Genomic DNA, 57,671 nt, shown 5'->3' on the forward strand with positions numbered 1-57,671 from the left:
GCCCGGCGATGATGCACACCCTGGCCCAGATCGGCTTCCAGCAGTCCTACACCTACTTCACCTGGCGCAACACCAAGCAGGAACTGACCGAGTACCTCACCGAGCTGTCGGGCGAGGCCGCCTCCTACATGCGGCCCAACTTCTTCACCAACACCCCCGACATCCTGCACGACTACCTCCAGACCGGCGGCCGGCCCGCCTTCGAGGTCCGGGCCGTGCTCGCCGCCACCCTCTCCCCCACCTGGGGCATCTACTCCGGCTACGAGCTGTGCGAGAACACCCCGCTCAGGGAGGGCAGCGAGGAGTACCTCGACTCGGAGAAGTACCAGCTCAGGCCCCGTGACTGGGTCACCGCCGAACGCGAGGGCCGCACCCTGACCCCGCTGCTGACGAGGCTCAACACCATCCGGCGGGAGAACCCGGCCCTTCAGCAGCTGCGCGATCTCCACTTCCACGAGGCGGACAAGGAAGCGGTGATCGTCTATTCGAAGCGAAAGGGTTCGAACACGGTTCTGGTGGTCGTCAACCTCGACCCCCACCACACCCAGGAGGCCACGGTCTCGTTGGACATGCCGCAACTCGGCCTGGACTGGCACGAGTCGGTTCCGGTGCGCGACGAGCTCACCGGCGAGACCTACCACTGGGGCAGGGCCAACTATGTGCGCCTCGAACCGGGCCACCGGCCCGCGCATGTCTTCTCGGTTCTGCGACCGTCCCACCCGCAGATCGGAGGGTCACCCACAACATGATCGTCAACGAACCCGTTCAGGACACCTTCGAGGACACTCCTGCCCGGGACCGGGACCCGGACTGGTTCAAGCGTGCCGTCTTCTACGAGGTGCTCGTCCGCTCGTTCCAGGACAGCAACGGCGACGGCGTCGGTGACCTGAAGGGTCTGACCGCCAAACTCGACTACCTCCAGTGGCTCGGCGTCGACTGCCTGTGGCTGCCCCCGTTCTTCAAGTCCCCCCTGCGTGACGGCGGCTACGACGTCTCCGACTACACGGCCGTACTGCCGGAGTTCGGCGACCTCGCCGACTTCGTGGAGTTCGTCGACGCCGCCCACCAGCGTGGCATGCGCGTGATCATCGACTTCGTCATGAACCACACCAGCGACCAGCACCCGTGGTTCCAGGAGTCGAGGAAGGATCCCGACGGGCCCTACGGCGACTACTACGTGTGGGCCGACGACGACAAGCAGTTCCCGGACGCCCGGATCATCTTCGTCGACACCGAGGCCTCCAACTGGACCTTCGACCCGGTCCGCAAGCAGTACTACTGGCATCGTTTCTTCTCCCACCAGCCGGACCTCAACTACGAGAACCCGGCCGTGCAGGAGGAGATGATCTCCGCGCTGAAGTTCTGGCTGGACCTGGGCATCGACGGGTTCCGGCTGGACGCGGTGCCGTACCTGTACCAGGAGGAGGGCACCAACTGCGAGAACCTCCCGGCGACGCACGACTTCCTCAAGCGGGTGCGCAAGGAGATCGACGCCCAGTACCCGGACACCGTGCTGCTGGCCGAGGCCAACCAGTGGCCGGAGGACGTCGTCGACTACTTCGGCGACTACGCCGCCGGCGGCGACGAGTGCCACATGGCCTTCCACTTCCCGGTCATGCCGCGCATCTTCATGGCGGTGCGGCGCGAGTCGCGCTACCCGGTCTCCGAGATCCTGGCCAAGACCCCGGCCATCCCCTCGGGCTGCCAGTGGGGCATCTTCCTGCGCAACCACGACGAGCTCACGCTGGAGATGGTCACCGACGAAGAGCGCGACTACATGTGGGCCGAGTACGCCAAGGACCCCCGCATGCGCGCCAACATCGGCATCCGGCGCCGCCTCGCGCCCCTGCTGGACAACGACCGCAACCAGATCGAACTGTTCACGGCCCTGCTGCTCGCCCTGCCGGGCTCGCCGATCCTGTACTACGGCGACGAGATCGGCATGGGCGACAACATCTGGCTCGGCGACCGCGACGCGGTCCGCACGCCGATGCAGTGGACGCCGGACCGCAACGCGGGGTTCTCCTCGTCCGATCCGGGACGGCTGTTCCTGCCCACGATCATGGACCCGGTCTACGGCTACCAGGTCACCAACGTCGAGGCGTCCATGTCGTCGCCCTCGTCGCTGCTGCACTGGACCCGCCGCATGATCGAGATCCGCAAGCAGAACCCGGCCTTCGGTCTCGGCTCGTACACCGAGCTGCCGTCGACGAACCCGGCGGTGCTGGCGTTCCTGCGGGAGTACGAGGACGACCTGGTGCTGTGCGTGAACAACTTCTCGCGTTTCGCGCAGCCCACGGAGCTGGATCTGAGCGCCTTCGAGGGGCGGCACCCGGTGGAGCTGTTCGGCGGGGTCCGCTTCCCCGCCATCGGCGAGCTGCCGTACCTGCTGACCCTCGGCGGCCACGGCTTCTACTGGTTCCGGCTGCGCAGGGACGCCGTGTGAGGCCCGGAACGGCCTGTTGAAGCCAGATACCGCGGGGCGGGCCGCAAACCCCCGTGGCGGGGCGTTTCCTCCGCCCCGCCCGGGGCACGCATCAGTAACACCCCACCCACGCGCGTGAGCCGGAGGGCGCGGTCCGGGCCCGCTGAGGGCGCCGGAGGCGCACCGAGAACGGGTGAAAGGACGCGACGCCATGTCGGAAGCCGTCACACGCACCGTCACCACCCCGCCCGGCCTCCTTGCCTCCCTCGACCCACTGCTGCGGGAATGGCTGCCGCGGCAGCGCTGGTTCGCGGGCAAGGGGCGACCGGTCACCGGGTTCACGCTGGTCGCCGCCACCGAACTGCTCCCGGGCACCGCCAAGCTCGGCCTGTACCACCTGCTCGTCCGCGCCCACCAGCCGCTCGCCCCCTCCCACGGCGCGCCCGGCCACCCCGGTGACTGCTACCAGCTCCTGATAGGCGTGCGCGAGGCGCTGCCGCCTCGGCTGGCGCCCGCGCTGATCGGACACCTGTCGGCGGGGCCGCTGGCCGGCCAGACCGTCTACGACGCCCTGCACGACCCGAGGCCCGCCGAGCTGCTCCTGGAGGCGCTGCGCACCCAGGCCCGTATCGGCGGGCTCCGCTTCGAGCGGGACCCGAAGCAGGAGATCCGGTCCCAGCTGGTGCCGCGCGTGGTGACCGCGGAGCAGTCCAACTCGTCCATCGTCTACGGAGATACGTTCATCCTCAAGCTGCTGCGCCGGATCGTGCCCGGCGTCAACCCCGACCTGGAGCTGCCGCTGGCGCTGGCCCGCGCCGGCTGCCCCCGGGTGCCGTCCCCGACGGCCTGGATGGTCGCGGACGTCGACCCCGCGGCGGACCCGGTGGTCGCCACGGGCCAGGCGGACCTCGCCGGCCAGCCGTACGTCCTGGGGGTGCTCCAGCCGTTCCTGCAGGGCGCCTCCGACGGCTGGGAGCTGGCGCTGCGGGAGCTCGCCAAGGGCGAGGACTTCGGTGCCGAGGCGCGGGCGCTGGGGCGGGCCACCGCCGAGGTGCACACCGCACTGGCCCGGGCGTTGCCGACCGTCACCCTCGGTCACATCCAGCTCGAGCTCATGGTCGCCGGCATGATCCAGCGGCTGGAGGCGGCCGTCCAAGCGGTGCCCGCGCTCCGGCCCTACGCCGGCGGCCTCAGGTCGGCGTTCACGGCGCTGGGCGACCTGGCCGCCGAGGGCCGCACCTGGACCGCGCAGCGCGTGCACGGCGACCTGCACCTCGGGCAGTGCCTGCGCTCGCCGGCCGGCGAGTGGTGGCTGATCGACTTCGAGGGCGAGCCGGCCCGGCCGCTGGCCGAGCGGCGCATGCCGCAGCCGGCGGTGCGGGACGTGGCCGGCATGCTGCGGTCCTTCGACTACGCGGCCCGCTCGGCCGATCCGCCCCAGCCGGACTGGGCCGAGACCTGCCGGTCCGCGTACTGCTCAGGATACGCCGAGGCCTCCGGCCGCGATCCGCGCACCGACCCGGTGCTGCTGCGCGCCTACGAGACGGACAAGGCGATTTACGAGGTGGTGTACGAGGCCCGGCACCGCCCCGACTGGCTGCCGGTGCCGCTGGCCGCCATAGACCGGCTCGCCGAGTCCGGCCATCTGACCTGACTGACCGATCTTCGCCCAGGAGGCTCCGCCCGTGACCCCCCGCCCTGAGTCCAGCGGTTCGCGCCCCAAGGGGACGGCCGGGGAGAAGATCCCCGAGCAGCCCACGGCCGCCCAGCAGAAGAGCGCCGCGAAGAAGACGGCGGTGCCGAAACAGGCAGCGGCCAAGAAGGGGACGGCAGCCGCGAAGAAGGCCGCCGCCAAGAAGACGTCCTCGGCAAAGTCACCGGCGACCAGGTCCGCGGCCGCCGCGAAGAAGGCGGCCCCTGCCAAGAAGGCGGCCCCCGCCAAGACGACCGCCGCGAAGAAGGCCGTCGCGAAGAAGGCGGCTCCCGCGAAGGCGACCGCGACCAAGGCGACCGCGACCAAGGCGACCGCGGCGAAGGCCACCACCAAGAAGGCGGCCGCGACCAAGGCGGCAGCCAAGCAGACGGCCGTGAAGAAGACAGCGGCGAAGAAGGCGACCACGAAGACGGCGGTCGCGAAGACGGCGGTCGCGAAGACGGGCGCCGAGAAGGCCGCAGCGGTGAAGGCGACGGCCGGCAAGGCCGCCGCGAAGACCACTGCCGCCAAGTCACCCGCGAAGAAGGCCCCTGCCAAGAAGGTCACGGCCAAGAAGGTCGCCGCCACGAAGTCCTCCCCCGGGAAGGCCGCCGCCGAGCAGGCCTCCCCCGCCCAGGTCGTTCCCCCGGAGATGGAGGTCGCCGTCTCACCCGCCGTCGACGCGGTGGACCGGGAGCGGCTGCTCTCCGGCACGCACCACGACCCGCACTCCGTGCTCGGCGCCCACCCCGTCCCCGGCGGCGTCGCCTTCCGGGCGTTCCGCCCGTACGCCCTGTCGGTGACCGTCGTCGCCGGGGAACTGCGAGCGGAGCTGCACGACGACGGTGAGGGCTTCTTCTCGGGGCTGCTGCCGCTGACGGAGGTCCCGGAGTACCGGCTTCTCGTGGCGTACGAGGGGACGGTGCTGGACACCGAGGACGCCTACCGCTTCCTGCCCACGCTGGGCGACCTCGACCTGCATCTGATCGGCGAGGGCCGGCACGAGGAGCTGTGGACGGCGCTGGGCGCGCACCCGACCACCCACCAGGGCGTGACCGGCACCCGGTTCGCGGTGTGGGCGCCGAACGCGCGGGGCGTGCGCGTGGCCGGCACCTTCAACTTCTGGGACGGCACCGGCCACGTCATGCGGTCGCTGGGCTCCTCCGGGGTGTGGGAGCTGTTCCTGCCGGACATCGGCGAGGGCGAGCTGTACAAGTTCGAGATCACCCGCCCCGACGGTTCGAAGACCCTGCGTGCCGACCCGCTGGCCCGCCGCACGGAGGTGCCGCCCGCGACCTCGTCGGTCATCACCTCCTCGCAGTACGAGTGGGGTGACGCGGATTGGCTGGCCCGGCGCGCCGAAGTCCCGGCGCACGAGGCGCCGTTCTCCGTCTACGAGGTGCATCTGCCGTCCTGGCGGCCCGGCCTGACGTACCGCCAGCTCGCCGAGCAGCTCCCGGGGTACGTGCAGAACCTGGGCTTCACGCACGTCGAGCTGATGCCGGTCGCGGAGCATCCGTTCGGCGGCTCCTGGGGCTACCAGGTCACCGGCTTCTACGCGCCGACGGCCCGGCTGGGCACGCCCGACGACTTCCGCTACCTGGTCGACAAGCTGCACCAGGCCGGTATCGGCGTCCTCATGGACTGGGTGCCCGCGCACTTCCCGCGCGACGACTGGGCACTTGCCGAGTTCGACGGCCGGCCCCTGTACGAGCACGCGGACCCGCTGCGGGCCGCGCACCCCGACTGGGGCACGCTGGAGTTCGACTTCGGGCGCAACGAGGTGCGCAACTTCCTCGTCGCGAACGCCTCGTACTGGTGCGAGGAGTTCCACATCGACGGACTGCGCGTGGACGCGGTGGCGTCCATGCTCTACCTCGACTACTCGCGCGAGCCGGGCCAGTGGACGCCCAACGAGCACGGCGGCCGGGAGAACCTGGACGCGGTGGCGTTCCTCCAGGAGATGAACGCGACGGTGTACCGCAGGGTGCCCGGCGTGGTCACGATCGCCGAGGAGTCGACCGCCTGGGACGGTGTCACCCGGGCCACCCACCACGAGGGCCCGAGCGGCTTCGGCGGGCTGGGGTTCGGGCTGAAGTGGAACATGGGCTGGATGCACGACTCGCTCCAGTACATGAGCCACGAGCCGGTGCACCGCAAGTACCACCACCACGAGATGACGTTCTCGATGGTGTACGCGTACAGCGAGAACTACGTGCTGCCGATCTCCCACGACGAGGTGGTGCACGGCAAGCGTTCCCTGGTGTCGAAGATGCCCGGCGACTGGTGGCAGCAGCGGGCCGGGGTCCGGTCCTACCTCGGCTTCATGTGGGCCCACCCGGGCAAGCAACTGCTCTTCATGGGGCAGGAGTTCGCGCAGGGTGCCGAGTGGTCCGAGGCGCACGGGCCCGACTGGTGGCTGCTCGACCCGGGGTACGGGGCCGAGCCCGACCACCGGGGCGTGCGCGATCTGGTCCGCGACCTCAACGCCGTCTACCGCGCCACACCGGCGCTGTGGCGGCTCGACACGGATCCGGCCGGATTCGAGTGGATCGTGGGGGACGCCGCCGACGACAACGTGTTCGCGTTCCTGCGGCTGGACCCGGAGGGCACCCCGCTGCTGGCGGTGTCGAACTTCGCGCCGGTCGTGCGCCAGGACTACCGCCTGGGCGTGCCCGAGGACGTCCCCGCCTGGCACGAGGCGGTCAATACCGACGCCGAACGCTACGGCGGCAGCGACGTCACCAACCCCGACCCGGTCAAGCCCGAGGCCCAGCCCTGGCACGGCCGCCCGGCGAGCATCCGCCTGACCCTGCCGCCCCTGTCCACGGTGTGGTTGCGGCCGGCGTAGGGGGCGTGTGACTGGGGCGCGAACCCTCCTGCGGGCGAGGCGGGTTGCGATCTGTCCGTCGTGACAGGGCTGTGACCGGAGGAGTGGCCTCCGCCACAGCCCCTCCGGTCCGGTCCTGGTGGGGTGTCCGCATGGATGCCACCCCGCTCACCTCGCAGGCCCCGCCGTGCTGATGAGCTTGGTCTCGATGGCCTGTGCCGTCGGCGCGCTCGTCGCCGTGGCGGGGGTCGTCGCGATGGCGCTTCCCGGACGGCCCGAGCCGTGGCCGGATCATCTGATGCGCCGTGCGGCGGCGACGGCCGCGTGGGCGGCGGCGGCCGTGTACTCGCTGGGGTTCTTCGACGTGCTGATGTCGGAGCAGGCGTTCGGTGACGGCGCGGACTCGGTCCCGGCCCCGGCCTGCCGCGACGGCTTCGATCCGGACACGGTCCGGGGACTCTCCCACCACCGCTCCTCGTACCTGCCGCTGCGCTTCGACTGCGTCCGCGAGGACGGCTCCGTGTACTCCGGCGCCCCGGGGGGCTACGGGTGGATGAACGCGGCGAGCGCGTCCCTCGCCCTGTCCGCCGCCTTGCTGGTCATCGGCGCGGGCTACGCGAGTGAACTCCGGGCCCGGAAGGCCGCGGCGACGTCATGACGTGCGTGGCCGTCATGGCGGCGGACGATCCCGTCCTGGTCCCGGAGCCCTGCGAGATCCGAGGTCGCTCCTGCTGCTGTAGGCGGCCCCGTACCCGACAGGCACGAGGCCGCTCCGCTATACGAACGCGTCCGCCAGGGCCTTCGGCAGCTCCCCGGTGTGCAGCACGCCGAGCCGCTGGGTGGCCCGGGTGAGGGCGACGTACAGGTCGCTGGTGCCGTACCGGCCGGGCTCGACCACGAGGACGGAGTCGAACTCCAGTCCCTTGGCCTGGCGCGGGTTGAGGAGGACGACCGTCTGGGTGAGGTCCGGTTCGGCGCCCGCCGTCACACCGTCGAGCCGGGCCGCGATGGCGCGGTGCAGGTCCCGGGGCGCGATCACCGCGAGCCGCCCCTCGGCGGGGGTGAGCTCGTCGACCGCCTTGGCTACGGCGCCGGGCAGATCGTCGGTGGCCCGCGCCCAGGGGCGTACGCCCGTGGAGCGGACGGAGCTCGGCGGTTCGAACTCCGGGTGCTCGGCACGCACCACGGCCGCCGCCACGTCCATGATCTCGGCGGGGGTGCGGTAGTTGACGCCCAGCCGGGTGTGCTCCCAGCGGTCCTCGACGTACGGGTCGAGGATGCCCGCCCAGGAGCCGACCCCGGCCGCCTCGGCGGTCTGCGCGGGGTCGCCGACCAGGGTCATCGAGCGGGTCGGGCTGCGCCGCATCAGCAGCCGCCACGCCATCGGCGACAGCTCCTGCGCCTCGTCGACGATGATGTGCCCGAAGGCCCAGGTGCGGTCGGCCGCGGCGCGCTCGGCGGCGCTGCGGTGGTCGTCCTCCTCGTGCCGCTCGGCGAACCGCTCGGCGTCGATGATGTCGTGCGCGGACAGCACCTCGCTGCCGTCGGGGTCGCTGTCCTCCTTGTCCTCGAACTCGTAGGTGCGGGAGGCGTACGACACCTCCAGCACGCCCTGCGCGTAGGCGATCTGCTCCTCCCGCTCGCGGGCGGCGCGCTCCCGGGCCAGGCGGTCGTCGTCGCCGAGGAGTTCGGCGGCCTCGTCGAGCAGCGGCACGTCCGCGACCGTCCAGCGCCGGGTCACCGGGCGGCGCACGGCGTCGGCGTCCTCGGCGGTCAGGAACTCCTCGGGCGCGGCGAGGAAGTCGGCGACGAGCCGCTGCGGGGTGAGCACCGGCCAGAGCTGGTCGATGGCGGACCAGACTTCGGGGTTCTCGGCGATGTCGTCGCGGATCTGGGTGATGTCGCTGGGGTCGAGCAGGCTGGACCCGTCGAACGGGTCGGTGCCGATCCGCTCGGCGTACAGCTCGGTGAGGGTGTTGAGGATGTGGCCCTCGAAGTGCTCGCGGGCCGCGTTGTGCGGCAGCTTGGCGGCGCGGGTGCGCTCGCGGGCGACGTTCACCAGACCGTCGTCGAGCATGAGGACCTCGCGGTCGTGCTCGATGGCGATCACCGGGTCGGGCAGCGCCTGCCGGCCGCGCACGACCTCGGCGAGGACGTCGGCCATGTCGGCCCGGCCCTTCACGGCGGCGGCCTCGGGCGTGTCGGTCGCGGTCGCCTTCACGCCGGGGAACAGCTCGCCGACGGTCGCGAGGAGCACGCCCGTCTCGCCGAGGGAGGGCAGCACCTCGCCGATGTAGCCGAGGAAGGCCGGGTTGGGACCGACGATCAGCACCGCCCGCTTGGCGAGCAGCTCACGGTGCTCGTACAGCAGGTACGCGGCGCGGTGCAGGGCGACGGCCGTCTTGCCGGTGCCCGGACCGCCCTCCACCACCAGGACGCCGCGGTGCGGGGCGCGGATGATGCGGTCCTGGTCGGCCTGGATGGTCTGCACGATGTCGTTCATCCGGCCGGTGCGGGCCGAGTTGAGCGCGGCGAGCAGCACGGCGTCGCCGGTGGGGTCCTCGTGGCCGGTACGGGTCTCGTCCCCGAGGTCCAGGATCTCGTCGTGCAGATGGGTGACCCTGCGGCCGTCGGTCGCGATGTGCCGCCGGCGCCTGAGGCCCATCGGGGTGTGGCCGGTGGCCAGGTAGAAGGGCCGGGCGACGTCGGCGCGCCAGTCGATCAGGACGGGCGTGCGTTCGGCGTCGTCGGTGCGCAGCCCGATCCGGCCGATGTGGTGGGTGGTGCCCGAGGTGAGGTCGATCCGGCCGAAGCACAGGGAGCCGTCCACCGCGTTGAGCGCGGCGAGCAGCCCGGAGCGCTCGGCTACCAGGATGTCCCGTTCGAGTCTGGCCTGCATGGGGGTGTTGCCCTGCGCGAGCGCGTCCGTGACGGAGGTCTCGGCGTCGCCGCGCAGCGCGTCCACGCGCGCGTACAACCCGTCGATGAATTCCTGCTCCTGCCGCAATTCATCGTCCGGAAATTCGGTGTTTGACAATTCCGCTCCCGCCCGGATATACTGTGCTCACTGAACTTCGCGTGACTTCTTTCGACTTGAAGTCACGAACAGACAAATATACGCAAGGAAATCCCCCGAGCGCAATTGCTCGGGGGATTTCCTGTTGTCCGGGCGGGTCGTCTAGAGCACGTCGGCCAGCTCCTCCAGCAGCCGCCGCTTGGCTCGCGCCCCCACCATCGACTTCACGGGCTCGCCGCCGCGGAACACCATGAACGTCGGCATCGACAGCACCTTGTAGGCATTAGTCGTCGCCGGGTTGGAGTCCACGTCGAGCTGTACCACCTTCAGCCGGTCGCCCTCCTCGGAGGCGAGGGCTTTCAGCACCGGCCCCATCTGCCGGCACGGCGGGCACCAGTCGGCGGTGAACTCCACCAGCACCGGCAGGTCCGCGCCGATCACCTCCGCCTCGAAGTCCGCGTCCGTCACGTCTGTCACGCCGGTCACGTCGCTCACCAGTCCCCTCCCAGTTCGCACTGCGGCTCCGGACCTCCCGGAGCCTCCGCCTCGGCGGCCAGCTCGGCCCGCGCCAACTGCCGGGCGACGGTGTCCCGCACTCCGCTCAGCTGACCGATCAGGGAGTCGAGCTCGTCCAGCTTGCGCCGGTAGACCGCGAGCGACGCCGGGCAGGAGTCCCCCTCGGGATGCCCCGCCCGCAGGCACTCCACGAAGGGCCGCGTCTCCTCCAGGTCGAACCCGAAGTCCTGGAGCGTCCGGATCTGCCGGAGCAGCCGCAGATCGCTCTCGTCGTAGGTCCGGTATCCGTTCCCCGCGCGCCGCGCGGGCAGCAGCCCGCGCGACTCGTAGTACCGCAGCGTCCGCGTCGTGGTCCCGGCCCGTGCGGCCAGCTCGCCGATTCGCATGCGTACGAACGTAATCCTTGCCCCTGGCGTCAAGGCAACAGCCGTTCGCCTCGCACGGTCAGCGAGAACCCGCGGTCTCCGGCTCCCTCTCCTCGACGGACTCCGCCGCCTGCTCCCCCTTGCGCGGCAGCAGCAGCGCCACGACGACCGTGCCGACCCCCAGAATCACAGCCCCCACCATGCTGGTGTGCGCGACCGCGTCGGCGAAGGAGGACCCGACCGCGTCGGCCATCCGCCGTGCCCCTCCGCCGAGTTGCTCAGCCTGCGCGCGCAGCCGCTCCGCCGCTTGCGGATCGCTGGTGTGCGCCGCCTGCTCGGCCAGCTGCCGTGCCTTGTCCCCGATGCCCCGCGCCACGGCGTACCCGGCCCCGACGGAGTCCTGGGCCGTCTCCAGAGTGGAGGCGGGGAGCTTGCTGCCGGTCGTGGCGTCGGAGAGGTGCTCGGAGTACGACGTCGCCAGCAGTGAGCCGAGGATGGCGATGCCGAGCGAGCCGCCCAGCTCCAGCGAGGTGTCGTTGACCGCGCCGCCGACGCCCAGTTCGGACTCCGGGAAGGCTCCCATGATCGCGTCCGTGCAGGGCGAGAGCGCCAGCCCGATCGCGAGCCCGAGGACGATCAGGGGCGCGACGAAGTCGCCGTACGACGAACCGCCGTCGACCCGGGTGAGCAGGGCGAGGGCCGCGGTACCGCCGACCATGCCGGCCGTGACCGTCCACTTCATGCCGACCCGCGGGGTGAGGTAGCCGGTGAGAGCCGAGCCCACGAAGACCGCGCCGGCCAGCGGCAGCATGCGCAGGCCGGTGTCCAGGGCGTCGTAGCCGAGGACGAACTGCAGGTGCTGGGTCAGGTAGTAGAAGGCGCCGAAGACGGCCAGGAAGAACAGGGCGACGGCGAGGTTGGAGCCCGCGAAGCGGCGGTCGGTGAAGCGGCGCACGTCGAGGACGGGACGCGGGTGGCGCAGCTCCCAGAGCACGAAGGCGACGAGCCCGGCGCCCGCGACGACCGCCGCCGTGATCGCCTTGGTGCCCCAGCCGAAGTGCGGTCCCTCGATGATCATGTAGACGAGCGCGCCGATCCACACCACCGACAGCAGTCCGCCGACGTAGTCGACGCGCTCGCGGTGACCGGCCCTGGACGGCGGTACGAGGACGAAGGCGCCGACCATGGCCAGCGCGGCGACGGGGACGTTGATGAGGAACGTCGACGACCAGCCGTGCCGCTCCAGCAGCGCCCCGGCGACCAGCGGTCCGGCGGCGATGGCGAGGCCGGCCGTCGCGGTCCACAGGGTGATGGCCTTGGCGCGTTCCGCACGCGGGAAGGTGGCCGCGAGCAGGGACAGCGTGGCGGGCATGATCATCGCGGCGCCGGCCCCCATCACGGCACGCGCCGCGATGACCGTCGTGGAACTGTCGGCCAGGTAGCCGAAGACCGCGCCCGCACCGAACACGACGAGCCCGAGGACCAGGGCGCCCCGGCGGCTGTACTTGTCGCCTATCGCGCCCAGCAGCAGCATCAGCGCGGCGTACGGGACGGTGTAGCCGTCGATGACCCACTGGAGGTCGGCGCTGGACAGACCGAGGTCCTCGGTCATGGCGGGAGCGGCGACGGTGAGGGCGGTGTTCGCCATCACGATGATCAGCAGGCTCAGGCAGAGCACGAGGAGCGCCCACCAGCGGCGCGCGTAGGGGCGCTCCATCCTTTCGGCCGGTTCGGTCATGACGAGTCGCACGACGGTTCGCCTTCCTCACGGACTTGCAGACTTGCACAGGGGTGTGCATTTGCACAACACTGTGCAATGTACGCCGTTGCACAGTGCTGTGCAAGTCGCTGGAGGGGAGGCACAATGACGTCCATGAACACGGGCAGCACCAGCCGCGCCGACGCCAACCGGCGCCGCATCCTCGACGTCGCCCTCGCCGAGCTGCTGCGGGACCCCGACGCGTCCATGGACCAGATCGCCCGCGCCGCCGGCGTCGTACGGCGGACCGTGTACGGGCACTTCCCGAGCCGCGAGGTACTGATCAGCACGCTCGTCGACGAGGCCGTCCAGGCCCTGTCGACCGCGCACGCGGCGGGCCGCGAGGACGTGGAGGACCCGGCCGAGGCCGTGGCGCGCTCGGTGCTGGCGGTGTGGGAGATCGCCGACCGCTACCGGCTGCTGGTCGCGCTCGCCCAGCGCACGGTCACCATGCAGGGCATCCGGGAGCGGCTCGGACCGGTCCGTGAGGAGAGCATCGGGCTGCTGCGGCGCGGGCTGGACGAGAACGTCTTCAGCTCACCGCTTCCGGCACCGGCCCTGGCCTACGTGCACGAGCAGACGCTGTTCGCGGTGATGGAGGCCGTGAACGACGGCCTGCTGACAGCGCGAGAGGCGGGCCGCTGCGCCGCGGTCACCGTACTGACCGCGGCGGGCGTGCCCGCCTCGAGAGCCACCGAGCTGGTGGCGAAGCTGAACGATTGATCTTCTTGGGACGATGACCGGGCGGCTGAGCGACGGGGGGACACCCAGCCGCCCGGATTCTGGGGGGCGGCGCGGCCGTCAGGCCTTCGCCAGCTCCTTCTCGCCGCCCTGCTCGGGCACCTCGACGGGACCGTCGTCCGGGGCGTCGTCGTGGTCGTCCAGCAGCGTCTTCTCGTCGAAGGGCAGCCGGCCCGCGAGGACCTCGTTGACGCGCTCCTTGTCGATCTCCTTCGTCCACGTGCCGATCAGCACGGTGGCCACGGCGTTGCCGGCGAAGTTGGTCAGGGCGCGGGCCTCGCTCATGAAGCGGTCGATGCCGACGATGAGACCGACACCGTCCACCAGGGCCGGCTTGTGCGACTGCAGACCACCGGCCAGGGTCGCCAGGCCCGCGCCGGTGACACCGGCGGCACCCTTGGACGCGACGAGCAGGAAGAGCAGCAGCGGGATCTGCTCACCGATCGACATCGGCGTACCCATGGCGTCGGCGATGAACAGCGAGGCCATGGTCATGTAGATCATGGTGCCGTCGAGGTTGAAGGAGTAGCCGGTCGGGACGGTGATGCCGACCACCGGCTTGCTGACGCCGAGGTGCTCCATCTTCGCGATGAGCCGCGGCAGCGCGGACTCGGAGGAGGAGGTGGACAGGATCAGCAGGAACTCCCGGCCCAGGTACTTGAACAGCGTGAAGATGTTCAGGCCGGAGATGACGCGCAGCAGGGCGCCGAGCACGATGAAGACGAAGAGGAAACAGGTCACGTAGAAGCCGAGCATCAGCACGGCGAGGCTCTTGAGCGCTTCCAGGCCCGCGGAGCCGGTGACGGCGGCGATGGCACCGAAGGCACCGATCGGCGCGGCCCACATGACCATCGCGAGGATGCGGAAGACGAGCCGCTGGATGTGCTCGATGCCGCGCAGGATCGGCTGGCCGGCCGAGCCCATGCCCTGCAGCGCGAAGCCGGCGAGCAGGGCGATCAGCAGGGTCTGCAGGACCGACTCGTTGGTGAAGGCCGACACGATCGTGGTCGGGATGATGCCCAGCAGGAAGTCGGCGGTGTTCGTGGTGGCCTCGGGGTCGATCTGCGCCTGACCGGCGTCCTTGACCGCGTCGGTCATCGCGAGGCCGGTGCCCGGCTCCAGGATGTTGCCGACGACCAGGCCGATGCCCAGCGCGACCAGCGACATCACCATGAAGTAGCCCAGGGCGATACCGCCGAGGGCACCGACCTTGGCGGCCTTCCGTACCGAGCCGATGCCCAGCACGATCGTGCAGAAGATGATCGGCGAGATCATCATCTTGATCAGGGCCACGAACCCGGTGCCGATCGGCTTCAGCCCGACGGCGAAGTCCGGTGCGGCCAGACCCACCGCGATACCGGCAGCGACCGCGATGATCACCGCGATGTAGAGGTAGTGCGTGCGGTCCCGCTTGGGTTTGCGTGCGGCAGGTGCCGTATCGGCTGCGCTGGTCACGGCGGCCCTCCTTGACGACGTCGTCGGCATCACCGGCGTGCGGCTCACGTCCGGGAAAAACTCCGGGAAACTCCGAGGAACAGGGAGCGGGACTCCCGGAGATGCGTTATGGGGAATGCCGTGACTATGTCCTGCTCTGTGAGCGCGGTCACCCTTCCGTTCATTTAGTTCACAATCAGCCAAGGGGCAGACTGACGACATGCGCATCTTCGTGCCCCGACCTCGCAGCCTGGCGGCCCAGCTCTTCGCCATGCAGGCGGTACTGATCGCGGTGGTCGTGGCCGGATGCGCACTGTTCACCTACGTCAGCGACCGCAGCCAGGCCGAGGAGGCCGCGACGCGCCAGGCCAGGGCGGTTGCGCGGTCCGTGGCCGACTCCCCGTCCGTGCCGGCGGCGGCCCGCGCCTCCGACCCGACCGCGGAGCTCCAGCCGTACGCGCTGAAGGTCATGCGGGACACCGAGGTCGACTTCATCACGATCATGAATCCGAAGGGCATCCGCTGGACGCATCCCGACCCGGACCAGATCGGCCAGACCTTCCAGGGCCACACCGAGCGGGCCCTGAAGGGCGAGACCTTCACCGAGACCTACACCGGCACCCTCGGCCCGTCGGTCCGCGCGGTCACCCCGATCCGGGACGGCAACCGGATCGTCGGCCTGGTCAGCGCGGGAATCCGGGTCCAGGCGATCAGCGAGCGCGTACAGAGTCAGGTCACGGGCCTGCTGGGCGTCGCGGCCGGGGCACTGGTCCTGGGCGCCGTCGGCACCTACGTTGTCAACGCCCGGCTGCGCCGCCACACCCACGGCATGAACGCGGCCGAGCTGAGCCGGATGCACGACTACCACCAGGCCGCCCTGCACGCGGTACGCGAGGGGCTGCTGATGCTGGACGGGCAGTACCGTGTGGCGTTGATCAACGACGGGGGGCGAGAGCTGCTCGGCGTGGAGGGGGACGTGGTGGGCAGGTCGGTGGCCGAGCTCGGGCTCCCCGCCCCCCTGACGGGGGCGCTGCTGGCGTCGGAGCCGCGGGTGGACGAGGTGCATCTGGCGGCGTCGCGGGTCCTGGTGATCAACACCTCGCCGGTGTCGGGCGGCGAACGGCGCGGTACCGTCGTCACCCTGCGCGATGTCACCGAACTCCAGTCCGTGATGGGCGAGTTGGACTCCGAGCGGGGCTTCACGCAGGCGCTGCGCTCACAGGCGCACGAGGCGGCGAACCGGCTGCACACGGTCGTCTCGCTGATCGAGCTGGGCCGGGCGGAGGAGGCGGTGGAGTTCGCGACGGCCGAGCTGGAGCTGGCGCAGGCACTGACCGACCAGGTCGTCGCGGCGGTGAGCGAGCCGGTGCTGGCGGCGCTGTTGCTGGGCAAGACCGCCCAGGCCAACGAGCGGGGCGTGGAGCTGATGGTGTCCGAGGACAGCAGCCTGGACGACGGACTGCTGCCCGAGACCCTGCCGGCCCGGGACCTGGTGACCATCCTGGGCAACCTGATCGACAACGCCGTGGACGCGGCTCAGGGGAGCGCGCGGGCCCGGGTGACGGTCGCCGCCTACACCGAGGACCGGGACGGCGCCCCTGAGCTGCTGCTGCGAGTCTCGGACACGGGCCCGGGCGTCGACCCGCGGCATGCCGAGGCGGTCTTCCAGCGGGGCTTCTCGACGAAGCCGGCGGGCCCGGGCGGCCGGGGGCTCGGCCTGGCGCTCGTACGGCAGGCGGCACAGCGGCACGGAGGCACGCTGTCGGTGACGGAGGCCGACGGGGGTGGCGCGGAGTTCGAGGTACGGCTGCCGCTGGGCGAGGCGAACGACACGACGTCCGGAGAAACGGTGCGCGAGCACCCGGTGCCCGGGCAGCGCGTCCAGAAGGGCACGGGGTCTGCGGAGCCCGGCCGGGAGAACCCGGTGTCCACGGAACCCGCCCAAGAGGACGCGGCGTCTGCGGAGCCCGTCCAGGAGACCCCGGCGCCCGCCGAACCCGCGCACGAGCACCCGGCGCCCGCCGAACCCGCGCACGAGCACCCGGCGCCCGCCGAGCCCGCCCAAGAGAACCCAGCGCCCACGGAGCCCACCCACAAGCACCCGGCGCCCACGGAGCCCACCCACGAGCACCCGGCGCCCACGGAGCCCACCCACGAGCACCCGGCGCCCGCGGAACCCGCCCAAGAGAACCCGGCGGCCACGGAACCCGCCCGGGAGGACCCCGTGCCCGGAGGCCCGGCTCCGGCCACCCCTCCGTCCACAGACCCCGCGTCCCGTGGCGCGGTTTCCGGGGGCTCTGCATCGAGGGGCTCTGGAGGCCACGCATGACGAGTGACACGACGAGACAGCAGGACATCCGCGTCCTGGTCGTGGAGGACGACCCGGTGGCCGCCGACGCGCACGTCCTGTACGTCGGCCGGGTCCCTGGCTTCGTCGCCGTGGGCAAGGCGCACACGGGCGCGGAGGCCCGCCGGGCCCTGGACCGCACCCCGGTGGACCTGCTCCTGCTCGACCTGCACCTGCCGGACGTGCACGGGCTGCAACTGGCGCGCTCGCTGCGGGCGGCCGGGCATCACGCCGACGTGATAGCGGTGACGTCGGCTCGCGACCTCGCGGTCGTCCGCGAGGGGGTCTCCCTCGGGGTCGTGCAGTACGTCCTGAAGCCGTTCACCTTCGCGACCCTGCGGGACCGGCTCGTGCGGTACTCCGAGTTCCACGCGGCGGTCGGCGAGGCGAGCGGCCAGGACGAGGTGGACCGGGCGTTGGCGGCCCTGCGCGCACCGGGCCCGGCGGCCCTGCCGAAAGGCCTGAGCGCACCCACGCTGGAGCGGGTGACCGTGGCCCTGCGCGACAGCGCGGAGGGCCTCACCGCCGCCGGCGTGGCGGAGACGGTCGGCATCTCCCGCATCACGGCCCGCCGTTACCTGGAGCACCTGGTGGACGCGGGCCGCGCGGCCCGCCGCCCGCAGTACGGGACGGTGGGGCGGCCGGAGTTGCAGTACCGGTGGGTCACGGGTCAGTGACGGGCCGTCAGACACGAGGGCGCGCGATCAATCATGCGCACGCGCATTGACCTGACTAGACCACTCAACTTAGGTTCACGACGCAGCCGTCCCGGCCACAACGAAGTGCGCCCGTAGGAGGTCGTGCCCGTGCGCCCCACCGCCGCCCTCACACCCTTCCTCGCCCTCGCCCTCGCCGCGACCACCCTCACCGCCTGCGGCGGGGGTTCCGGCAGCGACCCGGACACCGTGAAGGTCTCCTTCAAACAGTCCACGGACAACTCCGTGAAGGTGATGGACACCTACCTCGCGGACATCAAGAAGCAGTTCGAGAAGGCCCACCCCGGCAAGAAGGTCGAACTCGTCCCGATCAAGGCCCCGGACTCGGAGTACTACACCAAGCTCCAGCAGATGCTCCGCTCCCCCAAGACCGCCCCCGACCTGGTCTACGAGGACACGTTCCTCATCAACTCGGACATCACCAGCGGCTACCTCAAGCCCCTCGACGCGTACCTCGCCAAGTGGCCGGACTGGAACCGGTTCATCGACACCGCGAAGGCGGCGGCCAAGGGCGAGGACGGCAAGACCTACGGCGTCCCCGACGGCACCGACACCCGCGGGCTCTGGTTCGACAAGGACGTCTTCGCCAAGGCCGGCCTCCCCGCCGACTGGCAGCCGAAGACCTGGAACGACGTCCTGAGCGCCGCCCGCGCCATCAAGAAGAAGGTCCCGGGCGTCATCCCGCTCAACGTCTACACGGGCAAACCGGTCGGCGAGGCGGCCACCATGCAGACCTTCGAGATGCTGCTCTACGGCACGAACGACGGCGGCACGGACCCCCTCTACGACAAGAACACGAAGAAGTGGATCGCCGGCGGCAAGGGCTTCGAGGACGCGCTCCGCTTCGTCGAGACGGTCTACAAGGAGAAGCTGGGCCCGGACGTCGCCGACGCCCTCGACCCGAACGTGATGACCCGGGTGCGCGGCGAGTGGCTCCCGAAGGGCGAACTCGGCATCGCCCTCGACGGCTCCTGGCTGCCGCAGGACTGGCTGCCCGGCAGCGGCCACGAGTGGCCCGAGTGGTCGAAGAAGCTGGGCCTCGCGGCCATGCCGACACAGCACGGCCAGGCGCCCGGCAAGGTGAGCATGTCCGGCGGCTGGACCTGGGCCGTCCCCGCCAAGGCGGGCAACCCGGACCTGGCGTTCGAGTTCGTCAAGACCATGCAGACCAAGGCCAACGCGCAGAAGTGGTACGTCGCCAATTCCGGCATCGCGGTCCGCGAGGACGTCGCGAAGGACCCCGCGTACGTCACCGCCCAGCCCGGCATCAAGTTCTTCACCGACCTGGTGCGGAGCACCCACTACCGACCCGCCTACCCCGCCTACCCCAAGGTCTCCACGGCCATCCAGGAGGCCATGGAGGGCGTGACGACGGGTGACACGACGGTCGACGAGGCAGCCCGGGCTTACACGGACGCCCTCAAGGACGCCACGGACAACCAGGTCGTCGAACGGTGAGCGGCCGATGACCGCCACGGCACCGCACCCCGGCATCGGAAAGGCACCCGGGCCCCCTGCCCCTCCCCGCCGACGGGGCCCGGGCGTACTGATCCGCACCCTCCCCCTCGCCCCCTCGGTCGTCCTCCTGCTTCTCTTCCTCGCCGGCCCGATCGTCTACTGCGTCTGGATCGCCTTCACGGACCTCCAGCTCACCGGCCAGGCCCAGGAGACGTTCGTCGGCTTCGACAACTTCACCCGGGCCTTCGGTGACGAGGCGTTCCTCAACGCCGTATGGCTGACCGTGGTGTTCACGGTCGTGTCGTCGCTGATCGGCCAGAACACGCTCGGCCTGGCCCTCGCGGCCCTGATGCGGCGCGCGTCGAAACCGGTCCGCACCCTCACCGGCGGCATCGTCGTCACGGCGTGGGTACTGCCGGAGGTCGTCGCGGGCTTCCTCCTCTACGCCTTCTTCCGCCGCGAGGGCACCCTGAACGCCATCCTGGACTGGCTCCACCTGCCCTCCCAGAACTGGCTGTTCACCCTCCCGATCCTGGCGGTGTCCTTCGCCAACGTCTGGCGCGGCACCGCCTTCTCCATGCTGGTCTACTCGGCCGCGCTGAACGAGATCCCCAAGGAGATCACCGAGGCGGCGGAGGTCGACGGGGCGGGCGGCTGGCGCCGGATGTGGCACATCACCCTCCCGATGATCCGCCGCTCCATCGGCACGAACCTGATGCTCAACACTCTGCAGACCCTCTCGGTCTTCGGCCTGATCTGGGTGATGACGAGAGGCGGCCCGGGCGGCAGGAGCCAGACGCTTCCGCTCTTCATGTACGAACAGGCCTTCCAGAACAGCCTCATCGGCTACGGCACGGCCGTGGCCTTACTACTCCTCCTCGTCGGCTCCCTGTTCTCCCTCGTGTATCTGCGCCTGCTGCGGACGGAGGTCTGACCCACGTGGCCCTCCCCCTCTCCTCCCGCCGCACCACTCGCCGGCTCGCGGCCGACGCGGGACTGCTCGTGGTCGCCGCGGCGTTCATCCTGCCCCTGGCCTGGGTGGTCCTGTCCTCCCTGGACCCCCGTGCCGATCTCCGTGTGAAGGCCCCCGACGGCCTCACCCTGGACAACTTCGACGCGATCCTGACCTCGGACATCACCTTCACCCCGCTCCTCAACAGCCTGGTCCTGTGCGGCGGTGCAACGCTGCTGACGGTGGTGTGCGCGGCGCTGGCGGCCTATCCGCTCTCCCGCTTCCGCTCCCGCTTCAACCGCCCGTTCCTGGTGACGATCCTCTTCGCGACGAGCCTGCCCATCACGGCGATCATGGTTCCGGTCTACGCGCTGTTCGTCCAGGTGGACCTGATCGACACCATGCAGGGCACGATCTTCTTCTTCGCCGCGTCCCAACTGCCCTTCGCGATCTGGCTGATGAAGAACTTCATGGACGGTGTACCGAAGGAACTCGAAGAGGCGGCCTGGACCGACGGGGCCGGCCCCTTGCAGTCCCTGGTCCGCATCGTCCTGCCCCTCATGGGGCCCGGCGTGGCCGTCGTGACGGTCTTCTCCTTCGTCATGATGTGGGGCAACTTCTTCGTCCCCTTCATGCTGCTGCTCACCCCCGACCAGATGCCGGCGTCGGTCAGCATCAACGACTTCTTCGGGAATCGGGGGATGGTGGCGTACGGGCAGTTGGCGGCGTTCTCGATCGTGTACTCGACGCCGGTGATCCTGCTGTACGTGTTGATCGCACGGCGGTTGGGTGGGGGTTTCGCCCTGGGTGGGGCGGTGAAGGGCTGAGCGGCGTTTGTGCTGAGGCGGGGGTGTTGCGCAACTCGGCGGAGCGAGGTGCCGCCGCGCCCACCCTCCCCCAAGCTCTCGGCTTCGCTCGAGCAGGGGGGACCCCCATCGCCCCAGCGGCACGCATGCCCGCAGCGGGGTACGTGCGCAAGGGGCCGTGTCGGGGGGTGTCCGCCCGCAGCGGGCGGCGCGTGTGACGCCAGTTAGCCGGTAAGTGACAGCGTCGCGCCGTTCCGAGGACGGACACCCCCCGGCGCGGCCCCGACCCACCCCCCACCGGGCGATCACCGCACCAAGCACGGACGCCTGGCGTCGAACTCCCACCCCGGAACCAGGTACCGCATCCCCACCGCATCGTCCCGACCGCCCAACTCCTTCTCCTGGTACAGCTCGTGTGCAGCGAGAAGCCGGTCCATGTCCAGTCGCACACCCAGACCCGGCGCGTCAGGGACCGCGACCTCGCCGTCGACGATGCGCGGCGGATCGACGGTCAGCCGCTCCAGCCCCTCCTGCCAGATCCAGTGCGTGTCCAGCGCGTTGTACTCCCCCGGCGCCGCCGCCCCGCAGTGGGTCACCATGGCCAGCGAGATGTCGAAGTGGTTGTTGGAGTGGCACCCCCAGGTCAGCCCCATCGCGTTGCACAGCTGCGCCACCCGCACCGACCCCTGCATGGTCCAGAAGTGCGGGTCGGCCAGCGGAATCGACACCGACTGGAGAGCCAGCGCGTGCGCCATCTGCCGCCAGTCCGTCGCGATCATGTTCGTCGCGGTCGGCAGCCCCGTCGCACGGCGGAACTCCGCGAGGATCTCCCGCCCGGAGTAACCCCCCTCCGCCCCGCAGGGATCCTCCGCGTACGCCAGCGTCCCGACCAGCGGCCGGCACAGCTCCACCGCCTCCCGCAGCGACCACGCCCCGTTCGGATCGAGGGTGATCCTGGCCTCCGGAAAGCGCTCCTTCAGCGCCCGCACGGCCCGCACCTCCTCCGCCCCTTCCAGCACACCCCCCTTGAGCTTGAAGTCCCGGAACCCGTACAGCTCGTACGCCGCCTCGGCCTGCCGCACGATCGCCTCCGGCGACAGCGCCTCCTCGTGCCGCACCCGGTACCACTCCACCGGGGAGTCGGGCTCACGGACGTACTCCAGATCCGTCCGGTCCGGGTCACCCACGTAGAAGAGATAGCCCAGCACCCGCACCGAGTCCCGCTGCTGCCCGTCACCCAGCAACGCCGCGACCGGCACGTCGAGATGCTGCCCGAGAAGGTCGAGCAGGGCCGACTCGACGGCGGTCACCGTGTGCACCGTCGTCCGCAGGTCGAAGGTCTGGGCACCCCGCCCCCCGGCGTCCCGGTCGGCGAACCGCTCCCCGATCTCGCGCAGCACCCGCTTGTAGTCGCCGACCTTCGCCCCGACGACCAGCCCCTCGGCGTCCCGCAGCGTCCGTGTGATCTTCTCCCCGCCGGGCACCTCGCCCAGGCCCGTACGCCCCTCGGAGTCCGTGAGAACCACGACGTTGCGGGTGAAGTACGGTCCGTGCGCGCCGGAGAGGTTCAGCTCCATACTGTCCCGGCCCGCGACGGGATAGACGGCGAACGCAGTGACGGTCGGCTGCTTCCCGATGCTCATCGGATGTCCCTTCTCAAATGGGTGATGACCAAGGACGTCGTGGTTCACAGGCCCAGGACGCCGGAGTTCAAAGCCCCAGGACGTCGAGCCCCCACTCGACCCCCAGCACCCCGCCCAGCCCGAGCACGGCGAGCACCGTCGTATAGGAGGTGCGGACCTTGATCGCCTCGATGACGGAGAGGTTGAAGTACTCCTTGAACAACCAGAACCCGGGGTCGTTCACATGGGAGAACGCGATGGAGCCGCAGGCGACGGCCAGCACCATCACCTCCGGGTGCACCCCGCTGCCCGCCAGCAGCGGCAGCGCCACCCCGGAGGCCGTGACGACGGCGACCGTGGCCGAGCCGAGCGCGATGCGCAGGATGACGGCGACGAGCCAGGCGAGGACGATCGGCGAGATGGACCAGCCGTCCGTGGCGTCCTTGATGTAGTCGGAGATCCCCCCTTCGACCAGGACGTTCTTGAAGGCCCCGCCCGCGCCGATGACCAGCAGGATCATGGCCATCGCCTGGGCCGCCGAGGTGCAAGAGGCGCCGACGTCGGTGAGGCTCCGGCCGATCCGCGGCCCGAACGCCCACACCGCGAGGCACAGGGTCAGCAGCAGGGCGATCGGCGCCGAGCCGACGAAGGCGACGACGTGCAGGAACGGGCTCTCACCCGAGGTGGCCATGTCGGTCACGGCGGCGGCCACGATCAGCGCGACGGGGAACAGCGCCACGAACAGCGACCAGCCGAGCCCCGGCATCTCCTCCTCGGTGAACTCCCGTTCGCTGACCAGGCCCTTGGGGATGGTCGGTGTCAGTCGCGCGACGAACGGCAGCCGGGGCCAGGTGAGGGCGATGAGCGCCCCGGCGGGCACGGCGACGAACAGGCCGTAGAACAACGTCAGTCCGACGGAGGCGTGGAAGGTCGCGGCGACGGCGGTGGGGCCGGGGTGCGGCGGCAGGAAGCTGTGCATGGTGGACAGGGCGATGGACATCGGCAGGCCGACCCACAGCAGCTTCGCCCCGGTGACCCTGACCAGGGTGAACGCGATGGGCACGATGATGATGAACGCGACCTCGTAGAACATGGTCACGCCGATCAGCATGGACGTGACCACCATGGCGACCTGCACCCAGCGCGGGCCGAAGGCGTCGAGGAGCTTGCCGGCTATGCGCTGCGCGGCGCCCGAGTCCCCCATCACCCGGCCGACCATGGCGCCGAGCCCGATGGTCAGCATGGTGTCGCCGATCTGGTCCCCGATGCCCTCGGAGAGGACGTCCGGGATGGTCGCCACCGGAATGCCCTGGACCAACGCCACCCCGACGGCCACGAGCAGCAGCGCGGCGAAACCGTTCAGTCTGAGCCTGGTCATGAGGAGAAGCAGGATCAGGACACTGATCCCGACTACGAGCAGAGGCAAGGCAGTTCCCCTTTGAACTGGTGGGAGCTCATCCCTGTATGCAGATGCCGTCCACGTATGCAGATGGAGGCTAAGTGGGTGAACCTGCCGGGTCAATGGTCGTGCGATCACGGATTCCTCGGACCGGATCGCCGCGGACCTACGATGAGCCCATGCAGGAGAGGAGAGGCGTCCGCGGCGTGAAGTCGGCGGCGCGGACCGTCGCGCTGCTGGAACTGCTCGCCGGGCGGGGTGAAGAGCCCTCCCGCCTCGACCAGCTCGCACAGGACCTGGGCGTACCGCGCAGCAGCATGTACCAGCTGCTCCAGACGCTCGTCGACTCCGGCTGGGTCCGCACCGACGCCACCGGCTCCCTCTACGGCATCGGCATCCGGGCGCTGCTCACCGGCACCGGCTACCTCGACGGAGACCGGCGCATCCGCCTGGTCCGGCCCTACCTGGACGAGGCGTCGGACGCGCTGGGCGAGACGATCCACATGGCGCGGCTGGACGGCCGGGACGTCGTCTATCTCGCCACCCGGGAGTCGCACGAGTACCTGCGCACCATCAGCCGGGTCGGCCGCCGTGTCCCGGCCCATGCCGGTGCGCTCGGCAAGGCGCTGCTCGCCGAGCGCACCGACGGTGAACTGCCTTTCGGCGACGGCCCGTTGACGGCCCTCACGGAGAACACGCACACCGACCGGGCCGCCCTGCTCGCCGACCTGGCCGGGGTGCGCGAACGCGGCTACTCGATCGACCGCGAGGAGACGGTGCCCGGCATCGCCGGTTTCGGTTTCGCCCTGCGCTATGGCACCCCGGTCGTCGACGCCATCAGCTGCTCGGTCCCGGTGGCCCGGCTGACCCCGGAGCACGAGGCCCGCGTCGTCGCCGTGATGCGGGACGTCCGGGCGAGGATCGAGTCCCGCCCGCCACCGATGTCGGGCGAGCCCGACTGGCGCTGAGGGCCAGCCCCGCGAGGCGAGGGTCAGCCCCACAAAGCGAAGGTTGATGAGGGGTGGTTCGCCAAACGGACCGTCAGCCGGCGTCCCCGCCCGGCAGAACCCCGGCCCGGAACGGCTCCACACCCTCCAGCGTCCGCACCCGCGTCGGCTCGATCAGCAGCATCACCCGGCGCTCCCCGGGCAACAGCCACGGGTACCGGTCCTCCCCGAGGTATTTGCGCGCGAGCCGGTCCATGCCCCGCTCCGCCTCCTCGCCCTCGACGAACCGGACGACCTTCCCCCGGATCTCCGCACGGTCGTACGGGTTCGCGGGGTCGTGGTGGGACAGGGAAACGTACGGATTGCGCCGCAGATTCTCCTCCTTCACCCGCCCGATCGAGGTGTTGACCATGACGTACTCCCCTTCGATGTCCGCCCACATGGGCGACACCTGAGGCGCACCGTCCGCCCCCACGGTCGCGAGATGCCAGAAGTTCGTCGCCAGCAGACGCTCGCGAATATGCCCGTTGAGCTTGCCGTTCACCTTTTTCACTGCCTTTCCGGACCCGCGCTCGCCGGGTCCGGCGCCATCCTCACCACCGCCCCGCCCGGCCTGACAAGACGATCTTCAGCCCCGTTCCAACCCGCGAGTAGCCGTAGCTTCCTACAATCCGTGATCCTGGCCGAACAGACCGTAGTCGCCGCAGTCCCACGCCCCTAGCTTGTGGCGCGTGCGCCGACCTTCGCCCCGCCCGAGTGACCCGACCCCGACCCCCACGCCGCCGCCCTTCAACGCCCCCGCCGCGCGCCGGCTGCGCGCCGCGCTCGGGATGACGCCCGACCACGTCGCCCACGACATGCGCGTCTCGTACGGGCACCCGCACATCACCCCGGACCACGTCATCGCCTGGGAACGCGGGGGCGCCGCGCCCTCCGGATCCGAACTCACCGCCCTGGCCGGCGTCCTGTGGTGCTCGCCCGGTGAACTCATCGGCAGACCCCGCACCCTGCGCGAGCACCGCATCGCCCGCGGCCTCGCCCCTGAGGACGTGGCCCGGATCGTCGGGCACGAACTCCACGCGTACCTGCGCATGGAGGAGACCGACTCCTGGCGCGGCAGCGACCGGCAGTCCGCCGCACTCGCCGATCTGCTCGGCCTCCGGCTGCCCGACTTCGTCGCCGTCACGGGCCGCGACGGCAGACTCGGCGACCTGCTGCGCAGCGCCGTCACCACCCGCTGGCAGGCCTACGTACGCCCCGTGGCGAAGGTCGTACCCCTGGACCGGCGGTTCCTGGAGAACGCACTCCAGGAACTGCACCAGGACTACCAGGGACACATGGCCGCCACCCTGAGCTGGGGCGGCGGCAGCGGCCACGCCGGCGACCTGGCGCGCGACTTCCTCGACCGGATCGTCGAGCACTTCTGGGCGACGGTCCAGGAGAACCCGGCCTAGCCCCCGGATGCCGCCCGGTCCAGCCCCCGGATGCCCCCGACCCAGGCCCCCGGACGCCGCCCGGCCTAGAACACCGACTCGGCCTCGTCCATCCGGTCCTTCGGCACGGTCTTCAGCTCGGTGACCGCTTCCGCGAGCGGCACCATCACGATGTCCGTCCCGCGCAGCGCCGTCATCCTGCCGAACTGCTCCTGGTGCGCCGCCTCCACCGCGTGCCAGCCGAAGCGTGTGGCGAGCACCCGGTCGTAGGCGGTCGGGGTACCGCCGCGCTGGACGTGGCCGAGAATGACCGGCTTGGCCTCCTTGCCGAGCCGTCGCTCCAGCTCGTGGGCGAGTGCCGTGCCGATGCCCAGGAAGCGCTCGTGACCGAACTGGTCGATCTCGCCCTTGCCGTAGTCCATGGAGCCCTCGGCGGGGTGGGCGCCCTCGGCGACGCAGACGACCGCGAACTTCTTGCCGCGGGCGAAGCGCTCCTCGACCATCTTCACGAGATCGGCCGGGTCGAACGCACGCTCCGGCAGACAGATCCCGTGCGCACCGGCCGCCATGCCCGACTCCAGCGCGATCCACCCGGCGTGCCGGCCCATGACCTCGACCACCATCACCCGCTGGTGCGACTCGGCGGTGGTCTTGAGGCGGTCCATCGCCTCGGTGGCGACACCGACCGCCGTGTCGAAGCCGAAGGTGCGGTCCGTGGAGGAGATGTCGTTGTCGATCGTCTTCGGGACGCCCACGACCGGCAGACCCGCGTCGGACAGCATGCGGGCCGCCGTCAGCGTGCCCTCGCCGCCGATCGGGATCAGCGCGTCGATGCCGAACCGGTGGATCATGTCGGAGGCGTTCTCGCAGGCCTCGCGGAGCCGGTCGCGCTCCAGCCGGGACGATCCGAGGATGGTGCCGCCGCGGGCGAGGATGCCGCTGACCGCGTTCAGGTCGAGGTTGCGGTAGCGGCCGTCCAGCAGGCCCGCGTACCCGTCCTCGAAGCCGATGACCTCGTCGCCGTAGTTGTCGACCGCTCGGTGCACGACCGACCGGATCACGGCGTTCAGGCCTGGGCAGTCGCCGCCTGCGGTGAGGACTCCGATACGCATCGTGCTGTGTCTCCTGCTCGCTGTGGATACCGGTGAGCCTCCGCCGATTGTTTCACGCTCCACGGCCCCTCGGGGCACCCCACTCTGACGGGCGCCTTATCGAGCGGCGGAGGTATTGTCAAGGCGGTTCAGCTCACCTCGGTGGGTGATTTTTCGACGTCCCGTACAGGCCACAGAGACATCTGGGCACCCCACAGAGACATCTGGACATCCCACAGAGACACCTGGATATCCCACTGAGACCGGACATCCCACTCAGACGAAACGGAGAGCGCGCGTGACCCGCAGCGTGTACGTGACCGGCATCGACCGCGGCGACGGACGGCAGGTCGTCGAACTGGGGGTCATGGAGCTCCTCACCCGGCAGGTGGACCGGGTCGGCGTCTTCCGCCCCTTGGTCCACGACGGACCCGACCGCCTCTTCGAGCTGCTGCGCGCCCGCTACCGGCTCGCCCAGGACCCCTCGACCGTGTACGGCATGGACTACCACGAGGCGTCCGCCCTCCAGGCCGAGGCCGGCACGGACGAGCTGGTGTCCACGCTCGTCGACCGCTTCCACCTGGTCGCCCGGGACTACGACGTCGTCCTGGTCCTGGGCACCGACTTCGCCGACACCCAGCTCCCGGACGAGCTGTCGCTCAACGCCCGGCTGGCGAACGAGTTCGGCGCGTCGGTGATCCCGGTCGTGGGCGGCCGCAAGCAGACCGTCGAGTCCGTGCTCGCCGAGACGCGCAACGCCTACCGCGCCTACGACACCCTCGGCTGCGACGTCCTGGCCATGGTCACCAACCGGGTGGCCCGTGAGGACCGCGACGAGATCGCCGGCCGGCTCGGCTCCCGGCTCCCCGTGCCCTGTTACGTGCTGCCCGACGAGCCCGCGCTGTCGGCCCCGACCGTCTCGCAGATCAGCCACGCCCTCGGCGGCAAGGTGGTGCTCGGCGACGACTCGGGCCTGGCCCGGGACGTGCTCGGCTTCGTCTTCGGCGGCGCGATGCTGCCGAACTTCCTCGGCGCCCTGACCCCGGGCTGTCTGGTCGTGACCCCCGGCGACCGGGCCGACCTGGTCGTCGGCTCGCTCGCCGCGCACAGCGCCGGCACCCCGCCCATCGCGGGCGTGCTGCTCACCCTGGACGAGGTGCCCGGCGACGACATCCTCACCCTCGCCGACCGCCTCGCACCCGGCACCCCGGTGCTGTCGGTGGCCGGCACCAGCTTCCCCACCGCCGAGCAGCTGTTCTCCCTGGAGGGGAAGCTGAACGCGGCCACCCCGCGCAAGGCGGAGCGGGCGCTCGGCCTGTTCGAGCGGTACGCCGACACCGCCGACCTCGCCCGCCGCGTCTCCGCGCCGAGCAGCGACCGGGTCACGCCGATGATGTTCGAGCACAAGCTGCTGGAGCAGGCCCGCTCCGACCTGCGCCGCGTGGTGCTGCCGGAGGGCACCGAGGAGCGTGTGCTGCACGCCGCCGAGGTGCTGCTGCGCCGGGGCGTGTGCGAGCTGACGCTGCTCGGCCCGGTCGACCGGATCCGCAAGAAGGCCGCCGACCTCGGCATCGACCTGGGCGAGTCCCAGCTGATCGACCCGGCCGCCTCCGACCTGCGCGACGCCTTCGCGGAGAAGTACGCGGCGCTGCGCGCCCACCGCGGTGTCACCGTGGAGCTGGCGTACGACGTCGTCTCGGACGTGAACTACTTCGGCACGCTGATGGTGCAGGAGGGCCTCGCCGACGGCATGGTGTCCGGCTCGGTGCACTCCACGGCCGCGACGATCCGCCCGGCCTTCGAGATCATCAAGACCAAGCCGGACGCCGGCATCGTCTCGTCGGTGTTCTTCATGTGCCTGGCCGACAAGGTGCTCGTCTACGGCGACTGTGCGGTCAACCCCGACCCGAACGCCGAGCAGCTCGCCGACATCGCCATCCAGTCGGCGACGACGGCCGAGCAGTTCGGCGTGGAGCCGCGCATCGCCATGCTGTCGTACTCCACGGGTACGTCCGGCTCCGGCGCCGACGTCGACAAGGTGCGCGAGGCCACCGAGATCGTCCGCAGGCGGCGGCCCGACTTGATGATCGAGGGCCCGATCCAGTACGACGCCGCGGTGGAGCCGTCGGTGGCGGCGACCAAGCTGCCCGGCTCCGAGGTCGCCGGGCAGGCGAGCGTGCTGATCTTCCCCGACCTGAACACCGGCAACAACACCTACAAGGCCGTGCAGCGCTCGGCCGGCGCCATCGCCGTCGGCCCGGTGCTCCAGGGTCTGCGCAAGCCGGTCAACGACCTGTCCCGGGGCGCCCTCGTCCAGGACATCGTGAACACCGTCGCCATCACGGCGATCCAGGCCCAGTCCCCCGCCCCGACCCCGAGCGAGAAGGCAACCGCCCAGTGAGCCGCACCCGCGTCCTCGTCCTCAACTCCGGTTCCTCGTCCCTGAAGTACCAGCTGCTCGACATGCGCGGCAACGGCCGGCTGGCGGTGGGCCTGGTCGAGCGCATCGGCGAGCAGACCTCCCGTCTGAAGCACACCCCGGCCGGCGGCGAGAGCCGGGAGCGCGGCGGGGCGATCGCCGACCACGACGCCGCCCTGAAGGCCGTGGCCGAGGAACTCGCCAAGGACGGCCTCGGCCTGGACTCGCCGGAGCTGGCCGCGATCGGGCACCGGGTGGTGCACGGCGGGAAGTTCTTCACCGAGCCGACCGTCGTCGACGACGCCGTGCTCGCCGAGATCGAGCGGCTCATCCCGGTGGCCCCGCTGCACAACCCGGCCAACCTCACCGGCATCCGCACGGCGCAGGCGCTGCGACCCGACCTGCCGCAGGTCGCCGTCTTCGACACCGCGTTCCACACGACGATGCCGGAGTCGGCCGCCCGCTACGCGATCGACGTGAAGACCGCCGACGAGCACCGCATCCGGCGCTACGGCTTCCACGGCACCTCGCACGCCTACGTCTCGCGGGCCACCGCCGGGCTGCTGGGCAAGGACCCGGCCGAGACGAACGTGATCGTGCTGCACCTGGGCAACGGGGCGTCCGCCTCGGCCGTGCGGGGCGGTCGTTGCGTGGACACCTCCATGGGGCTGACGCCTTTGGAGGGGCTCGTGATGGGTACGCGCTCCGGAGACATGGACCCGGCCGTCATCTTCCATTTGATGCGTGTTGGTGGAATGTCCGCCGACGAGATCGACACTCTTCTCAACAAGAAGAGCGGTCTGATCGGTCTGTGCGGCGACAACGACATGAGAGAGATCCGTCGCCGCGTCGACGAGGGCGACGAGCAGGCGGAGCTGGCGTTCGACATCTACATTCACCGCCTGAAGAAGTACATCGGTGCCTATTACGCCGTACTGGGACGGGTGGACGCGGTCGCCTTCACCGCCGGCGTGGGCGAGAACGCGGCTCCCGTGCGGGAGGCCGCCCTGGCGGGCCTGGAGGAGCTGGGCCTGGCGGTGGACGGCGAGCGCAACGCCGTGCGCGGTGACGAGGCGCGGCTGATCTCGCCGGAGGGGGCCCGGGTCGCGGTGGCGGTGGTACCCACTGACGAGGAATTGGAGATCGCGACGCAGACCTACGCGCTGGTAATTGGTTCAGGGAATCACACCTGAGCGGCATCCCGCCCTTTTGTATTTTCCGCCAGACGGAATATTCCGTTGCGAAACAAACCGATAGGATCGCCCCATGCGCCGTTCGAAAATCGTCTGTACTCTCGGCCCCGCGGTCGACTCCCACGAGCAGCTTGTCGCGTTGATCGAGGCCGGCATGAACGTGGCCCGCTTCAACTTCAGCCACGGCTCTCACGCCGAGCACCAGGGCCGGTACGACCGGGTCCGTGCCGCCGCCAAGGAGACCGGCCGGGCCATCGGGGTCCTCGCCGACCTCCAGGGCCCGAAGATCCGTCTGGGGACCTTCGCCGAGGGGCCCGTGGAGCTGGTGCGCGGTGACGAATTCATCATCACCACCGAGGACGTCCCGGGCGACAAGACGATCTGCGGGACGACCTACAAGGGTCTGCCCGGCGATGTCAGCAAGGGCGACCCGATCCTCATCAACGACGGCAACGTCGAGCTGAAGGTCACCGAGGTCGAGGGCCCCCGGGTGAAGACGATCGTCATCGAGGGCGGCGTCATCTCCGACCACAAGGGCATCAACCTGCCCGGCGCGGCCGTCAATGTGCCCGCGCTGTCCGAGAAGGACATCGAGGACCTCCGCTTCGCCCTCCGGATGGGCTGCGACCTGGTCGCGCTGTCCTTCGTCCGGGACGCCAAGGACGTCCACGACGTGCACCGCGTCATGGACGAGGAAGGCCGCCGCGTCCCCGTCATCGCCAAGGTGGAGAAGCCGCAGGCGGTGCAGAACATGGAGGACGTCGTGATGGCGTTCGACGGTGTGATGGTCGCCCGCGGTGACCTGGCCGTCGAGTACCCGCTCGAGAAGGTCCCCATGGTGCAGAAGCGCCTGATCGAGCTCTGCCGGCGCAACGCCAAGCCGGTGATCGTGGCGACCCAGATGATGGAGTCGATGATCACCAACTCCCGTCCGACCCGCGCCGAGGCCTCCGACGTGGCCAACGCGATCCTGGACGGCACCGACGCGGTCATGCTGTCGGCCGAGTCGAGCGTGGGCGCGTACCCGATCGAGACCGTGAAGACGATGTCGAAGATCGTCACCGCGGCCGAGCAGGAGCTGATGTCCAAGGGCCTGCAGCCGCTGGTGCCGGGCAAGAAGCCGCGCACGCAGGGTGGTTCGGTGGCCCGGGCCGCGTGCGAGATCGCCGACTTCCTCGGCGGCCGGGGCCTGGTGGCCTTCACCCAGTCCGGCGACACCGCCCGCCGGCTGTCCCGCTACCGCGCGCAGCAGCCGATCATCGCCTTCACCACCGACGAGGGCACCCGCAACCAGATGGCGCTCAGCTGGGGCGTCGAGCCGTACGTGGTGCCGTTCGTGAACAGCACCGACGAGATGGTCGACCTGGTCGAGCAGGAGCTGGTCAAGCTGAACCGCTTCAACGACGGCGACATCGTGGTCATCACCGCCGGTTCGCCCCCCGGCGTCCCCGGCACCACCAACATGGTGCGCGTCCACCACCTGGGCGGCGCCACCAACTGATCCGTGGGCCCGAGGGTCCGTGTACGGCGCCGAGGGCGCCTCCTGCGACGGCAGGGGGCGCCCTTGCTCGTAGGTGACGAAGTAGACCTACCGGAAATCTGTTTCCTGTGTAACTCTTGTGAAGCCCTTGGGGAAAGGGTACGGGGGAAGTGTGCCTGACCAGCACACGGGAGTCTCTGACCAGAGCATGGACGTGCGCTGACGGAAATCACCGTCGGCCGTCCGAGCACGGCTGCCGCCGCACACCCGCACTCGCGCCCGCCTTCCTCCTGGGTCGAACATACGTCCAGTAGACAGGCGACAACATGCGAAGAGCTCTGCGCTCACGGGGGTTAGCAGGCACCGCACTGGTGGCGGCATCCGCCGTACTGACGGGCCTGGTGTACGCGACACCCGCCCGGGCCGACGATCCGACGGCCGAAGACCCTGATGCCGGCAGCACGCGGATCAGTCTCGGGCTGAACGCCCGGATTGACCGATGCGTAGCCGGTACGGCACTGCACATCGGCGGTCCCGCTCTCAAGGCCGCGGCCGCCAAGGCCCTCAACGGAACCGACACCGAACTCGCTGCGGCCCTGGAAGGGCACCAGGTGGGCCTCGGCACACTCGGCGACGCCCGCTCCAAGGACAACGACGGCGTCATCGAGTACCTGAACCTGTCCCATAAGCGCAACCAGCGTTGGGAAGCGGCCAACAAGATCTACGCCGAGACGGGCTGGGACTCGGGCACCGAGTACCACGCTCCCGAGTTCGACAAGGACATCGTCGCCTTCACCCTCGGCCCGCAGCGGGACCTGTACGGCAAGCTGGGGCAGGACGGTCGCAGCGTGCCCACCAAGGCCTCGGTGGATCAGGCGAAGAAGATCGCCGAAGACATCAAGGGCCAGGACGACTGGAACGACTTCGCGGTCGGCTCGATGTTCGGGGAAACCGATGTTCGCGGCCCCTACAACATGACCACCGCCAGCGACGTCGCCTCCTTCCTGCGCCACGGCGGCTTCGTCACCAAGCCGCTGGACGAGGGCTCCGCCGAGTACCGCATGGAGGTCGAGTCCCTCAAGGTCGCCTGGGGCGGCTGCGACAGTTTCAACCCCGTCGACGCCCGACGGATCCTCACCCCGGTGGTCCTGACCGCCCATCATGAGTGGGAGCAGGAGTACGCCGCCCAGGCCAAGCCGCGGGCCACCATCATGGCCGCGGAGGCGACCGCTTCGGCCGAGGCCCGCAAGGCCACCGAGGCGATGATCGAGTCCATCGGGCAGGCGTGGCTGGCCGAGCAGATCCTGCTGTGGCAGAAGTACTGGGCCGGCCAGCCCAAGGACAGCATCCTCCGGCCCAAGGCAGCGGTCTTCACCCAGGCCAAGGCGGACCTCGCCAGCGCGCAGAAGAAGGCCGCCGAGCAACTGACCTTGGCCAACAAGTCCGTGGGCGTGGCCAAGACGGCCTCGGAACAGGCCGGCACCGCGCAGAACGACGCGTACGCCATCGCGGACGCCGCCAAGACGCCGCGCGGCCGGGGTCTTCTGTACGCGCAGCAGTCGGTGCAGGCCGCCAAGGCCTCGTACGCCGCCGCCCAGGCGGCTGCGAAGGCCACCCAGACCGCGGTGAACGCCGCCAAGGCGACGGTGGCCGACAGCAAGGCTCTGTTCGCGCTGTCCAAGACGCAGGCCCACGCCGTCAACACCGAGTTCCGCCGGATCGCCGCACAGGAGGCGGCGGCCCAGGCTAAGGCGGCCCGGGTGTCGGCGGACGCACTGGCGAAGGAGGCCGCGGACAACGCCACGAAGGCGAAGAACGCGCAGGCCACCGCCGAGAAGGCGCAGGAGACGGCGCGGGTCGCGGCGGAGACCGCCAAGGAGCAGCGCGCCGTGGCCGAGCGGGAGAAGGGCGTCGCCGCGAAGGAGCGCAAGACCGCGTCCGGTGAGCGCGCCAAGGCGCAGGCGGCCGAGCAGCGCGCGGCCGACGAGCGTGATGCGGCCGGGCAGGCCCGCACCCGTGCGGAGAGCGCCGCCGAGACGGCCGACGAGAAGCTCACCGCGGCGCTCCTCGCCGAGGGCAAGGCCGCCGAGGCGCGTGAGAAGGCCGAGGAGGCGGAGCGCGACAAGAAGGCCGGCGCCGCCCGCGCCGCCGCTTTGGAGTCGGCCGCCGCCGCAGCCGAGGGCACCAGCGCCGCGGGCGAGACCAGGCAGGCCGCCAACGAGGCCCGCGCCGCCGCCAACGACTCGGCCGCCGCGGCCACCCGGGCGAACTCCGCCGCCGGCGATGCGAGTACCGCGGCGCAGAACGCCCGCGCCGCGGCCACTCGTGCCGATGCCGCGGCGCAGCGCTCCCGCGCGGCCGCCGACAGGGCGTGGTCGGCCTACCAGACGGCCGTCGCCGCGGGCGCGACCGCGCACGCCGCGGCCGCCGAGGCCATCGACGCCTCAAAGGCCGCGTCGGCGAACGCCGCCAAGGCCGAGCAGGAGGCCAAGAAGGCCCAGGCCGCCTCCCTCAAGGCGAACCAGGAGGCCACCGCGGCCCGCGAGGAGGCCGCCAAGACCAGGCAGTGGGCGGCCGTGACCGCCGGACACGCGTACGCGGCCGGCCAGGCGGCCTCCGCGGCCCGCGACTCGGCCGCCGAGGTGATCAAGCCCGCCAACCAGGCCATCGCCATCGGGACTCCGTACAAGGAAACCGACGTTTCGGCCGCGTTCGCGGTGCTCGTCGGCCAGGCTTCCAAGCCCATCGCCGAGCGGCAGGCCGCCGCGGCAGCCGCCAAGGCCAAGGAGGCCGACAAGGCGGCCGCCGACGCAAAGGCGCTGGCCGACAAGGCAGCCGGCGACGCAAAGCTCGCCGCGCAGGCGGCAGCGGCCGCGGCAGCCGACGCGGCAGCCGCGCTCAAGTCCGCCGCCGCTGCCCGGGCTTCGGCGGCAGAGGCGGCCAAGGCCGCCGAAGCGGCGAAGAAGGCCGACGCCAAGACCAGCGAGTACGTCGCCCAGGCGGGCACGGACTGGTTCTACGCCGACGGCGCCGCCCGTGACGCGTCGAGCGAGGCCGCCGCGGCGAACAACGAGGCCACCGAGGCCGAGAAGAGCGCCACGAACGCCCGCGCCTCCGCCGACGCCGCCACCCGCGACGCCGGAGCGGCGGACTCGGCGGCCACCCGGGCCGAGAAGGACGCCGACTCCGCGGAGACGTCCGCGGCCAACGCCAACGAGGACGCGAAGGCGGCCGACGCGGCGGCCGACCGCGCCGAGGCGGAGTTCCTCAAGGAACAGGAGGAAGCCCGCCAGGCCGCGATGGAGGGCCCCAAGCCCGACACGGGGCCGGACCTCACCCAGGACGAGGAGGCCCTGCTCCTCGCCCAGTGCGGCCAGTCCTGCGTGGACGACTTCCGCGAGGCCAAGCAACTCCTGGCCATGGACGTCATGGACTGGGTGGTCGCCAACGGCGGCCAGATCATCCTCGACGAGCTGGGCTACACCGACGCCAAGAAGTGCTTCACCAAGCGCGACGTCGAAGGCTGCCTGTGGACGCTGGTCAACGTCATCCTCGTCGGCACGGCCGTCACCAAGATTCCGGCGGTCGGCAAGGCGATCTACCGGGTCGGCAAGGGCATCCACTCCTTCTGGGAGGGCCTGGACAAGGCCAAGGACACCCTGGACCGGTTGCGTACCGTCGTGGACCGGGTGAAGAAGGGCCAGAGCGCCGTAGCGTGCCTCGTCCCGTTCGCCGAAGGCGCCGCCGCCCAGCGGGCCGCGTTCCACGGTTCCTCCGTGAAGGCCGGGGCACTCACCGTCGCGCTTGCCGCCAAGGCTCCCGTCGCAGCTCCCGCCGTCGCCTCCGCCGGCAAGCCGAAGGTCTGCGTGACCTCGGCGCTCGGCAAGAACAGCAGGCTCGCCAAGCTCGCCGAGAAGTCCACGAAGAACCAGGACGTGCAGCGCGAGATGAACCAGCTCATCAACAAGCTCATGGACGGCAACGACCAGCCGGGCAAGGGCTCCAAGGCACTGTCACACGGCATCCGGTACCTTCGAAGCGACAAGGGCGCACGCCTCTTCTTCCGCCAGGTCGACGGCGGCTTCGAGATCATCGGTAAGTCCGACAAGCCGAACGAGCCGCACGTCATCAAGGAGCTGCTGAAGATCTATGGCTCATGAGCCACTGGTGACCGTGGAGACGGCCGACTTCTCCGTCACCTACGTACTCGCTCTGGATGACGACGCCGACACCGTCGAGGACGTCGACGCGGTCATCCGCGCCCGTGACGGCAAGGGGTGGACCGCGACGTTCATGACCCTTCGGAAGATCGCCGAGGTGATGGACGACAGGTCCACCACCGGCGAGTGCGCCAACGGCCTGTACCTCCAGATCCCCGACCTCGTGATCGTCCGTGAAGGCGGCCTGGACGCCATGACCAGAGCCCTGGTCGACCTCTTCGGTGAGTACGGCATGGACACCAACGTCCTGCCGCGCTTCGACGAGGAGGAGGACGAGGACGACTGACCCTGGGCACTCGCCCACCGGGCCCCGGCGGAAGGCATCCCCTCCCGCCGGGGCCCCGGCACGTGAATACGACTGTGCCCCGCCGGGTCGACACCCGGCGGGGCACAGTCTGTTGCGGCTCCCGGAGAAGACCGGATCAGCCGGTCACGTACTGATGCAGCCCCGGCACGGTCAGCGTGCCGCCGAACTGGCCTGCCTGGGTGACCTTCACGTTGGTGAAGTAGATGAACGGGATGTTCAGGGGCGGCGGGTGCTCCGGGTCGAACGTGACCGGGATCAGGCCGAGCAGGTTCCCGGAGATGCTCTCCGTGTACATCACCGTCTTGCCGTCGGTGATCGTGGACGTCGACCCCTTGGCCGCCTGGACGTGGTGGGTCTTCCCGGACGCCTTGTCCTTGACGAGCTGGTGCAGATCCCCGATGTCGGTGCCGTCGGATATGACGTACTTCAGGACCTTCTTCGTGGCCCCGCTCGCCGTCTTCACCTCGACGATGCCCTGGTAGTCGGCACCCTTCAGCGTCAGCGAGCTGGCCTCCAGGCGCCAGGGCTCGTCGGGCACGAGGATCTTGTTGTCGATCCCGCCCTCGGCGTCCGTGGCGGCCGGGCAGTCCTCGGGATCCACGGAGGGGCTCTCGGACGGGCTCGGGGATGCGGTGGCCTTGTCCGCCGCCTCTTCGGCCGCCTTCTTCGCCGCCTCGGTGGTGTCCTCGGCCGCCTTCGACGCCTTGTCGGTCGTGTCCTTCACCGCGTCCTCGGCCGTGTCGGTGACCTTGTCGGTGGTCTCCTTGACGGTGCCGGACGCGTCGGACTCGCTCGTGTCCCCGGACTTGCTCGTGTCCCCGGACTCGCTCGTGTCCCCGGACGGCGAGGAGGACGCGGACGGCGTGGGGCTCGGGCTCGCGGTGGACTTGCCGCCCGTGAGGATCCCGCCGATCGCGTCGCCGATGCCCTCCAGCAGCCCGCCACCGCTCTCGGACGCCGAGGGACTCGGCGTCGCCGCGTCGTCCTCGCCCGAGGTGCCCGAGGAGGCCGAAGGGGTCGGCTTGGGCTCGGCCTTGTCGCCCGAGTCGTCGGAACCTGAATCCGACGAACCGGACGAGCCCGTCGAGCCTGTCGAACCTGCCGGATCCGACGGGGTCTTGTCCGCGTCCTCGTCCGAGCCGCCGGCCGAGGCCGACGGAGCCGGCTCAGCCGCGTCCCGGCCCTTCTCGCCGTCGGCCTCGCTTTCGCTCGCCGAGGGCGAGGGGGAAGCGCCGTCCTTGTCGTCGTCCAGCGCCGCGACGCAGTCCTTGTACTCGTCCGCCTTGAGGCTGTTCGAGGTGGACGGGTGATCGTCGGCGAGGGCGAGCGTGGGGGTGAATCCCATGCCCATGAGCACCGCGGTGGGCATGGCCGCCATGGCTATCGCCTTGCCGGCCGGCATCTGGAACCGGGTGAACAGCGGCTTCTTGGGGGCCGCGTGGCGAGGCCCCGTTCTCGCTCGCGCCGTGGACTCGGGCAGCTGGTGGTGGGCGTCAGCCGACACGGTGCCCCCCGTGGTGGGCCTCGGGCCGGACGCCGCCCGCCGGTCCGCTGTCACCGGTCCCGAAGGGAGGGAACGGCTGCCCCGGCTCCCCCGCGACACCGTCGGAAGCGGGTTCCGTCGCGCCCTCCGCCGTCGGCCCCTGACCACCCGGCTGCGGTCCGCCCCCCGCGGACTCCGCCTTGCCCGGTGCCCAGGAGATCCCGAGCGCGCCGCCGAGCATCGCCAGCAGGAAGCCGATGATGAAGCCCCCGATGTTGGAGACCACCAGCGACACCAGGGCGAGGATGATCGCAGCGACACCGGCGAAGACCCGCGTCGCCTGCTGGAACCACATGGTGAGACCCAGCGTGATCAGCAGGACGCCGATGATGAGAGAGCCCGCACCCGCGGTGGTCGCCATGGTGAGCGACATGGTTCCGAGCTTCAGGGTGGCGTAGGGGAAGTAGGCGATCGGCACCCCGCCGAGCATGGTGAACAGGCCTGCCCAGAACGGCCGGGTGCCCCGCCAGTCACGGAATCGCCGACGCTGCCGGGTGAAGGTCCCGGCGCTCTGGACCGGAGTCTCGGCACTCATGGAAAACAGCTCCCTCGGTCCGGTGGAGGTACGTACCGGCTCGGCCGTAGGCGTGTGGAGAAGCCGGAAAGTCTAAGTCTGTAGAGGTGCCCGACGTGGGGCCGGGCGGGGCCCGCAGGGCGGGGAAGCCGCTGCTTCCCCGCCCCTCAGAGGCAGTTCAGCCGCCCCTGGGGTGCCCGTGGACCGGAGGCCGTCAGTAGCACTCCATGTCCTTGTCCATGCCGAGCTTCATCGACAGGCCACTGAGCTTGAACGTGCCCGCCGTGGTCGCCCACGCCGTCTGCTTGACGCCGTAGAGGTCCGCCTCCCTGGCCTGCTGGGCGAAGCCACCCGGCAGCGTGGTCTTGGTGTCCTTGACGTCAGGACCACGGGTCTTGTCCTTGACCGCGACGCCGATGTCGATGTCCTTGAACTCGGCGTCGGCGTCGAGCTGGGCGACGTCGATGTACAGGTTGTGCGCCGTGACCGGCTTCTTGGCGTCGGTCCCCGCGTCAAGACGGAGGTAGACCGTCTTTCCTATGAGGGGGATCGGCGTCGCGACCGACTGGCACATCTTGGTGATCGTCGCGTCATCGAACGACGAGATCGCGACGGGAACCTGCGTCTTCTTCTCACCACTGGTCGAGGTGTAGACGCTGTCGATTCCGCCGTACTGAGCGAAACCCTCACCATGCAGGTGACCGGCCGACACCTTGAACTGCTGACCGGAAACGCTGAACGAAGCGGCCAGCGCCCCCTGCGCGAGTCCGACACCCACACATGCCGCAGCGGCGACGCTGGGCACCATGACCACAGCGAACCGCTTCCATCTGGTCCCGCCACGCACCTGGGACTCCATATTTCCTCCTTCTCGGACGTACATCTCCTGTCCTGGCTCGCCCCTAGTAGCGGCTCAGCCGGGCAGGGATGGGAGAAGTGCTACGTCCTCGGGAAGGAGAGCGCCCGCACTCGGAGGCACAACTCGCGCCCGAATCACCGGCGATCACCCCCGAGCGACAACCACTGGTCGCGCCTGACACGCATCACGCACAACCCTGCTGGACAGGCTTCGCCGAGTAGGCGAAGACCCCCCTGTCCAAGAGCCGGCGCCACTGCCGCCGGCTCTGCTCGGTGGGGACCCAGGACGTCCCGCGACCCAACCGGCTGCCGGGGTACGGGAATGGACCGAGCGTGGCCGATCGTGGTCCATTCTGGCCGCCCGCACAAGGGGGTTCGTTACTGGCTGGTAACGGGCGGATAACCGAACACCGACCCGTTGGTCTCGGGCGGCGACGCACGGTGTTGCCCGACGGAGGTACAAAGCTGTTGATCGATGGACAGAATCCGACAGATCAACGCCCGCGACTTACTCGTAGTAACAGCGGCCGCGATTACCAAGTTTTGGTAAAGCGCGGCCGCAGTGACGCTCCGTCGGCAAATCTTTCACGCGGGCACCACATGCCCGCGTGTTTAACGACTGGTCAGAACAAGGCGCGAGCCAGGGCCCTGCGAGCCGCGATCACGCGCGGATCCTCGGACCCGACCACCTCGAACAGCTCCAGCAGCCGCTTCCTCACGGTGTCCCGGTCGTCACCGAACGTACGCTGCACGGTCTCGATCAACCGGCCGAAGGCGTCCTCCACGTGCCCGCCCACCAGATCCAGGTCGGCGGCGGTGATCTGCGCCTGTACGTCGGCCGGCTTCTCGGCCGCGTCCCTGCGCACCTGCTGCGGGTCGACGCCCTGCACCCGCTGGAGCAACTCGGCCTGGGCGAGGCCCAGTTTGGCCTCCTCGTTGCCCGGGTCCTCGTTCAGCACGTTCTTGTAGGCCTGGATGGCACCGCCCAGGTCACCCGAGTCCAGCGCCTGGACGGCGGACTCGAGGAGCCCGTCGTGCGGACCGGCCGGCCGCTCGGGAGCCGCCTGAGCGTCGCCGCCCGGCTGGGCCTCGGGGTCGACGGTGAGGCCGGTCAGGCCGAAGCGCTGCTCGGCGACCTGCACCAGCTGGTCGAGGGTCTGCCTGATCTGCGTCTCGTCCGCGGCCCCCTGGAAGAGCGGCAGGGCCTGCCCCGCGACGACCGCGAACACCGCCGGGATCCCCTGGATCCCGAACTGCTGCATCAGCATCTGGTTGGCGTCGACGTCGATCTTGGCGAGCAGGAAGCGCCCGTCGTACTCGACGGCCAGCCGCTCCAGGACGGGGCTCAGCTGCTTGCAGGGCTGACACCACTCGGCCCAGAAGTCGATGACGACGGGCACCTCGGCGGACCGCTGCAGGACGTCCCGCTCGAACCCCGCCTCATCGACGTCGATGACGAGATCGGCCGGGGAGATCGCCCCCGTGCCGCCCTCCCGGGCGGCCTGGGCTCGCGCCTGCTCCGCCTTCGCCTTGGCCTCCTGGGCCGCCTTCACCGCGGCGAGGTCGACGACTCCGCTCATGGACATGTTCCGTGGCTGCATGCGTCTATCCTCCCCCGTCCTGCGCGCGCGTGTGAAAAACGGTGTGAAAGCCGGGCTGGTCGGTGCCGTTCGGCGCCGGGTCCCCACCCCACGCCGTCGTATGCCAAGCCCGTGTACGCCCTTCACGAGCTTTCGCTACGAGACGTAGCGTAACGCCATGCCCCGGTACCGGAACACCACCCCCCGGTGATCTCCCTCACGGCCACACAGGAACCGTCGGTTTATGGTCAGGGGATGCAGAGCCGCAGCCCCGCCAGCCGCACCGGTCGGCCTCGCAGCGCCACGGCGGACGCCGCGATCCTGGCCGCGACGCGCGAGGCTCTCGTGGATCTGGGCTGGTCCAAGCTCACCCTGGGAGACGTCGCAGCCCGCGCCGGGGTTGCGAAGACGACCCTCTATCGCCGCTGGGCGGGCAAGAACGAGCTGGTCGTCGACGCGGTGGCGGAACTCTTCGACGAACTGGAACTCCCGGACCGCGGCTCCCTGGCCGCGGACATCGAGGGCGTGGTCCTCCAGTTCGCCACGATCCTGGCCCTCCCGGAGGCGAAGAGTGGCCTGATGGCGGTGGTGGCGGAGGCCACCCGCGACGACGCCCTGCGCGAACGCATCCGCGCTTCGGTCGTCGACCGCCAGAAGCGCCTGGTGCTGGAGGGCCGCGCACGGGCCCAGGCCAGGGGCGAGCTCCCCCACGAGCCGGACCCCGAGTCCGCGTCCCGCACGGTGGACCTGATCTTCGACATGGTCGCGGGCGCGGTGGTCCACCGCACCCTGGTCAGCGCGGAACCAGCGGACGAGGAATGGGTCAGAAGCTTCACGCGAGTCCTGTTGCAAGGACTCTCTTAGCCGCGGGCAGTCGTGCCGCTGGGGCGATGGGGGTCCCCCCCCCGGTTCGAGCGAAGCCGAGAACTCGGGGGCGGGTGGACGCGGCGGGACCCCGCCACGCCGGGCCGCGCACCCACCCGCCCCCGGCACCGACCCCGGGCACTCAGAACCCGGCAGGCTCGGTGTACACCCCCCACTCGTCCCGCAGCACCCCACAGATCTCCCCAAGGGTCGCCTCTGCCCGCACCGCGTCCAGCATCGGCTCGATCATGTTGGCCCCACTCCGCGCGGCGGCCAGCATTCCGTCGAGCGCGACCCGCACCGCCGCGTCGTCCCGCGCCGCCTTCCGCCCGGCCAGCACCCGCACCTGCTCCCGCTCCACCTCGTGGCTGACCCGCAGGATCTCCAGGTCCCCGGTCACCGACCCGGTGTGGCAGTTCACGCCGACGACCTTCTTGTCGCCCTTCTCCAGCGCCTGCTGGTACCGGAACGCCGACTCGGCGATCTCCCCGGTGAACCAGCCGTCCTCGATCCCCCGCAGGATCCCGGAGGTGATGGGCCCGATCGGGTGCTGCCCGTCGGGGTGTGCCCGCAGCCCCCGTTCCCTGATCTGCTCGAAGATCTTCTCCGCGTCCGCCTCGATCCGGTCGGTGAGCTGCTCGACGTACCAGGAGCCGCCCAGCGGGTCGGCGACGTTGCCGACGCCGGTCTCCTCCATCAGTACCTGCTGCGTGCGCAGCGCGATCTCCGCCGCCTGCTCGCTCGGCAGGGCGAGGGTCTCGTCGAGGGCGTTGGTGTGCAGCGAGTTCGTCCCGCCGAGGACGGCGGCCAGTGCCTCCACGGCCGTCCGTACGACGTTGTTGTACGGCTGCTGCGCGGTGAGGGAGACACCGGCCGTCTGGGTGTGGAAGCGCAGCCACTGCGCCTTCTCCGACGTCGCCCCGTAGACGTCCCGCATCCAGCGCGCCCAGATGCGGCGGGCGGCGCGGAACTTGGCGATCTCCTCGAAGAAGTCGACGTGCGCGTCGAAGAAGAAGGACAGGCCGGGGGCGAAGACGTCGACGTCCAGCCCGCGCGACAGCCCGAGCTCCACGTATCCGAAGCCGTCCGCCAGCGTGTAGGCCAGCTCCTGCGCGGCCGTCGACCCGGCCTCGCGAATGTGGTAGCCGGAGACCGAGAGCGGCTTGTACGCGGGGATGCCGGCCGCGCAGTGCTCCATCAGGTCGCCGATGAGCCGCAGGTGCGGTTCCGGCTGGAAGAGCCACTCCTTCTGGGCGATGTACTCCTTGAAGATGTCCGTCTGGAGCGTGCCGTTCAGGACGGAGGGGTCGACGCCCTGCCGCTCCGCCGCCACCAGGTACATGCAGAAGACGGGGACCGCCGGTCCGCTGATCGTCATCGAGGTCGTCACGTCCCCGAGCGGGATGTCCTTGAACAGGACCTCCATGTCGGCGGCCGAGTCGATGGCGACACCGCAGTGCCCGACCTCGCCCAGGGAGCGCGGGTCGTCGGAGTCGCGGCCCATCAGGGTCGGCATGTCGAAGGCGACCGAGAGCCCGCCCCCGCCGTTGCGGAGGATCATCTTGTAGCGCTCGTTGGTCTGCTCGGCGTTGCCGAACCCGGCGAACTGCCGGATGGTCCACGTACGCCCTCGGTAGCCGGTCGCGTACAGGCCGCGAGTGAAGGGGTACTCGCCGGGCCAGCCGATCCGCTCGAACCCCTCGTAGGTGTCACCGGGCCGTGGCCCGTACACCGGCTCCACGGGGTCACCGGAGAGCGTGGTGAAGTCGGCGTCTCGCTTGCGTGCGGCGTCGTACCGGGCCTGCCAGCGTCGGCGCCCTTCCTCTATCGCGTCAGCGTCCATACCTTCGAATTTACTAGGACGTCCAAGTAAATGTCGATGGGAGACCGCCGTACGTTGCTCCGTACGGCGGTGCTGTTACGCCTTGGCGGCCGCGGGCGAGTCCGCCGCGACCTTGGCCTCGAGCTCGTGGCTGATCCTGCGCTCCACGAAGAACGCGGCCGTCGGGACGGTCCCGGCGAGCAGCACCCACAGCTGCTTGCCCACCGGCCACTTCGCCTTGGAACCCAGGTCGAAGGCGAAGATCAGGTACAGGACGTACAGCCAGCCGTGCGCGATGCCGACGACGCGCGTGAAGTCCGCGGCGCCGTCCATGTCGAGCAGGTACTTGGCGATGACACCGATGGTCAGCAGGACCAGCAGCACGCCGGTGACGTAGGCCATCACGCGGTAGCGGGTCAGCACGCTCTTCTTCATGCCGTCGAGCGTAACGACCCGTTCCGGGAGATCTTGCCCCGGGTCAGCCCTCCTCGAAGTCCCCCGCGGCGACCCTCAGCGGACGCAGCATGGCGAAGATCTCCGCGCACTCCTCCGCGTCGTACGCCCCGAGCCCGAAGTCCATCGCCATCAGGTCGCGGGTGGCCGCCTCGACCACCTCGCGGCCCTTGTCGGTGATGCTGGCGAGGGTGCCGCGCCCGTCGTTGGGATTGGGCCGCTTGCTGACGAGACCCGACTTCACCAGCCGGTCCACGGTGTTCGTCACGGAGGTGGGGTGCACCATGAGCCGCTCGCCGATCTTGGACATCGGCAGCTCGCCGGACTTGGAGAAGGTGAGCAGCACCAGTGCCTCGTACCGCGCGAACGTCAGCCCGTACGGCTTGACCACCGCGTCGACCTCGGCGAGCAGGATCTGCTGGGCGCGCATGATCGAGGTGATCGCGGCCATGGACGGCACGTTTCCCCAGCGCTGCTTCCAGCGTTCGTCGGCACGCGCGATCGGATCGAAGGAGAGACTGAGCGGCTTCGGCACGAACCCGACCTTACCGGCCGGTCACATGGTGGTCAGCCCCGTCTCGGCTTTCGGGCACGGGGGCCCTCGGGCATGATCTCGAAGACCCCGGTCCACCGGTCGTCGTGCAGACAGGCGTTCATCGGCTCCACCAGCGCGGCGTGGTCGGGGTCGGACCGCCACCGCTTGATGGCCTCGAAGCTCTCCCACTCACTGGTGAGCAGCCACTGACCCGGGTCGTCGACCGAGCGGCAGAGCTGTTCGCGCAGATGCCCGGGTGACCGCACGGCCCGTTCGAGCACACCCTGGTACGACTCCACGAAGTCCGCTTCCCTTCCCGCGCGGACGTGCAGCAGCCGCACCACCCGCACCCGGGCCGGCGCCGCGTTCTCCCCCGTCACGACGGGTCGAGGACGACGGGCAGCTCCGCCAGTCCGCGGAAGGCCGGGAACGGCACGGTCAGCCAGCGCGCTTCCTCGGGCGCCACGGCCAGGGCCATGTCCGGGTGCCGGGCGAAGAGCGTGCCGAGGGCGATCTGCATCTCCAGCCGGGCCAGCGGGGCGCCGATGCAGTAGTGCGGGCCGAGGCCGAAGGCGAGGTGCGTGGCCTGGACGTTCGGGCGCTCGACGTCCATGGTGTCCGGCTCGGGGAACATCTCCGGGTCGCGGTTGGCCGACGTGAGCGAGATCTGCACCAGCGCGCCCTTGGGGATGAGCACGTCGCGGATCTTGATGTCCTCCTTCGCGTAGCGGAAGGTCGAGTTCTCCACGGAGGTCTCGAACCGGAAGACCTCCTCGACGGCCGCGGCCATGGCCTCGGGGTCCCGCACGGCCAGGCGCTTCTGCTCGGGCCGGCTGAGGAGGTGGTAGACGGCGTTGCCGATCTGGTACGCGGTCGACTTGTGCCCGGCGAACAGCAGCACCCAGGCGGTGGAGACGAGTTCGCCGTCGGTGAGCGCGCCGTCCTGGTCCTGCGCCGTGACGAGCGCGCTGAGCAGGGCTCCGTCCGGCTCCCTGCGCTTGCGCGCGATCAGGTCCACCAGGTAGTCGCGCAGGTTCCCCTCGGCGATCTCCAGCTTCTTCCTCGCCTCCGGCCCGAAGCCGGTCTGCGCGACGGTGGCGGACCACTCCTGGGCCTGCTTGCGCTCGTTCTCCGGGACGCCGAGGAGCTCGCAGATCACGTGGAGCGGCAGCGGGAAGCAGAAATCGGTGAGGAGGTTCACGGGCTCCGACGCCGGGCAGCGGTCCAGCAGTCCGTCGGTGATCTTCTGGACCTGCTCGCGCAGCGACTCCACGCGCTTGGGAGTGAACGTGGCGCCGACGATCCTCCGGAGCCTGGTGTGCTTCGGAGGGTCCGAGAAGAGCATGTTGTCGTCCAGCGCGATCGACGAGTCGCCGAAGATCCGGTGGTAGGCGTCGATGGCGCCGTACATGTCCTTGCTCAGCCTGGGGTCCGCCAGGGCGGCGCGGGCGTCGTCGTACCGCGTGATGAGGTACGTGTCGACGCCGTGCGGGGGCGACAGCGGACACACCGGTGCCGCCTCCCTGAGCGCGGCGTAGACGGGATGCGGGTTCGCGCGGAACTCCCGGCTGCAGGACGAGGCCGCGGCAGCGGCCTCTTCGGACGACATTCCCTCGGATGCGAACGCTTGCGTCATGACTGGTCCCGGTGGCAGAAGTTCCGTCGGTCGGTCACACCGTTTCCCGTCCGGTGTCGCGCGGCAAACGCTGCTGGGCCATACGAGTCGCAATCCCGAATGCGCGGTGCGCACCGAGTGGTTGACCCGGCCGGCGTATGCCGGGAAGCTCCGGATCGCGCACTCCGGGGCCGCTTGGTAAACATTTTGAACGGGCCGGTCCCCTATTCACGCCGGCACTCGCCGAATGCTGAGGAAGCCAGTGAGCGGACGCGCAGCGGAATCCGTACCGGTTCTCGTCGTGGGCGGATCCTTGGTGGGTCTTTCCACATCCGTGTTCCTGGGGCGTCTCGGGATCGAGCACATGCTCGTGGAGCGGCACGCCGAGACCTCGACGCATCCACGCGGCCGGGGGAACAACGTGCGCACCATGGAGCTCTTCCGGACCGCCGGACTCGAGCAGCGCGTGCGGGAGGCCGCCTTCGCGCTCGCCGGGAACGACGGTGTCCTCCAGGTGGACACCCTCACCGGGGGGCAGCGTCGCTGGATCATCCAGGACATCTCCGCGGGCATGGACGTCTCCAGGGTCAGCTCGTCGAACTGGTGTCTGTGCAGCCAGAACGACCTGGAGCCGGTCCTGCTGAGCCGCGCCCGCGAGGGCGGGGACATCCGCTTCGGCACGGAGCTGCTGTCCTTCACCCAGGACGAAGACGGGGTCCAGGCGCAGGTCATGAGCCGGGAAACCGGCGAGACGTACGCCGTGAACACCGAATTCCTCGTGGCCGCCGACGGCCCGAGAAGCCCCGTTCGCAATCGCCTGGACATCGGCCAGTCGGGGCCCGGTGCCCTTTTCCACAACATCAGCGTGACGTTCCGCAGCAAGGCCCTGAAGGAATGCGTCGGACCGCAGCGTTTCATCGTCTGCTACATCACCGATCCCCAGGGGGAAGGCGCTCTGCTGCCCGTGGACAACGAGGAGCGCTGGGTCGTCCACATTCCCTGGTTCCCGGACCGGGGTGAGTCACTTGAGGACTTCACCAGTGAGCGCTGCGCGGCGCATGTTCGCGCGGCCGCCGGTGTTCCGGACCTCGATGTCGAGATCACCGGAAAGGCCCCTTGGCACGCGTCGAAACGCGTCGCGGACCATTATGCGCGGGGCCGGGTCTTCCTCGCCGGGGACTCGGCTCACGAAATGCCGCCCACCGGGGCGTTCGGCTCCAACACCGGAATCCAGGACGCCCACAACCTCGCCTGGAAGCTCGCCGCGGTACTGCGCGGCTGGGCCGGCCCGCAGCTGCTCGGCACCTACGAGGAGGAACGCCGGCCCGTCGCCGTCGCGACGAGCACCCGGGCCTCCCAGCAGGCGGCCGAGGAGGAGCACCCCGGATTCACCCCGGCGACGGGACGCAACGACGACCCGGCGGACCTCATGACGGTCGCACTCTGTTACCGGTACGCGTCGAAGGCCGTGGTGGGCGCCTCCCCCGATCGGCCGGTCGTCCCGGACGACTTCCGGCTCGGCGGCGAGCCCGGCAGCCGCGCACCCCACATGTGGGTCACGCGGGGCGGGGACCGGATCTCCACGCTGGACCTGTACGAGCGTTCCTTCGTCCTGCTCGCCGGTCCCGAGGGCCGGGAGTGGCGCGGCGCGGCGGAACGGGCCTCCCGGGACCTGGGCGTTCCGGTCGAGGCGTATCTCGTGGGGGACGGCCCCGATCACGACCTGGCGCCCGAACCGGACGCCGACTGGGCGGAGCTGCACGGCACGGCCGAGGACGGTGCCGTCCTGGTGCGCCCGGACGGTTTCGTCGCCTGGCGGGCGCCCGGCCGGCTGCCGTCCGCCGACCGCCTGCTGACGAACGCACTGCGCACCGTGCTCTGCCGCGACTGAGCACGGTGCGTCCCCACCCAACGACCGACAGGACACGCCCATGGCATTCGAAGACGGCCCCGTCGCGGGCCGAGTGGACGTCCATCACCATTTCACCGCGCCGGCCTGGCTGGACTGGGCCGAGGAACGCGGGGTCGTCAACCGCGAGCGGCTGCCCTGGTGGACGCGCTGGGACATGAACGCGGCCCTGGAGGTCATGGACAAGACGGGCATCAGCACGTCCGTCATGACGGTGGCGATGCTCGGACGGTTCCGTGAGCGCACGGAACGTCAGGAGAGCGCGCGGATCGCCCTGCGGGCGGCGGCCGACGTCGTCGAGGAACGTCCCGCGCGCTTCGCCTTCTTCACTCCGGTGTTCCTGGACGACCTGGAGCTCTCCCGCTGGAGCCTGCGCTACGGACTCGACGAGCTGGGCGCCGTCGGCGTCAGCACGAGAACGAGCATGGACGGCGTCTACCTGGGCGACGACTCCCACGACGGCCTCCTGCGGGAGCTGAACGAGCGGTCCGCCGTCATCAGCACGCACCCCATGGAGGTACCGGCCGGCAAGGACGGCGGTTCCGGACTGCCGGGGATGCCGCCCTTCGTCTGCGACTTCCTCATGGACACCACGCGGGCGGCCATCAACCTCATCAGGAACGGCACCCTGGACCGCTACCCGAACCTCACCTTCGTGCTGCCGCACGGAGGCGGCTTCCTGCCGTACATGGCCACCAGGCTCGAACTCTTCGGCGGGCACCTCACCCCCGGGATCGAACCGGGCCGGGTCCGGGACTACCTGCACCGGTTCTACTTCGACACGGCGGGCCCCATGTCCCCCTCCGCCACGCCCACGCTGCTGGCCACGGTGGACCCCGGCCGGATCCTCTTCGGCACGGACTGGCCGCCCACGCCCGCACAGGTCGTCGCCGACATCGCGGCACCCGCTCTGGACAGCGACCCCGCCCTCTCACCGGAGCAGCTCCGGGGCATCAACCGGGACAACGCCCTGCGTCTGCTGCCGGTGCTGGACCGCTCCGGCCGGTAGCCGGGGAAGCAGAAGGGCCGCTGCACCGGCAGCGGCCCTTCTCTCATGCTTCGTTCGTTCACCGGCCGGCCGGTGAACGGTCCCGCTCCCAGTGGTAGAAGCGCTGCGCCATCGCGTCCTTCGGACCGCGCCAGGTCTCGGGGTCGTAGGGGCGGACGTACGCTTCGAGTCTTCTGCTGATGTCGAGGAACTCGGGGCGTCCTGCGACCCGCGCGATGGCGGGGCCCGGGTCCTGTTCGGCCTCGATGAAGTGCATGTACACATCGCCGAACTGGAAGAGGGAGCGCTGGGTCACCCCGACGAGGTGGGGCAGGTCGCCGCGGTCGGACTCCGCGAAGACCTCGGCGATGTCCGGAGCCGAATGCGGGGCCATCCGGGCGACGATCAGGGCGTGGTGCATGAGGTCTGTCTCCTTGTGCGGCGCCGTTCAGGCGGGTGTGGCGGGTGCCGTCGGCCGCTCGCCGGCGGCCTGCTCGATACGGTCGCGGATGAGGGCCAGCTGGACGGGCGAGTTGCGGTTGATGATGTCCGTCATCCCCGCGTCGTCGACGGGAGCGTCGGGCTTCATGGCGAAGTCCTGCGTCCAGTGCATGCGGACGCCCCGGGGAGTCTCCTCGTACTCCCACAGGATGTTCATGTACTCGAAGGGGCCGGTCTCGACCCGGCGTGCCCGGACGGTGAGCTTCTCGCGGTCGGTGGTGCGTTCCGACACCCAGCTCCACACCTTGCCGTTCTCGTCGGGGTGCATGGTCAGGCGGAAGGTCACCGTGTCGCCCTCGCGCGACAGCACCTGGGCGTCCGCGTACTCGCTGAACAGCTGCGGCCATCTCTCGATGTCGTTGGTCATGTCCCAGACGAGGTCGAGGGGTGCGGCGATGGTGATCTCGTTCTCGGTGTGTCCTGCCATGTCAGGCTCCTGCCGTGAGGGTGCTGTTGACGAGGTCGAGGAAGTCGCGCGGGGTCCTGCACCGTTCGGCGTCGGTGGGCAGCGCCCGGCCGTGCCCGTTCTCCAGCTCGCCCACGATGCCGAGCAGGCCGAGCGAGTCCAGCCCGAACTCGGCGAACGGGGTGTCCGCCCGGGCCGCGAGGTCCTGCGGGTCGACGGTGACGCCGGCCGCCTTCTTCATCAGTGCGGCCAGCTCTTCCAGGGTCACTTCACTGCTCATGGTGTGTTCTCCTTGTCGTGCGGTGCGGCGGTTCACGAGTCCCGGCGCAGTACCAGCGCCGCGTTGGAGCCCATGAGTCCGCGGCTGAGGACCAGGGCCGTGCGGAGCTCGGCCGGGCGTGCCGTCGAGGTCACCAGGTCGATGTCGTGGCAGACGTCGAAGACGTTCGGTGTGGGCGGGACCTGCCCGTGTTCCATGGCCATCACGGCTGCCACGACGTCGAGCACGGGCGCCCCGCAGTAGGACCGGCCGATGCCGGTCTTGGGGGCGGTGACGGGCACGCGGGTGCCGTGCGGGCCGAGAGCGTCGGCGAGGGCGAGGGCCTCGGCACGGTCCGCCTCCGGCACGCCCATCGCGTCGGCGAAGACCACGTCGATCTCCTCCGGCGCGCAGCCGGCCTCGTCGAGGGCGCCGCGGATCGCGTGGGCGAGTCCCTCGCGTGAGCGGTCCCAGCGCGAGGCGCCGGTGAACGTGGCCGCGTGACCGGCCACGACGGCGCGGACGGCCGCGTCACGGCCGCGCGCCCGGTCCTCGTCCTCGACGACCAGCACGGCACCGCCCTCGGCCGGCGCGAAGCCGCAGGCCGCGGAGGTGAAGGGACGGTAGGCCCGCGCCGGGTCCTCGGCCGTGCTGAGTTCCGGGTAGCCGAGCTGGCAGACCATCGAGTACGGAGCGAGCGGCGCCTCGGCCGCGCCGACCACGACCACGTCGGTGCCCCGCCTCACGGTCCGGGCGGCGTGGGCGACGGCGTCCAGTCCGCCGGCCTCGTCGCTCGCGACCACGCCGCAGGGGCCCTTGAAGCCGCCGCGGATCGATATCTGGCCCGTGCTGGCGGCGTAGAACCAGGCGATGGACTGGTAGGGGCCGACGAAACGGGACCCCTGCCCCCACAGCCGTTGCAGCTCCCGCTGGCCGAACTCACCGCCGCCGGATCCGGCTGCGGTGACCACACCCACGGAGTACGGGGAGTCGGCGGCGGCGTCGCTCAGTCCCGCCTCCTTCAGGGCCGCACCGGCGGCGGCCATCGCGTAGTGGCTGAACCGGTCGGTCTGGACGAGGAAGGTCTCCTCGATGAGCGCCGAGGGGTCGAAGCCCCGCACCTCGCCGGCGACGCGGAGCGGAAGGTGCCCGCAGCCCTCCCGGGTGATCCGGTCGAGGACGAACAGCCCCTCCCTGACGGACTTCCAGTAGGTCTCGGTGTCGGTTCCGTTGGGCGCGACCACACCGATCCCGGTGATCGCCGTGCGCCGGGTCGCTGGAGCAGTCATCGTTTCCTCCCGCCCGGCCCCGTCAGGAGCACCGCGGACTGGAACCCGCCGAAGCCGCTGCCCACGGAGAGCACGTGGTCGAGCTTGCGGGGGCGTGCGGTGCGGGGCACGTAGTCCAGGTCGCACTCGGGGTCCGGGGTCTCGTAGTTCGCCGTCGGCGGGACCACTTGACGGGCCAGGGCCAGCACACAGGCGACGACCTCGATGGCGCCGATCGCGCCGAGCGAGTGACCCACCATGGACTTGATCGAGCTCATGGGCGTGTCGTAGGCGTGGGCGCCCAGCGACCGTTTGACCGCGGCGGTCTCGTGCCGGTCGTTCTGCCGGGTGCCCGAGCCGTGCGCGTTGACGTAGTCGATCCGGGTGGGGTCCAGCCGGGCCTGTTCGAGCGTGGTGTCGATGGCCCTGGCCATCTCCAGCCCCTCGCTGGTCAGTCCGGTCATGTGGTACGCGTTGCCGAAGGTGGCGTAGCCGCCGATCTCGCAGTAGATGTGCGCGCCACGGGCCCGGGCGTGTTCGCTTTCCTCCAGGACGAGCACCGCGGAGCCCTCGCCCATGACGAATCCGTCGCGGTGGGCGTCGAAGGGCCGGGAGGCGTGCTCCGGGTCGTCGTTGTTCGGCGACGTCGCCCGGATGGCGTCGAAGCAGGCCATGGTGATCGGGGAGATCGGGGAGTCGGACGCTCCGGCGATGCACAGGTCGGCGCGGCCTTCCGCGATGGTGTGGAAGCCGTAGCCCACCGCGTCGAGCCCCGAGGTGCAGCCGGTCGACACGGTCTGCACGGGCCCCTGGGCACCGAACCGTTCGGCGACGTCGGAGGCCAGGGTGCTGGGCGCGAACGCCCGGTGCAGCTGTGGTTCGGCGGCCCGGTGGTCGACGTCCCAGCGTTGTCCCCGTTCGCTGACCAGCACGTAGTCGTGTTCCAGACGGGTGGTGCCGCCCACGGCGCTGCCGAGCGAGACGGCCACCCGCCAGGGGTTCTCGGCCGCGAAGTCGACGCCGCTGTCGGCCACCGCCTCCGCCGCCGCGACGAGGGCGAACTGGATGTAGCGGTCGGCGCGTTCGGCCTGGCCGGGATCGAGTCCGTGGGCGAGCGGGTCGAAGTCGCATTCGGCGGCTATCCGGGAGCGCAGCCCTGCGGGGTCGAACAAGGTGATGCCGCGCGTCGCGGTACGGCCGCCGGAGAGCAGGTCCCAGAAGGCCGGTACGCCGATGCCGCCGGGGGCGACGACGCCGATACCGGTGACCGCCACCCGCCGGGTCATGAGGGGACCCCTCGTCGTTCGGGCTGGGCGCCGTCCCCGTGCACGGCCGGGTGCGGTCCGGCGGCCCCCTCTCCCTCCGAGGTCTCGGTGTCGACGTGGCCGAGGCTCGGCTTCGGCGCCAGCGGGGCGAGGTGGAAGACCATCCGGGCCTCCAGGTCACCGACGTTGCGGAAGCGGTGCCGCATGCCGATGGGGATCATCAGGCCCTGGTCGGCCCGGAGAGGACGCGTGTCGTCGTCCAGGTCGACCTCCAGCTGTCCCTGGACGACGTACACGAACTCCTCGGAGTACGGGTGGTAGTGCTCGCTGATGCGCTCCCCCGGCTGCATGATGGCCAGGCCCATGAAGCCGCTCGTGGAACCCACCGTGAGGGGGGTGAGCAGGGTGCGCAGGTCGCCGCCGCGCCTGCGGTTGGGCTCGGTCTCGCTGATGTCCACGATGCGCGGGCGCGTTGTGTCCATGGTCCGTCTCCAAGGTCGGTCGGTGGGGGGTGGGTGTCCAGGGACGGTGTCGTCCATGGGCTGTCAGGACCGGTCGGCAGCCCTGCGGTCGGTGATGAGCGTCATCTCGGTGTGCGCCAGGAGGCGGGTGGCGTCCCGTTCGCCGGAGAGCGGTCCTGTCACGCCGAGTGCGGCGCCGTCGAGCAGCCGGGCCAGCACGGCGGCCTTGCGCGTGCCGTGGATACCGAGCGCCCGGACCGGGTCGGCCTCGGGGTCCCGCGTGTCGATGAGACGGACGACCAGGTCGTCCCGGTGGAAGACGGTGCTGCGGTGCACGGGGCTCGCGGGGTCGTCCGCCGCGGCCTGGTCCTGCTGGGAGAGCAGCCGCGCCAGCGCCATCCCGCAGCCCTCCCGGGCCGGGTAGAACAGCGCGTGCCGCCGCAGGCCGTCCGGCTCCGCTCCGGCGCGCGCCACGTGGTGCACGGCCGGCATGGCCGCTCGGATGAAGAAGGCGCGGGCGGACGCGGGGTCGGCCAGGTCCCTGCTCAGTTCCAGGTGCGGGTTGAGGGCTTCCTCGACGGCCCGTACCTCGGGCTGCCGGGAGACGTGGCGCAGTGCCGCCTGCAGATCGCCCTCCACCTCGACGGTGCGCACGACGCGGTTGCCGTGCATGAACAGGGTCGTGCGGCGCAGCCGGGTGGAGTCGTCGACCCGGGACTCGGGCGGCGCGTACCCGGCGAGGATCTCCGCGACCTTCGACTCGGAGCCGGGTTTGACCGTGAACGTCAGGGCGTGGCGCGTCGCTCCGTCGCCCACCCGCACGGCTGCCCGGAGTTCCTCGCCGGCCCGGTCGGCGAGCGGGACGGCCCGCCCCGTCTCACGGACGATGGTGTAGCGCGTGGACCGGATGTCACGGACGCAGTCCTGCATGGGCCGGACGGTCTCGATGTGCTCCTCGCTGTTCACCCAGGCGAGATACGGCGGGGCCGTCTCCCATTCGCTGGTGATGAGCCACTGGGACGGGTTCTCCACGGACTGGCACAGCTGGTCGCCGAGGTGCCCGGGAACCGACGCGACCCGGCTGCGCATGTGCTCGTAGGCGTCGAGGAACTGCTGCTGGGTGCCTTCGTGGAGGTCGACCAGCAGGATCACGCGCAGCCTGGAGCCGTCGAACGCCGACTGGGATGTATACGTCGAAGTGTCCATCCGGCAGACCCTTCCTTCGCGGGGCAGACGGCGGCCGCCGCATCCGGCAGTCGGATGACGGTCCGCCCTGAGCCCTCATCGTGGGTCGGCGTGTCGGACTCCGCGAGCCGCGCGGGTCATCAGAGGGAACTGCTCGGTGCGCAGGGCGCGTTTGCGCCGGGTGCCGTGCCCCGCCGCCGGAGCAGGAAAAAGCCCCGGCTCGTGGTGAGCCGGGGCTTTGCTCCGTACGGACTACTCGGCGAGGTGCCGCTCCACGGTCTCCACCTTGGAGGTGAGGCCGTCGGTCACTCCGGGGCGGATGTCGGCCTTGAGGACCAGGGAGACGCGCGGCGCCCGCCGCTCGACGGCGGCGACAGCGCGCCCGACGACGTCCATCACCTCGTCCCACTCGCCTTCGATCGAGGTGAACATCGCGTCGGTGCGGTTCGGCAGCCCCGACTCGCGCACCACGCGGACCGCGTCGGCGACGTACTCCCCCACGTCCTCGCCGACGCCGAGCGGTGTCACGGAGAAGGCGACGATCACGCGTTCACCACGCCTTCCTGGCGGGCGCGGGACGCGATCAGGGCGTCCTCGGACTCACGCCGCAGCTTGCGGTCGGCGAAGAACCCGCCGGTGGGCAGCACCGAGAGGACGAAGTACAGGGCGGCGGTCTTCAGGGACCACTTGGCCCGGTTCCACGCGTCGGCCCAGAAGATCACGTACAGGACGAACAGCACACCGTGGACCATGCCCATCACCGGCACGGCGTTGAACTCGGTGGTCCGCTTCAGCACCGAGCAGACCAGCAGGAGGAGGAAGGAGATCGCCTCGGGGGCCGAGACCAGGCGGAGGCGGCGGATGGCGGTGGCGGTCTTGAGGTCCACGGGTCACCTTCGGTGGGAGAGACGCGGCGGTCTGGACGAACGGTCGGTACGGTCTGACGGTTTGTGAACGCACGCACAAGCGTCCCGCCCATTGTGACAAACGGCCGCGGGCCCTCCGGCCGGGGGGCTGTGCTCCGATCCCGTAAGGGGCCGATCAGGGTCGTTCTCCACCCACGGGCCCTGTCCGCGGAGCCCGGCCTGCGGCTACCTTTCCCTTTCGTGGCGATGTTCCGACTTCAGAGCAGCAAGGTGCTCGCCGTCGACATGACCGGAGACGCCGTGAAGGCGAAGAACGGCTCGATGGTCGCGTACGACGGCGAGATGGCCTTCAAGAAGCTCAGCGGCGGCGGTGAGGGCATCCGGGGCATGGTGACCCGTCGGCTGACCGGTGAGCAGATGACCTTGATGGAGGTGAAGGGACGGGGGACCTGCTGGTTCGCGGACCGGGCCTCCGAGATCAATCTGGTCGGTCTCCAGGGCGACAAGCTCTACGTCGAGTCGAGCAACCTGCTCGCGACCGACGGCGGGCTGCGCACGGGGACGGAGTTCACGGGCCTGCGTGGCGCCTCGCAGGGCAACGGGCTGTTCACGACGTCCGTCGAGGGCCACGGCCAGGCGGCGATCATGTCGGACGGGCCGGCGGTGGTGCTGCGGGTCAGTCCCCAGTACCCGCTGACCGTCGACCCGGGGGCCTATGTGGCGCACCAGGGCAATCTGCGGCAGTCCTTCCAGTCGGGTGTGACGTTCCGCACGCTGCTCGGGGAGGGCGGCGGCGAGGCCTTCCAGATGCGGTTCGAGGGGGACGGGCTGGTGTACGTGCAGCCGAGCGAGCGGAACACGATCGCGGGAGACGTGTGACATGGCCTTCCGGGAGATCAACGGCAAGATGGTCGAGGCGACGGTGGCGCCCGGTCAGCGGCTGTTCAGCCAGCGCGGCGCGATGCTCGCGTACAAGGGCGAGGTGTCCTTCACGCCCAACATGGCGGGTGGCCAGGGCGGGGTCATGTCGATGATCGGCCGCCGGGTGGCGAACGAGGACACGCCCCTGATGTCCGTCGAGGGCAGCGGCACGGTGCTGTTCGGGCACGGCGGGCACCACGTCCAGGTGATCCGCCTCGCCGGCGACACGCTGTACGTGGAGGCGGACCGCCTCCTGGCCTTCGAGGGCACGCTCCAGCAGGGCACGATGTTCCTGGGCTCGCAGGGCGGCGTCATGGGCATGGTCCGCGGCCAGGTCAGCGGCCAGGGGCTGTTCACGACCACGCTGAAGGGGCACGGGGCGGTCGCGGTCATGGCCCACGGGGGCGTCATCGAGATCCCGATCACCCCGCAGCGGCCGGTGCACGTGGACCCGCAGGCCTACGTCGCCCACCACGGCGAGGTCCGCAACAAGCTGTCCACGGCCCTCGGCTGGCGGGACATGGTGGGCCGCGGCTCGGGCGAGGCGTTCCAGCTGGAGCTCAGCGGCAGCGGTGCGGTGTACGTCCAGGCGTCGGAGGAGAAGCTGTGAGCACGTACGGAACTCCGGGCGCCGGCCCCGCGGTCTTCGACCCGGCGACGCTGCCGCCCGACGACAACGTCAACGCGTA

General features: G+C 70.5%; 51 protein-coding genes (1 of these 51 running past the window's edge). 24 read left to right on the forward strand and 27 right to left on the reverse strand.

All coding sequences use genetic code 11. The features are described from left to right. From ABEA82_RS04855 to ABEA82_RS04875, 5 genes are all read left to right on the forward strand, one after another. The coding region (locus ABEA82_RS04855; protein WP_486389415.1) for an alpha-amylase family glycosyl hydrolase at positions 1-749 on the forward strand (749 nt) is incomplete at its 5' end. Further along, positions 746-2,446, forward strand: a complete 1,701-nt coding sequence (gene treS, locus ABEA82_RS04860; RefSeq protein ID WP_345660129.1) for a maltose alpha-D-glucosyltransferase — start codon at positions 746-748, stop codon at positions 2,444-2,446. The genes ABEA82_RS04855 and treS, both read left to right, overlap by 4 nt. A 190-nt stretch (positions 2,447-2,636) precedes the next feature. After that, on the forward strand, positions 2,637-4,079 hold the full coding sequence (locus ABEA82_RS04865; RefSeq protein WP_345660130.1) for a maltokinase N-terminal cap-like domain-containing protein: 1,443 nt from the start codon (positions 2,637-2,639) through the stop codon (positions 4,077-4,079). A 31-nt stretch (positions 4,080-4,110) separates the two neighbouring features. Further along, positions 4,111-6,969, forward strand: coding sequence for a 1,4-alpha-glucan branching enzyme (gene glgB, locus ABEA82_RS04870; protein WP_345660131.1), 2,859 nt, complete (start codon positions 4,111-4,113; stop codon positions 6,967-6,969). Positions 6,970-7,156: 187 nt separating this feature from the next. After that, entirely contained in the window at positions 7,157-7,606 is a 450-nt protein-coding gene (locus ABEA82_RS04875; protein WP_345660132.1) for a hypothetical protein, read from the forward strand. A gap of 117 nt (positions 7,607-7,723) precedes the next feature. On the opposite strand, the gene ABEA82_RS04880 is transcribed toward ABEA82_RS04875, so the two are convergent. The 4 genes from ABEA82_RS04880 to ABEA82_RS04895 all read right to left on the reverse strand — a co-directional run bounded on the left by ABEA82_RS04880 (position 7,724) and on the right by ABEA82_RS04895 (position 12,595). Beyond that, positions 7,724-10,003, reverse strand: a complete 2,280-nt coding sequence (locus ABEA82_RS04880; protein WP_345660973.1) for a HelD family protein — start codon at positions 10,001-10,003, stop codon at positions 7,724-7,726. A 123-nt stretch (positions 10,004-10,126) separates the two neighbouring features. After that, positions 10,127-10,441, reverse strand: a complete 315-nt coding sequence (locus ABEA82_RS04885) for a thioredoxin family protein (RefSeq protein WP_345660974.1) — start codon at positions 10,439-10,441, stop codon at positions 10,127-10,129. 14 nt (positions 10,442-10,455) lie between these two features. Next, positions 10,456-10,866, reverse strand: a complete 411-nt coding sequence (locus ABEA82_RS04890; RefSeq protein WP_003993066.1) for a MerR family transcriptional regulator — start codon at positions 10,864-10,866, stop codon at positions 10,456-10,458. Between the two features lie 58 nt (positions 10,867-10,924). Beyond that, the gene (locus tag ABEA82_RS04895) at positions 10,925-12,595 is read right to left on the reverse strand and encodes a DHA2 family efflux MFS transporter permease subunit (protein WP_345660133.1); all 1,671 of its coding nucleotides are present in this window, start codon (positions 12,593-12,595) and stop codon (positions 10,925-10,927) included. Positions 12,596-12,709: 114 nt separating this feature from the next. Between ABEA82_RS04895 and ABEA82_RS04900 the strand changes: the two genes are divergently transcribed. After that, on the forward strand, positions 12,710-13,327 hold the full coding sequence (locus tag ABEA82_RS04900) for a TetR/AcrR family transcriptional regulator (RefSeq protein WP_345660134.1): 618 nt from the start codon (positions 12,710-12,712) through the stop codon (positions 13,325-13,327). A gap of 78 nt (positions 13,328-13,405) precedes the next feature. Here ABEA82_RS04900 and ABEA82_RS04905 read toward each other — a convergent pair whose 3' ends face one another. Next, entirely contained in the window at positions 13,406-14,800 is a 1,395-nt protein-coding gene (locus ABEA82_RS04905) for a cation:dicarboxylate symporter family transporter (protein WP_345660135.1), read from the reverse strand. Positions 14,801-14,999: 199 nt separating this feature from the next. Here ABEA82_RS04905 and ABEA82_RS04910 point away from each other — a divergent pair, with 199 nt between their 5' ends. From ABEA82_RS04910 to ABEA82_RS04930, 5 genes are all read left to right on the forward strand, one after another. Then, on the forward strand, positions 15,000-17,108 hold the full coding sequence (locus tag ABEA82_RS04910; protein ID WP_425588479.1) for a sensor histidine kinase: 2,109 nt from the start codon (positions 15,000-15,002) through the stop codon (positions 17,106-17,108). Continuing rightward, positions 17,105-17,803 carry a response regulator gene (locus ABEA82_RS04915; protein WP_345660136.1) on the forward strand — a complete coding sequence of 233 codons (699 nt, stop codon included), beginning with the start codon at positions 17,105-17,107 and terminating at the stop codon, positions 17,801-17,803. The genes ABEA82_RS04910 and ABEA82_RS04915 overlap by 4 nt, the downstream gene beginning before the upstream one ends. A 123-nt stretch (positions 17,804-17,926) precedes the next feature. Then, positions 17,927-19,300 (forward strand): extracellular solute-binding protein, encoded by a 1,374-nt coding sequence (locus ABEA82_RS04920; protein ID WP_425588480.1) that lies wholly within the window; start codon positions 17,927-17,929, stop codon positions 19,298-19,300. Positions 19,301-19,307: 7 nt separating this feature from the next. Then, complete coding sequence (locus tag ABEA82_RS04925; protein ID WP_345660138.1) at positions 19,308-20,234, forward strand: carbohydrate ABC transporter permease; 927 nt, start codon at positions 19,308-19,310, stop codon at positions 20,232-20,234. A 5-nt stretch (positions 20,235-20,239) separates the two neighbouring features. Continuing rightward, complete coding sequence (locus tag ABEA82_RS04930) at positions 20,240-21,079, forward strand: carbohydrate ABC transporter permease (RefSeq protein WP_345660139.1); 840 nt, start codon at positions 20,240-20,242, stop codon at positions 21,077-21,079. A 284-nt stretch (positions 21,080-21,363) separates the two neighbouring features. On the opposite strand, the gene ABEA82_RS04935 is transcribed toward ABEA82_RS04930, so the two are convergent. Further along, the gene (locus ABEA82_RS04935; RefSeq protein WP_345660140.1) at positions 21,364-22,701 is read right to left on the reverse strand and encodes an enolase C-terminal domain-like protein; all 1,338 of its coding nucleotides are present in this window, start codon (positions 22,699-22,701) and stop codon (positions 21,364-21,366) included. Between the two features lie 67 nt (positions 22,702-22,768). Next, the gene (locus ABEA82_RS04940) at positions 22,769-24,106 is read right to left on the reverse strand and encodes a gluconate:H+ symporter (protein ID WP_345660141.1); all 1,338 of its coding nucleotides are present in this window, start codon (positions 24,104-24,106) and stop codon (positions 22,769-22,771) included. 152 nt (positions 24,107-24,258) lie between these two features. On the opposite strand from ABEA82_RS04940, the gene ABEA82_RS04945 reads away from it, so the two are divergent. Then, positions 24,259-25,047, forward strand: a complete 789-nt coding sequence (locus tag ABEA82_RS04945; protein WP_345660142.1) for an IclR family transcriptional regulator — start codon at positions 24,259-24,261, stop codon at positions 25,045-25,047. A 73-nt stretch (positions 25,048-25,120) separates the two neighbouring features. On the opposite strand, the gene ABEA82_RS04950 is transcribed toward ABEA82_RS04945, so the two are convergent. After that, positions 25,121-25,579, reverse strand: coding sequence for a PPOX class F420-dependent oxidoreductase (locus tag ABEA82_RS04950; protein WP_345660143.1), 459 nt, complete (start codon positions 25,577-25,579; stop codon positions 25,121-25,123). A gap of 178 nt (positions 25,580-25,757) precedes the next feature. Here ABEA82_RS04950 and ABEA82_RS04955 point away from each other — a divergent pair, with 178 nt between their 5' ends. Continuing rightward, entirely contained in the window at positions 25,758-26,480 is a 723-nt protein-coding gene (locus ABEA82_RS04955; protein WP_425588481.1) for a helix-turn-helix domain-containing protein, read from the forward strand. Positions 26,481-26,545: 65 nt separating this feature from the next. Here ABEA82_RS04955 and ABEA82_RS04960 read toward each other — a convergent pair whose 3' ends face one another. Further along, complete coding sequence (locus tag ABEA82_RS04960; protein WP_345660145.1) at positions 26,546-27,571, reverse strand: ATP-dependent 6-phosphofructokinase; 1,026 nt, start codon at positions 27,569-27,571, stop codon at positions 26,546-26,548. Between the two features lie 277 nt (positions 27,572-27,848). On the opposite strand from ABEA82_RS04960, the gene pta reads away from it, so the two are divergent. From pta to ABEA82_RS04985, 5 genes are all read left to right on the forward strand, one after another. Beyond that, the gene (gene pta / locus ABEA82_RS04965; protein WP_345660146.1) at positions 27,849-29,951 is read left to right on the forward strand and encodes a phosphate acetyltransferase; all 2,103 of its coding nucleotides are present in this window, start codon (positions 27,849-27,851) and stop codon (positions 29,949-29,951) included. After that, entirely contained in the window at positions 29,948-31,162 is a 1,215-nt protein-coding gene (locus ABEA82_RS04970) for an acetate kinase (protein ID WP_345660147.1), read from the forward strand. The genes pta and ABEA82_RS04970 overlap by 4 nt, the downstream gene beginning before the upstream one ends. A 73-nt stretch (positions 31,163-31,235) precedes the next feature. Then, positions 31,236-32,663 (forward strand): pyruvate kinase, encoded by a 1,428-nt coding sequence (gene pyk / locus ABEA82_RS04975; protein WP_345660148.1) that lies wholly within the window; start codon positions 31,236-31,238, stop codon positions 32,661-32,663. Between the two features lie 305 nt (positions 32,664-32,968). Beyond that, positions 32,969-36,802 carry a hypothetical protein gene (locus ABEA82_RS04980; protein WP_425588482.1) on the forward strand — a complete coding sequence of 1,278 codons (3,834 nt, stop codon included), beginning with the start codon at positions 32,969-32,971 and terminating at the stop codon, positions 36,800-36,802. Next, positions 36,792-37,148, forward strand: coding sequence for a hypothetical protein (locus tag ABEA82_RS04985; RefSeq protein ID WP_345660150.1), 357 nt, complete (start codon positions 36,792-36,794; stop codon positions 37,146-37,148). Before ABEA82_RS04980 ends, ABEA82_RS04985 begins: the two co-directional genes overlap by 11 nt. Positions 37,149-37,284: 136 nt before the next feature. Here ABEA82_RS04985 and ABEA82_RS04990 read toward each other — a convergent pair whose 3' ends face one another. From ABEA82_RS04990 to ABEA82_RS05005, 4 genes are all read right to left on the reverse strand, one after another. Further along, positions 37,285-38,673: a hypothetical protein gene (locus ABEA82_RS04990; protein ID WP_425588483.1), complete on the reverse strand. Its 1,389-nt coding sequence runs from the start codon at positions 38,671-38,673 to the stop codon at positions 37,285-37,287. Next, a complete protein-coding gene (locus ABEA82_RS04995) occupies positions 38,663-39,247 on the reverse strand; it encodes a DUF6114 domain-containing protein (protein ID WP_345660151.1) in 585 nt (194 codons plus the stop codon). Before ABEA82_RS04995 ends, ABEA82_RS04990 begins: the two co-directional genes overlap by 11 nt. A 193-nt stretch (positions 39,248-39,440) precedes the next feature. Beyond that, on the reverse strand, positions 39,441-40,085 hold the full coding sequence (locus tag ABEA82_RS05000; RefSeq protein WP_345660152.1) for a DUF6230 family protein: 645 nt from the start codon (positions 40,083-40,085) through the stop codon (positions 39,441-39,443). 622 nt (positions 40,086-40,707) lie between these two features. Beyond that, positions 40,708-41,685 (reverse strand): tetratricopeptide repeat protein, encoded by a 978-nt coding sequence (locus ABEA82_RS05005; RefSeq protein ID WP_345660153.1) that lies wholly within the window; start codon positions 41,683-41,685, stop codon positions 40,708-40,710. A gap of 234 nt (positions 41,686-41,919) precedes the next feature. On the opposite strand from ABEA82_RS05005, the gene ABEA82_RS05010 reads away from it, so the two are divergent. After that, a complete protein-coding gene (locus ABEA82_RS05010) occupies positions 41,920-42,528 on the forward strand; it encodes a TetR/AcrR family transcriptional regulator (RefSeq protein ID WP_345660154.1) in 609 nt (202 codons plus the stop codon). A 142-nt stretch (positions 42,529-42,670) separates the two neighbouring features. Here ABEA82_RS05010 and icmA read toward each other — a convergent pair whose 3' ends face one another. The 5 genes from icmA to ABEA82_RS05035 form a co-directional block, all read right to left on the reverse strand. Beyond that, positions 42,671-44,371: a coenzyme B12-dependent isobutyryl-CoA mutase large subunit gene (icmA, locus tag ABEA82_RS05015; protein WP_345660155.1), complete on the reverse strand. Its 1,701-nt coding sequence runs from the start codon at positions 44,369-44,371 to the stop codon at positions 42,671-42,673. A 75-nt stretch (positions 44,372-44,446) separates the two neighbouring features. Beyond that, positions 44,447-44,785, reverse strand: a complete 339-nt coding sequence (locus ABEA82_RS05020) for a DUF3817 domain-containing protein (RefSeq protein WP_345660156.1) — start codon at positions 44,783-44,785, stop codon at positions 44,447-44,449. A 43-nt stretch (positions 44,786-44,828) separates the two neighbouring features. Then, on the reverse strand, positions 44,829-45,338 hold the full coding sequence (locus ABEA82_RS05025) for a MarR family winged helix-turn-helix transcriptional regulator (protein ID WP_345660157.1): 510 nt from the start codon (positions 45,336-45,338) through the stop codon (positions 44,829-44,831). 32 nt (positions 45,339-45,370) lie between these two features. Further along, positions 45,371-45,718, reverse strand: a complete 348-nt coding sequence (locus ABEA82_RS05030) for an antibiotic biosynthesis monooxygenase family protein (protein WP_345660158.1) — start codon at positions 45,716-45,718, stop codon at positions 45,371-45,373. Further along, entirely contained in the window at positions 45,715-46,974 is a 1,260-nt protein-coding gene (locus tag ABEA82_RS05035; RefSeq protein WP_345660159.1) for a cytochrome P450 family protein, read from the reverse strand. The genes ABEA82_RS05030 and ABEA82_RS05035 overlap by 4 nt, the downstream gene beginning before the upstream one ends. 226 nt (positions 46,975-47,200) lie before the next feature. Between ABEA82_RS05035 and ABEA82_RS05040 the strand changes: the two genes are divergently transcribed. Together ABEA82_RS05040 and ABEA82_RS05045 are read left to right on the forward strand one after the other, a co-directional pair. Next, a complete protein-coding gene (locus tag ABEA82_RS05040) occupies positions 47,201-48,844 on the forward strand; it encodes an FAD-dependent oxidoreductase (RefSeq protein ID WP_345660160.1) in 1,644 nt (547 codons plus the stop codon). 40 nt (positions 48,845-48,884) lie between these two features. Next, positions 48,885-49,871, forward strand: a complete 987-nt coding sequence (locus ABEA82_RS05045; protein WP_345660161.1) for an amidohydrolase family protein — start codon at positions 48,885-48,887, stop codon at positions 49,869-49,871. 58 nt (positions 49,872-49,929) lie between these two features. On the opposite strand, the gene ABEA82_RS05050 is transcribed toward ABEA82_RS05045, so the two are convergent. The 9 genes from ABEA82_RS05050 to ABEA82_RS05090 form a co-directional block, all read right to left on the reverse strand. Beyond that, on the reverse strand, positions 49,930-50,271 hold the full coding sequence (locus ABEA82_RS05050) for a TcmI family type II polyketide cyclase (protein WP_345660162.1): 342 nt from the start codon (positions 50,269-50,271) through the stop codon (positions 49,930-49,932). Positions 50,272-50,298: 27 nt separating this feature from the next. Next, positions 50,299-50,778, reverse strand: coding sequence for an SRPBCC family protein (locus ABEA82_RS05055; RefSeq protein ID WP_345660163.1), 480 nt, complete (start codon positions 50,776-50,778; stop codon positions 50,299-50,301). A gap of 1 nt (position 50,779) precedes the next feature. Next, entirely contained in the window at positions 50,780-51,037 is a 258-nt protein-coding gene (locus ABEA82_RS05060) for an acyl carrier protein (protein ID WP_003993030.1), read from the reverse strand. A 32-nt stretch (positions 51,038-51,069) separates the two neighbouring features. Next, positions 51,070-52,305 carry a ketosynthase chain-length factor gene (locus ABEA82_RS05065; protein WP_345660164.1) on the reverse strand — a complete coding sequence of 412 codons (1,236 nt, stop codon included), beginning with the start codon at positions 52,303-52,305 and terminating at the stop codon, positions 51,070-51,072. Next, the gene (locus tag ABEA82_RS05070) at positions 52,302-53,570 is read right to left on the reverse strand and encodes a beta-ketoacyl-[acyl-carrier-protein] synthase family protein (protein WP_345660165.1); all 1,269 of its coding nucleotides are present in this window, start codon (positions 53,568-53,570) and stop codon (positions 52,302-52,304) included. The genes ABEA82_RS05065 and ABEA82_RS05070 overlap by 4 nt, the downstream gene beginning before the upstream one ends. Next, positions 53,567-54,031 carry a cupin domain-containing protein gene (locus ABEA82_RS05075; protein ID WP_345660166.1) on the reverse strand — a complete coding sequence of 155 codons (465 nt, stop codon included), beginning with the start codon at positions 54,029-54,031 and terminating at the stop codon, positions 53,567-53,569. The genes ABEA82_RS05070 and ABEA82_RS05075 overlap by 4 nt, the downstream gene beginning before the upstream one ends. A gap of 63 nt (positions 54,032-54,094) precedes the next feature. Beyond that, positions 54,095-55,216, reverse strand: coding sequence for a SchA/CurD-like domain-containing protein (locus ABEA82_RS05080; RefSeq protein ID WP_345660167.1), 1,122 nt, complete (start codon positions 55,214-55,216; stop codon positions 54,095-54,097). A 231-nt stretch (positions 55,217-55,447) separates the two neighbouring features. Continuing rightward, positions 55,448-55,741 carry an MTH1187 family thiamine-binding protein gene (locus ABEA82_RS05085; RefSeq protein WP_003993025.1) on the reverse strand — a complete coding sequence of 98 codons (294 nt, stop codon included), beginning with the start codon at positions 55,739-55,741 and terminating at the stop codon, positions 55,448-55,450. After that, complete coding sequence (locus tag ABEA82_RS05090; protein WP_345660168.1) at positions 55,738-56,082, reverse strand: DUF3817 domain-containing protein; 345 nt, start codon at positions 56,080-56,082, stop codon at positions 55,738-55,740. The genes ABEA82_RS05085 and ABEA82_RS05090 overlap by 4 nt, the downstream gene beginning before the upstream one ends. A 225-nt stretch (positions 56,083-56,307) precedes the next feature. Here ABEA82_RS05090 and ABEA82_RS05095 point away from each other — a divergent pair, with 225 nt between their 5' ends. The 3 genes in view from ABEA82_RS05095 to ABEA82_RS05105 are tightly spaced (at most 1 nt apart) and all read left to right on the forward strand, a layout consistent with a single transcriptional unit that may run on beyond the window. Continuing rightward, entirely contained in the window at positions 56,308-56,940 is a 633-nt protein-coding gene (locus ABEA82_RS05095) for an AIM24 family protein (protein ID WP_039935451.1), read from the forward strand. 1 nt (position 56,941) lies between these two features. After that, complete coding sequence (locus tag ABEA82_RS05100; protein WP_345660169.1) at positions 56,942-57,592, forward strand: AIM24 family protein; 651 nt, start codon at positions 56,942-56,944, stop codon at positions 57,590-57,592. Continuing rightward, positions 57,589-57,671: the 5' end (the start) of an AIM24 family protein gene (locus tag ABEA82_RS05105; RefSeq protein WP_345660170.1), read on the forward strand. It continues 718 nt past the right edge of the window; only the first 83 of its 801 coding nucleotides appear in the window; its start codon is at positions 57,589-57,591; the stop codon falls past the right edge of the window. The genes ABEA82_RS05100 and ABEA82_RS05105 overlap by 4 nt, the downstream gene beginning before the upstream one ends.

It is taken from the genome of Streptomyces venetus, assembly GCF_039540295.1.
Taxonomy (GTDB): domain Bacteria; phylum Actinomycetota; class Actinomycetes; order Streptomycetales; family Streptomycetaceae; genus Streptomyces; species Streptomyces venetus.

Coding starts and splice junctions, on each gene's coding strand:
- treS (WP_345660129.1), top strand. CDS start 746: ATGATCGTCAACGAACCCGTTCAGGACACCTTCGAGGACACTCCTGCC.
- ABEA82_RS04865 (WP_345660130.1), top strand. CDS start 2,637: ATGTCGGAAGCCGTCACACGCACCGTCACCACCCCGCCCGGCCTCCTT.
- ABEA82_RS04875 (WP_345660132.1), top strand. CDS start 7,157: ATGGCCTGTGCCGTCGGCGCGCTCGTCGCCGTGGCGGGGGTCGTCGCG.
- ABEA82_RS04890 (WP_003993066.1), bottom strand. CDS start 10,866: ATGCGAATCGGCGAGCTGGCCGCACGGGCCGGGACCACGACGCGGACG.
- ABEA82_RS04900 (WP_345660134.1), top strand. CDS start 12,710: ATGACGTCCATGAACACGGGCAGCACCAGCCGCGCCGACGCCAACCGG.
- ABEA82_RS04910 (WP_425588479.1), top strand. CDS start 15,000: ATGCGCATCTTCGTGCCCCGACCTCGCAGCCTGGCGGCCCAGCTCTTC.
- ABEA82_RS04915 (WP_345660136.1), top strand. CDS start 17,105: ATGACGAGTGACACGACGAGACAGCAGGACATCCGCGTCCTGGTCGTG.
- ABEA82_RS04925 (WP_345660138.1), top strand. CDS start 19,308: ATGACCGCCACGGCACCGCACCCCGGCATCGGAAAGGCACCCGGGCCC.
- ABEA82_RS04935 (WP_345660140.1), bottom strand. CDS start 22,701: ATGAGCATCGGGAAGCAGCCGACCGTCACTGCGTTCGCCGTCTATCCC.
- ABEA82_RS04945 (WP_345660142.1), top strand. CDS start 24,259: ATGCAGGAGAGGAGAGGCGTCCGCGGCGTGAAGTCGGCGGCGCGGACC.
- ABEA82_RS04960 (WP_345660145.1), bottom strand. CDS start 27,571: ATGCGTATCGGAGTCCTCACCGCAGGCGGCGACTGCCCAGGCCTGAAC.
- pyk (WP_345660148.1), top strand. CDS start 31,236: ATGCGCCGTTCGAAAATCGTCTGTACTCTCGGCCCCGCGGTCGACTCC.
- ABEA82_RS04980 (WP_425588482.1), top strand. CDS start 32,969: ATGCGAAGAGCTCTGCGCTCACGGGGGTTAGCAGGCACCGCACTGGTG.
- ABEA82_RS04985 (WP_345660150.1), top strand. CDS start 36,792: ATGGCTCATGAGCCACTGGTGACCGTGGAGACGGCCGACTTCTCCGTC.
- ABEA82_RS04995 (WP_345660151.1), bottom strand. CDS start 39,247: ATGAGTGCCGAGACTCCGGTCCAGAGCGCCGGGACCTTCACCCGGCAG.
- ABEA82_RS05000 (WP_345660152.1), bottom strand. CDS start 40,085: ATGGAGTCCCAGGTGCGTGGCGGGACCAGATGGAAGCGGTTCGCTGTG.
- ABEA82_RS05005 (WP_345660153.1), bottom strand. CDS start 41,685: ATGCAGCCACGGAACATGTCCATGAGCGGAGTCGTCGACCTCGCCGCG.
- ABEA82_RS05010 (WP_345660154.1), top strand. CDS start 41,920: ATGCAGAGCCGCAGCCCCGCCAGCCGCACCGGTCGGCCTCGCAGCGCC.
- icmA (WP_345660155.1), bottom strand. CDS start 44,371: ATGGACGCTGACGCGATAGAGGAAGGGCGCCGACGCTGGCAGGCCCGG.
- ABEA82_RS05020 (WP_345660156.1), bottom strand. CDS start 44,785: ATGAAGAAGAGCGTGCTGACCCGCTACCGCGTGATGGCCTACGTCACC.
- ABEA82_RS05035 (WP_345660159.1), bottom strand. CDS start 46,974: ATGACGCAAGCGTTCGCATCCGAGGGAATGTCGTCCGAAGAGGCCGCT.
- ABEA82_RS05040 (WP_345660160.1), top strand. CDS start 47,201: ATGCTGAGGAAGCCAGTGAGCGGACGCGCAGCGGAATCCGTACCGGTT.
- ABEA82_RS05045 (WP_345660161.1), top strand. CDS start 48,885: ATGGCATTCGAAGACGGCCCCGTCGCGGGCCGAGTGGACGTCCATCAC.
- ABEA82_RS05050 (WP_345660162.1), bottom strand. CDS start 50,271: ATGCACCACGCCCTGATCGTCGCCCGGATGGCCCCGCATTCGGCTCCG.
- ABEA82_RS05055 (WP_345660163.1), bottom strand. CDS start 50,778: ATGGCAGGACACACCGAGAACGAGATCACCATCGCCGCACCCCTCGAC.
- ABEA82_RS05060 (WP_003993030.1), bottom strand. CDS start 51,037: ATGAGCAGTGAAGTGACCCTGGAAGAGCTGGCCGCACTGATGAAGAAG.
- ABEA82_RS05065 (WP_345660164.1), bottom strand. CDS start 52,305: ATGACTGCTCCAGCGACCCGGCGCACGGCGATCACCGGGATCGGTGTG.
- ABEA82_RS05070 (WP_345660165.1), bottom strand. CDS start 53,570: ATGACCCGGCGGGTGGCGGTCACCGGTATCGGCGTCGTCGCCCCCGGC.
- ABEA82_RS05075 (WP_345660166.1), bottom strand. CDS start 54,031: ATGGACACAACGCGCCCGCGCATCGTGGACATCAGCGAGACCGAGCCC.
- ABEA82_RS05080 (WP_345660167.1), bottom strand. CDS start 55,216: ATGGACACTTCGACGTATACATCCCAGTCGGCGTTCGACGGCTCCAGG.
- ABEA82_RS05095 (WP_039935451.1), top strand. CDS start 56,308: ATGTTCCGACTTCAGAGCAGCAAGGTGCTCGCCGTCGACATGACCGGA.
- ABEA82_RS05100 (WP_345660169.1), top strand. CDS start 56,942: ATGGCCTTCCGGGAGATCAACGGCAAGATGGTCGAGGCGACGGTGGCG.